The 57,671-nt window shown below is 32.8% G+C and carries 53 protein-coding genes and 1 pseudogene (2 of these 54 cut by a window edge); 29 read left to right on the top strand and 25 right to left on the bottom strand.

Translation table 11 applies throughout. The features are described from left to right. The 5 genes from GQR97_RS03555 to GQR97_RS03535 form a co-directional block, all read right to left on the bottom strand. Nucleotides 1–329, bottom strand: partial view of a mechanosensitive ion channel family protein gene (locus tag GQR97_RS03555; protein WP_158845412.1) — the 5' end (the start) only. The gene continues 496 nt to the left of window position 1, outside the view; the window shows 329 of its 825 coding nt (coding positions 1–329); the start codon lies at nucleotides 327–329; its stop codon lies beyond the left edge, outside the window. A gap of 88 nt (nucleotides 330–417) precedes the next feature. Further along, a complete protein-coding gene (locus GQR97_RS03550) occupies nucleotides 418–771 on the bottom strand; it encodes a DUF1304 domain-containing protein (RefSeq protein WP_158845409.1) in 354 nt (117 codons plus the stop codon). A 15-nt stretch (nucleotides 772–786) separates the two neighbouring features. Then, nucleotides 787–2,823 (bottom strand): thioredoxin domain-containing protein, encoded by a 2,037-nt coding sequence (locus GQR97_RS03545; RefSeq protein WP_158851574.1) that lies wholly within the window; start codon nucleotides 2,821–2,823, stop codon nucleotides 787–789. 199 nt (nucleotides 2,824–3,022) lie between these two features. Beyond that, the gene (locus tag GQR97_RS03540) at nucleotides 3,023–3,223 is read right to left on the bottom strand and encodes a dodecin family protein (RefSeq protein WP_158845405.1); all 201 of its coding nucleotides are present in this window, start codon (nucleotides 3,221–3,223) and stop codon (nucleotides 3,023–3,025) included. An 84-nt stretch (nucleotides 3,224–3,307) separates the two neighbouring features. Beyond that, nucleotides 3,308–4,210 carry a NifU family protein gene (locus GQR97_RS03535; RefSeq protein ID WP_158845402.1) on the bottom strand — a complete coding sequence of 301 codons (903 nt, stop codon included), beginning with the start codon at nucleotides 4,208–4,210 and terminating at the stop codon, nucleotides 3,308–3,310. Between the two features lie 172 nt (nucleotides 4,211–4,382). Here GQR97_RS03535 and GQR97_RS03530 point away from each other — a divergent pair, with 172 nt between their 5' ends. Further along, entirely contained in the window at nucleotides 4,383–5,387 is a 1,005-nt protein-coding gene (locus tag GQR97_RS03530) for a type IX secretion system membrane protein PorP/SprF (protein WP_158845399.1), read from the top strand. A 214-nt stretch (nucleotides 5,388–5,601) separates the two neighbouring features. Here GQR97_RS03530 and GQR97_RS03525 read toward each other — a convergent pair whose 3' ends face one another. Continuing rightward, entirely contained in the window at nucleotides 5,602–6,771 is a 1,170-nt protein-coding gene (locus GQR97_RS03525; RefSeq protein ID WP_158845396.1) for a VWA domain-containing protein, read from the bottom strand. A gap of 218 nt (nucleotides 6,772–6,989) precedes the next feature. Here GQR97_RS03525 and GQR97_RS03520 point away from each other — a divergent pair, with 218 nt between their 5' ends. The 3 genes from GQR97_RS03520 to GQR97_RS03510 are packed head-to-tail and all read left to right on the top strand — an operon-like array spanning nucleotide 6,990 to nucleotide 10,482. After that, the gene (locus GQR97_RS03520) at nucleotides 6,990–9,170 is read left to right on the top strand and encodes a histidine kinase (protein ID WP_317164125.1); all 2,181 of its coding nucleotides are present in this window, start codon (nucleotides 6,990–6,992) and stop codon (nucleotides 9,168–9,170) included. Nucleotides 9,171–9,182: 12 nt separating this feature from the next. After that, nucleotides 9,183–9,917, top strand: coding sequence for a LytR/AlgR family response regulator transcription factor (locus GQR97_RS03515; RefSeq protein ID WP_158845393.1), 735 nt, complete (start codon nucleotides 9,183–9,185; stop codon nucleotides 9,915–9,917). A 49-nt stretch (nucleotides 9,918–9,966) separates the two neighbouring features. After that, on the top strand, nucleotides 9,967–10,482 hold the full coding sequence (locus tag GQR97_RS03510) for a gamma carbonic anhydrase family protein (protein ID WP_158845390.1): 516 nt from the start codon (nucleotides 9,967–9,969) through the stop codon (nucleotides 10,480–10,482). A gap of 158 nt (nucleotides 10,483–10,640) precedes the next feature. On the opposite strand, the gene murI is transcribed toward GQR97_RS03510, so the two are convergent. The 8 genes from murI to GQR97_RS03470 all read right to left on the bottom strand — a co-directional run bounded on the left by murI (nucleotide 10,641) and on the right by GQR97_RS03470 (nucleotide 20,110). Then, complete coding sequence (murI, locus tag GQR97_RS03505; RefSeq protein WP_158845387.1) at nucleotides 10,641–11,420, bottom strand: glutamate racemase; 780 nt, start codon at nucleotides 11,418–11,420, stop codon at nucleotides 10,641–10,643. Nucleotide 11,421: 1 nt separating this feature from the next. Continuing rightward, nucleotides 11,422–12,057, bottom strand: coding sequence for a peptide deformylase (gene def, locus GQR97_RS03500; protein ID WP_158845385.1), 636 nt, complete (start codon nucleotides 12,055–12,057; stop codon nucleotides 11,422–11,424). 33 nt (nucleotides 12,058–12,090) lie between these two features. After that, nucleotides 12,091–13,368, bottom strand: a complete 1,278-nt coding sequence (gene rodA, locus GQR97_RS03495; RefSeq protein WP_158845382.1) for a rod shape-determining protein RodA — start codon at nucleotides 13,366–13,368, stop codon at nucleotides 12,091–12,093. After that, on the bottom strand, nucleotides 13,368–15,305 hold the full coding sequence (mrdA, locus tag GQR97_RS03490; RefSeq protein ID WP_158845379.1) for a penicillin-binding protein 2: 1,938 nt from the start codon (nucleotides 15,303–15,305) through the stop codon (nucleotides 13,368–13,370). Before mrdA ends, rodA begins: the two co-directional genes overlap by 1 nt. A 495-nt stretch (nucleotides 15,306–15,800) precedes the next feature. Beyond that, on the bottom strand, nucleotides 15,801–16,622 hold the full coding sequence (gene mreC, locus GQR97_RS03485; protein WP_158845376.1) for a rod shape-determining protein MreC: 822 nt from the start codon (nucleotides 16,620–16,622) through the stop codon (nucleotides 15,801–15,803). A gap of 24 nt (nucleotides 16,623–16,646) precedes the next feature. Then, on the bottom strand, nucleotides 16,647–17,675 hold the full coding sequence (locus GQR97_RS03480) for a rod shape-determining protein (protein ID WP_158845373.1): 1,029 nt from the start codon (nucleotides 17,673–17,675) through the stop codon (nucleotides 16,647–16,649). 195 nt (nucleotides 17,676–17,870) lie between these two features. After that, on the bottom strand, nucleotides 17,871–19,403 hold the full coding sequence (gene purH, locus GQR97_RS03475) for a bifunctional phosphoribosylaminoimidazolecarboxamide formyltransferase/IMP cyclohydrolase (protein WP_158845370.1): 1,533 nt from the start codon (nucleotides 19,401–19,403) through the stop codon (nucleotides 17,871–17,873). 251 nt (nucleotides 19,404–19,654) lie between these two features. After that, the gene (locus GQR97_RS03470) at nucleotides 19,655–20,110 is read right to left on the bottom strand and encodes a GAF domain-containing protein (protein ID WP_158845367.1); all 456 of its coding nucleotides are present in this window, start codon (nucleotides 20,108–20,110) and stop codon (nucleotides 19,655–19,657) included. Between the two features lie 129 nt (nucleotides 20,111–20,239). Here GQR97_RS03470 and xrtF point away from each other — a divergent pair, with 129 nt between their 5' ends. Together xrtF and GQR97_RS03460 are read left to right on the top strand one after the other, a co-directional pair. Next, the gene (gene xrtF, locus GQR97_RS03465; protein WP_317164124.1) at nucleotides 20,240–20,731 is read left to right on the top strand and encodes an exosortase family protein XrtF; all 492 of its coding nucleotides are present in this window, start codon (nucleotides 20,240–20,242) and stop codon (nucleotides 20,729–20,731) included. Continuing rightward, entirely contained in the window at nucleotides 20,724–21,161 is a 438-nt protein-coding gene (locus GQR97_RS03460; RefSeq protein ID WP_158845361.1) for an exosortase F system-associated membrane protein, read from the top strand. The genes xrtF and GQR97_RS03460 overlap by 8 nt, the downstream gene beginning before the upstream one ends. Nucleotides 21,162–21,294: 133 nt before the next feature. Here the strand turns inward: GQR97_RS03460 and GQR97_RS03455 are convergent, their stop codons facing one another. The 3 genes from GQR97_RS03455 to GQR97_RS03445 all read right to left on the bottom strand — a co-directional run bounded on the left by GQR97_RS03455 (nucleotide 21,295) and on the right by GQR97_RS03445 (nucleotide 25,201). Beyond that, nucleotides 21,295–23,331, bottom strand: coding sequence for a M3 family metallopeptidase (locus GQR97_RS03455; RefSeq protein ID WP_158845359.1), 2,037 nt, complete (start codon nucleotides 23,329–23,331; stop codon nucleotides 21,295–21,297). Nucleotides 23,332–23,492: 161 nt separating this feature from the next. Then, entirely contained in the window at nucleotides 23,493–23,975 is a 483-nt protein-coding gene (gene purE, locus GQR97_RS03450) for a 5-(carboxyamino)imidazole ribonucleotide mutase (RefSeq protein WP_158845356.1), read from the bottom strand. A gap of 71 nt (nucleotides 23,976–24,046) precedes the next feature. Further along, nucleotides 24,047–25,201: a 5-(carboxyamino)imidazole ribonucleotide synthase gene (locus tag GQR97_RS03445; RefSeq protein ID WP_158845353.1), complete on the bottom strand. Its 1,155-nt coding sequence runs from the start codon at nucleotides 25,199–25,201 to the stop codon at nucleotides 24,047–24,049. 137 nt (nucleotides 25,202–25,338) lie between these two features. On the opposite strand from GQR97_RS03445, the gene GQR97_RS03440 reads away from it, so the two are divergent. The 3 genes and pseudogenes from GQR97_RS03440 (at nucleotide 25,339) to GQR97_RS03430 (ending at nucleotide 28,303) form a co-directional block, all read left to right on the top strand. After that, nucleotides 25,339–26,448 (top strand): adenylate kinase, encoded by a 1,110-nt coding sequence (locus GQR97_RS03440; protein ID WP_158845350.1) that lies wholly within the window; start codon nucleotides 25,339–25,341, stop codon nucleotides 26,446–26,448. A 107-nt stretch (nucleotides 26,449–26,555) separates the two neighbouring features. Beyond that, nucleotides 26,556–27,552, top strand: a pseudogene (gene obgE, locus GQR97_RS03435) (GTPase ObgE). A 229-nt stretch (nucleotides 27,553–27,781) separates the two neighbouring features. Further along, nucleotides 27,782–28,303 carry a DUF4136 domain-containing protein gene (locus tag GQR97_RS03430; RefSeq protein WP_158845348.1) on the top strand — a complete coding sequence of 174 codons (522 nt, stop codon included), beginning with the start codon at nucleotides 27,782–27,784 and terminating at the stop codon, nucleotides 28,301–28,303. A 1-nt stretch (nucleotide 28,304) separates the two neighbouring features. Here GQR97_RS03430 and GQR97_RS03425 read toward each other — a convergent pair whose 3' ends face one another. Next, nucleotides 28,305–29,735: a M64 family metallopeptidase gene (locus tag GQR97_RS03425; protein ID WP_158845345.1), complete on the bottom strand. Its 1,431-nt coding sequence runs from the start codon at nucleotides 29,733–29,735 to the stop codon at nucleotides 28,305–28,307. 1 nt (nucleotide 29,736) lies between these two features. Then, nucleotides 29,737–30,201, bottom strand: coding sequence for a hypothetical protein (locus GQR97_RS03420; RefSeq protein WP_158845342.1), 465 nt, complete (start codon nucleotides 30,199–30,201; stop codon nucleotides 29,737–29,739). A 177-nt stretch (nucleotides 30,202–30,378) separates the two neighbouring features. Between GQR97_RS03420 and GQR97_RS03415 the strand changes: the two genes are divergently transcribed. The 13 genes from GQR97_RS03415 (at nucleotide 30,379) to GQR97_RS03355 (ending at nucleotide 42,623) form a co-directional block, all read left to right on the top strand. After that, nucleotides 30,379–30,834 carry a GNAT family N-acetyltransferase gene (locus GQR97_RS03415; protein WP_158845340.1) on the top strand — a complete coding sequence of 152 codons (456 nt, stop codon included), beginning with the start codon at nucleotides 30,379–30,381 and terminating at the stop codon, nucleotides 30,832–30,834. 8 nt (nucleotides 30,835–30,842) lie between these two features. Then, nucleotides 30,843–31,190 carry a DUF1697 domain-containing protein gene (locus tag GQR97_RS19760; RefSeq protein ID WP_233267594.1) on the top strand — a complete coding sequence of 116 codons (348 nt, stop codon included), beginning with the start codon at nucleotides 30,843–30,845 and terminating at the stop codon, nucleotides 31,188–31,190. 288 nt (nucleotides 31,191–31,478) lie between these two features. Beyond that, nucleotides 31,479–32,567 carry a diphosphomevalonate/mevalonate 3,5-bisphosphate decarboxylase family protein gene (locus GQR97_RS03405; protein ID WP_158845337.1) on the top strand — a complete coding sequence of 363 codons (1,089 nt, stop codon included), beginning with the start codon at nucleotides 31,479–31,481 and terminating at the stop codon, nucleotides 32,565–32,567. 232 nt (nucleotides 32,568–32,799) lie between these two features. Then, nucleotides 32,800–33,729: a mevalonate kinase gene (locus GQR97_RS03400; protein ID WP_158845334.1), complete on the top strand. Its 930-nt coding sequence runs from the start codon at nucleotides 32,800–32,802 to the stop codon at nucleotides 33,727–33,729. Between the two features lie 71 nt (nucleotides 33,730–33,800). Next, the gene (locus GQR97_RS03395; protein ID WP_158845332.1) at nucleotides 33,801–34,703 is read left to right on the top strand and encodes a geranylgeranylglycerol-phosphate geranylgeranyltransferase; all 903 of its coding nucleotides are present in this window, start codon (nucleotides 33,801–33,803) and stop codon (nucleotides 34,701–34,703) included. Between the two features lie 183 nt (nucleotides 34,704–34,886). Next, nucleotides 34,887–35,765: a pseudouridine synthase gene (locus GQR97_RS03390; RefSeq protein ID WP_158845329.1), complete on the top strand. Its 879-nt coding sequence runs from the start codon at nucleotides 34,887–34,889 to the stop codon at nucleotides 35,763–35,765. 479 nt (nucleotides 35,766–36,244) lie between these two features. Further along, complete coding sequence (locus GQR97_RS03385; RefSeq protein ID WP_158845326.1) at nucleotides 36,245–37,639, top strand: arginine decarboxylase; 1,395 nt, start codon at nucleotides 36,245–36,247, stop codon at nucleotides 37,637–37,639. Next, nucleotides 37,632–38,570 (top strand): agmatinase, encoded by a 939-nt coding sequence (speB, locus tag GQR97_RS03380; protein WP_158845323.1) that lies wholly within the window; start codon nucleotides 37,632–37,634, stop codon nucleotides 38,568–38,570. Before GQR97_RS03385 ends, speB begins: the two co-directional genes overlap by 8 nt. Continuing rightward, nucleotides 38,560–39,534, top strand: coding sequence for a deoxyhypusine synthase family protein (locus GQR97_RS03375; RefSeq protein ID WP_158845320.1), 975 nt, complete (start codon nucleotides 38,560–38,562; stop codon nucleotides 39,532–39,534). Before speB ends, GQR97_RS03375 begins: the two co-directional genes overlap by 11 nt. A 3-nt stretch (nucleotides 39,535–39,537) precedes the next feature. After that, complete coding sequence (locus tag GQR97_RS03370; RefSeq protein WP_158845318.1) at nucleotides 39,538–41,064, top strand: bifunctional GNAT family N-acetyltransferase/carbon-nitrogen hydrolase family protein; 1,527 nt, start codon at nucleotides 39,538–39,540, stop codon at nucleotides 41,062–41,064. A gap of 130 nt (nucleotides 41,065–41,194) precedes the next feature. Beyond that, the gene (locus GQR97_RS03365) at nucleotides 41,195–41,512 is read left to right on the top strand and encodes a hypothetical protein (RefSeq protein WP_158845316.1); all 318 of its coding nucleotides are present in this window, start codon (nucleotides 41,195–41,197) and stop codon (nucleotides 41,510–41,512) included. 14 nt (nucleotides 41,513–41,526) lie between these two features. Further along, nucleotides 41,527–41,751 (top strand): hypothetical protein, encoded by a 225-nt coding sequence (locus GQR97_RS03360; RefSeq protein WP_158845313.1) that lies wholly within the window; start codon nucleotides 41,527–41,529, stop codon nucleotides 41,749–41,751. A 92-nt stretch (nucleotides 41,752–41,843) separates the two neighbouring features. Then, nucleotides 41,844–42,623 (top strand): RMD1 family protein, encoded by a 780-nt coding sequence (locus GQR97_RS03355; protein ID WP_158845310.1) that lies wholly within the window; start codon nucleotides 41,844–41,846, stop codon nucleotides 42,621–42,623. A 121-nt stretch (nucleotides 42,624–42,744) separates the two neighbouring features. Here GQR97_RS03355 and GQR97_RS03350 read toward each other — a convergent pair whose 3' ends face one another. The 4 genes from GQR97_RS03350 to GQR97_RS03335 all read right to left on the bottom strand — a co-directional run bounded on the left by GQR97_RS03350 (nucleotide 42,745) and on the right by GQR97_RS03335 (nucleotide 48,688). Further along, nucleotides 42,745–43,215, bottom strand: coding sequence for a hypothetical protein (locus tag GQR97_RS03350; RefSeq protein WP_158845307.1), 471 nt, complete (start codon nucleotides 43,213–43,215; stop codon nucleotides 42,745–42,747). A gap of 142 nt (nucleotides 43,216–43,357) precedes the next feature. Further along, on the bottom strand, nucleotides 43,358–45,796 hold the full coding sequence (locus GQR97_RS03345; RefSeq protein WP_233267593.1) for a zinc-dependent metalloprotease: 2,439 nt from the start codon (nucleotides 45,794–45,796) through the stop codon (nucleotides 43,358–43,360). Between the two features lie 116 nt (nucleotides 45,797–45,912). Continuing rightward, a complete protein-coding gene (locus GQR97_RS03340) occupies nucleotides 45,913–47,130 on the bottom strand; it encodes a hypothetical protein (RefSeq protein WP_158845305.1) in 1,218 nt (405 codons plus the stop codon). 43 nt (nucleotides 47,131–47,173) lie between these two features. Further along, the gene (locus GQR97_RS03335) at nucleotides 47,174–48,688 is read right to left on the bottom strand and encodes a hypothetical protein (protein ID WP_158845302.1); all 1,515 of its coding nucleotides are present in this window, start codon (nucleotides 48,686–48,688) and stop codon (nucleotides 47,174–47,176) included. Nucleotides 48,689–48,838: 150 nt separating this feature from the next. Here GQR97_RS03335 and yiaA point away from each other — a divergent pair, with 150 nt between their 5' ends. From yiaA to GQR97_RS03320, 3 genes are all read left to right on the top strand, one after another. Continuing rightward, on the top strand, nucleotides 48,839–49,321 hold the full coding sequence (gene yiaA, locus GQR97_RS03330) for an inner membrane protein YiaA (RefSeq protein WP_158845299.1): 483 nt from the start codon (nucleotides 48,839–48,841) through the stop codon (nucleotides 49,319–49,321). 135 nt (nucleotides 49,322–49,456) lie between these two features. Next, on the top strand, nucleotides 49,457–50,734 hold the full coding sequence (locus GQR97_RS03325) for a DUF2157 domain-containing protein (protein WP_158845296.1): 1,278 nt from the start codon (nucleotides 49,457–49,459) through the stop codon (nucleotides 50,732–50,734). Nucleotides 50,735–50,738: 4 nt separating this feature from the next. Further along, nucleotides 50,739–51,302 carry a GDYXXLXY domain-containing protein gene (locus tag GQR97_RS03320; RefSeq protein WP_158845293.1) on the top strand — a complete coding sequence of 188 codons (564 nt, stop codon included), beginning with the start codon at nucleotides 50,739–50,741 and terminating at the stop codon, nucleotides 51,300–51,302. A gap of 792 nt (nucleotides 51,303–52,094) precedes the next feature. On the opposite strand, the gene lysS is transcribed toward GQR97_RS03320, so the two are convergent. Then, the gene (gene lysS / locus GQR97_RS03315; RefSeq protein ID WP_158845290.1) at nucleotides 52,095–53,792 is read right to left on the bottom strand and encodes a lysine--tRNA ligase; all 1,698 of its coding nucleotides are present in this window, start codon (nucleotides 53,790–53,792) and stop codon (nucleotides 52,095–52,097) included. 332 nt (nucleotides 53,793–54,124) lie between these two features. Here lysS and GQR97_RS03310 point away from each other — a divergent pair, with 332 nt between their 5' ends. Beyond that, a complete protein-coding gene (locus GQR97_RS03310; RefSeq protein WP_158845287.1) occupies nucleotides 54,125–54,283 on the top strand; it encodes a YqaE/Pmp3 family membrane protein in 159 nt (52 codons plus the stop codon). Between the two features lie 78 nt (nucleotides 54,284–54,361). Here GQR97_RS03310 and GQR97_RS03305 read toward each other — a convergent pair whose 3' ends face one another. Further along, nucleotides 54,362–54,802, bottom strand: coding sequence for a hypothetical protein (locus GQR97_RS03305; protein ID WP_158845284.1), 441 nt, complete (start codon nucleotides 54,800–54,802; stop codon nucleotides 54,362–54,364). Between the two features lie 369 nt (nucleotides 54,803–55,171). Between GQR97_RS03305 and ffh the strand changes: the two genes are divergently transcribed. The 3 genes from ffh to GQR97_RS03290 all read left to right on the top strand — a co-directional run. Beyond that, nucleotides 55,172–56,500 carry a signal recognition particle protein gene (ffh, locus tag GQR97_RS03300; protein WP_158851568.1) on the top strand — a complete coding sequence of 443 codons (1,329 nt, stop codon included), beginning with the start codon at nucleotides 55,172–55,174 and terminating at the stop codon, nucleotides 56,498–56,500. Nucleotides 56,501–56,613: 113 nt separating this feature from the next. Then, nucleotides 56,614–57,492 (top strand): bifunctional methylenetetrahydrofolate dehydrogenase/methenyltetrahydrofolate cyclohydrolase FolD, encoded by an 879-nt coding sequence (gene folD, locus GQR97_RS03295; protein WP_158845281.1) that lies wholly within the window; start codon nucleotides 56,614–56,616, stop codon nucleotides 57,490–57,492. 39 nt (nucleotides 57,493–57,531) lie between these two features. Next, nucleotides 57,532–57,671, top strand: the 5' portion of a protein-coding gene (locus GQR97_RS03290; RefSeq protein WP_158845279.1) for a hypothetical protein. It continues 112 nt past the right edge of the window; the window shows 140 of its 252 coding nt (coding positions 1–140); its start codon is at nucleotides 57,532–57,534; the stop codon falls past the right edge of the window.

The raw sequence follows: 57,671 nt of genomic DNA, 5'->3' as shown, positions 1-57,671 counted from the left end.
CCTAAAGAACCTTGTAAAGCTAAACCAACAGCTAAACCTGCAGCGGCTAAAATAGCGGCAAACGATGTGGTTTCTACACCAACAGTTCCTAAAACAACAATAATTAAAACAATTTTCAGACCCCAACCACAAAGGTTTAATAAGAATTTTTGAAGACTCTCATCATAATTCCCTTTGGACATCATTTTTTGAGCTGCTTTTAATATTTTTTTAATAATCCAAGAACCAATAATCCAAATAAGGATAGCTCCAATAATTTTAGTTCCATATTCTAAGGCTAGATCAATCCATTTACCTGTGTCAATCCCTTTTAAGTTTTCTAAATCCATGATTTTTATTGATTTTATTTGTTCTGTAAAATTAAAAACTAATATGTTATTTTGATTAGTTTTTTATGATAAAAAATTATTAAATATTTTAAACTAAACTTAATATAAGGGCAATAATTGCAGGAATAGATTGCGCATAAAAAAGTTTAATCTGCTTTGTAGAATAAGACCCATAAATACCTGCAATAGTCACACAAATAAGAAAGAAAATCACAAAAGATTGATTTCCTGTTAGAATAGCAAAAATAATACCTGCCGCAATAAACCCATTGTATAGGCCTTGGTTTGCTGCTAATATTTTGGTTTCTTCTGCAAATGCGGCCGATTTTATCCCAAAAGATTTTATGGTTCTAGGTTTTGTCCAAAAAAACATTTCTAAGATTAAAAAGTAAATGTGTTCAATAGCAACAATAATGGTAAAAATAAGAGCAAGAGTTTTCATGTATGATTTGGTTTTTTATTTGGTTAGAAGGTTTTTAGCATCGCTTACTTCAGAAACAGGTAGTTTACAGGCTTGATTCACACAAACATAAATAAGTGTTTTACTTGGGTTAAATCTGTTTTTTAATAATGGCATGTTGTTTTCTAAAGAGCTTCCAGCAATAAGTTTATTCGGAATGTAAGTTTTGTTGAGTTCGTTTATTTTTTGTTTTGCGTTGCTACCAACTATGGCAACTTCGTAAAAAGGATTGGAATAATTCAGCATTAAATCTAACCAGTTAGAATACCCAGAAGCATAGTCTTGCATTTCTGGTTTTACGTTATTTAACATGGTTTGGGCAGTAGTTCGGTAATGCTCATCATCAAAATAATGAGATAGTTTGAATAAATTTTTAGCCATGATAGAATTACTGGCAGGAATTACATTATCACGATAATCAATACTTCTGGTCACTAAAGAGGCATCGCTATTAGATGTGAAATAAAACAAGCCACTTTGATCATCGTAAAAATAATCGAAAGCGTAGTTTGCTAAATCTCTCGCGGTGTTTAGCCATTTTTCGTCTAAAGTATTTTCATAAAGTGCAAGAAAAGCATCAATAGTTGTAGCGTAATCTTCAAGATAGCCATTAATACTGCTTTTTCCATTTTTGTAATTATGAAATAAGCTACCATCATTTTGTAATTGCGTATTTAAAATGAAGTTTCCATTTTTTTTAGCGGAAGCAAGATAATCAGGGTTGCCAAAAACACGATAAGCATCGGTGTAACCTTTCAGCATTATAGCATTCCAAGAGGTTAGCGTTTTATCATCTAATCTTGGTTTTTCTCTTTTGTTTCTGGCTTCTAGTAATATTTGTTTCCAATTATTTTTCTTTTTAACTAAATCTTCAAGATTTATTTTATGTTTTTTAATAATGGAAGCATCATCATCTTTTCGGATTAAGACATAGTTGCTGTGTTCCCAAAGGCCAAAATTATTTACGTTGTAATATTCGGAGAATAATTCAAAATCATCTGCTATTAATGTTTTAAGTTCTTCTTGATTCCATACGTAATAAGCACCTTCTTCCAGTTCACCTTTCGAGTTATGACTATCGGCGTCGAGTGAGGAATAAAAGGCCCCATTTTCGGTAGTCATGTTTTGTTTTATATAAGCTAAGGTTTCTTCGACTACATTTTTATATAATTCATTTTTTGAAATTAAATAGGCGTCGGCGTATAAACTAACAAGTTGACTGTTATCATAAAGCATTTTTTCAAAATGAGGCACGTGCCATTTACTGTCTACTGAATATCTAGAAAAACCACCACCAATTTGATCGAAGACACCACCGTAAGCCATTTTTTTAAGCGTAAGATTTACGTAGTCTTGAAGCTTTTCGTCATTTGTCTGATAAGCGTAGCGCAATAAAAAATGATAGTTATTTGGCATCATAAATTTAGGTGAACGGCTTAAACCTCCAAATGTGTGATCGAATTGTTTAGACCATTCAGAGACTGCTTCTGCAATAAATTCGGTTTTAAAAACGGGTTCGTCGGTATTTACTTTAACAACATCCATAGATTTTATGCCATGTTCTAATTTATCGGCATATTCTATCAGCTTTTCGGGGTTTTTAGTATATAATTTAGAAATTTGACCTAAGGCATCCAGCCATTGTTCTTTTTTAAAATATGTGCCACCCCAAACAGGTCGGCCGTCGGGTAGGGTAATTACGTTCATGGGCCAGCCGCCACTTCCCGTCATCAGTTGTACAGCGTTCATATAAACTTGATCTACATCTGGGCGCTCTTCGCGATCTACTTTTATGTTTATAAAGTTTTTATTCATTACTTGTGCTACCAAACTATCTTCAAAACTTTCGTGTTCCATAACATGGCACCAATGGCAAGCCGCGTAACCAACACTTAATAGAATTAATTTATTTTCGGTTTTGGCTTTAGCTAATGTTTTATCGTTCCAAGGATTCCAATCTACGGGATTGTGAGCGTGCTGTAGTAAATACGGACTAGTCTCGTGTATGAGTTCATTAGTGTATTTATGTGTCATTGGGTTGGAGTTTTGACCTTTACAGCCCATAATTAAAATAAAAAATACAAGTAATAGAAGGTGTTTCATGTCTCAAAGTTAAGTAAATATTGTTAAATGCCTTGTGTTATTAAAAAGGTGTGTTTTATTAAAAATAAAGGCATAAAAAAAGCGTCCTATAAATTATAGAACGCTTAAGTTTTTTGTTTTTAAAATGAATTTAGTTCACTTCAAAAGTAATTTTTACATTTACTCTAAAGTCTGCTACTTCGCCATCCTTAACGCTTGCACTTTGTTCTTGAACATATACAGAACGAATATTTTTAACGCTTTTTGATGCGTGTTTTACTGCTTTTTTAGTTGCATCTTCCCAACTTTTTTCTGAGTTTGCTAAAACTTCAATTACTTTTAGTACTGCCATGATATAAAATTTATTTAGTTAAAAAATAGTTTACCTTAAAGATAACTAAAAATAAGACCCTAAATAAATTATAACGTCACTTTTTTAGCCGTTAACAGCTTCTACCATAGCAACTTTTCCAGGTAGCATTTCTTTCAACATATTTTCAATACCACTTTTTAATGTATAAGTAGATGAAGGACAACCACTACAAGCGCCTTGTAAAAGTACGCTTACATTTTTAGTTTCTGCATCATAAGATATAAACTGAATATTACCACCATCACTGGCAACAGCAGGTTTTACATATTCTTCAAGAATATTTATAATTTCTTTAGAGGTGTCATCAAGTGTATCAAAATGCGTATCGACTTGTTCTGTCGATTTTTTCATAGTTTCTGCCGCTTCTGGTAAAACTACTTCTTTTCCATCTTCAATATAACTTCTAATAAATTCACGAAGTTCTAAAGTGATTCCTTCCCATTCTGCGATGTCATATTTTGTAATCGATACATAGTTTTCATCTAGAAAAACACTTTTTACAAACGGAAAATGAAACAACTCTGTAGCCAAAGGCGAAAGTTTAGCATCATCAATAGAGGTGAATTCGAAAAGTGCAGTTACTATTTTCTTGTTAGCAACAAATTTTATAACGGCTGGGTTTGGTGTGCTTTCAGCATAAACGGTAACCGGAACTTTTTTAGGCGCTGCCGATTCTTCAATTACAATACCATTATCATTTAAATAGACCTCAATTTGTTCCGCCATTTCATCTTGCACATCCTTCCATTCCACAATACTGTAACGTTCAACAGCAATAAAATTACCCGAAATGTAAACTTTTTTTACAAACGGTAAATAAAATAATTGTTGAGCTAAAGGAGAACTTTTTGCTTCGTCAATATTATTAAATTCAAAACTTTGGTGCTGTGTAATAAATTGATTTAACTCAAATTTTACTATATTATCGTTAGATGTTTCCCTAACGGAAACCTTAAAATTACTCATTTTAGCTATTTTTTTACAAAAATACTAAAAGAAAACTTTAGATATCCATATATTTGAGTTTTGTTGCCCGATTATAGAACTTAACAAAGTGTAGATTTCGTTATAAGTTTAAGGTTGTAATTTTTTTAGAATTTGGGCGTTTATAATAGCAAATATACCACGTGTAACGATTATGAAATTAAAATATATTTTTATTGTAATTACGGCAATGTTGTGTTCCAACTTGACAACTTCTCAAGAAGGATTACCAATTTACACCGATTATTTAACCGATAATTATTATTTAATTCACCCATCAATGGCGGGTGCCGCAAATTGTGCTAAACTCCGTCTTACAGCTAGACAACAATGGTTTGGGCAAGACGATGCTCCAAAGTTAATGACCATGAGTGTAAGTAGCAGAATTGGTGATACACCATCGGCAGTTGGAGGTATCCTATATACCGATAAAAACGGATATCATTCGCAAACAGGAGCTTATGCAACCTATGCACATCACCTTATGTTTTCGCGTTCTCCAGTAGATTTAAATATGCTTTCTTTTGGTTTAAGCGCCGGAATAATTCAATATAAATTAGACGAAACATCATTTCTTTTCGATGGTCCAGATCCAATAATAGACGGCACCGTACAAAGTGAAACAAACTTTAATTTAGACTTTGGTTTCTCTTACCAATTTTTAGATTATTATGCACATGGTACAGTAAAGAATTTAATTAAAAATTCAGGAATAAATTCAGACACAAATATTACGAGTAATTTAAGACGTTACCTATTTTCTTTAGGAGCTGTTTTTGGTAAATATGGAAGTACTTGGAGTTACGAACCTTCATTAATGTTTCAATATCGTGATGCTACAAAAGAAGGCGGTCTAGATATTAATGCTAAAGCTTATAAACAAATGGATTTTGGTAAAGTTTGGGGAGGAATTTCATACCGTCAAAGTAGTGATGGAGCGGAGTATTTAACAAGCAGTAATTCTAAAAAGAGTCAAAAATTACAGCAAATTACACCAATTTTGGGTGTCAACTTTAACGAATTCATGTTTGCTTATACCTACACATACCAATCAAATTCTTTGGTGTTCACAAACGGTGGCTTCCACCAATTCACGCTAGGTTATAACTTTAATTGTCGTAAAGAAGCATACCACTGTAACTGTCCAGCGGTTAATTAAAAATAAGAATAACAGTTCAACATATATAAATAAATCCCACCAGTGTTTGGCGGGATTTATTGGTTATAATCATTTCTATTTGGGCGTGTCACCTCCTTTGGTCGGTGTCGGGCTTTCACTACTCGCTCCCTTCCTTTGGTCGGGGAGCTTAAACAGGCCGTTCAATCCCTCACGCACTAATTGCAGCGGCAGTACATCGAAGTTAATTAATATACTATTTCCAGCTATAGTTTTTCTTTTCAGCTTGAGCTTTAATAGCATTAGTCATAGCGTTTTCTAAACCATTATCACTTTCTGTTTTTTGCTTTGAAACATAATCTTTACGTTTCTCATTCAATTCCTGAATTTCATTTTGGATACTCTCACGTTCCTTACGTTTTGTTTCAATATAGCTTTTAATTTCAGTAGCCGATTTTCCTTTTAATTCTTGAGGCAAGGCATCATCTTTTAAATCCGAAATAACAACCTCCTCCATTTCGTCTGCATCCACTAAATCCCAAGATTTGTTTTTATACAAATGAGAACTTTTACTAACCGATCTACTTACAGCATTCGCTTTACTATAACCCGCGGCATTGTTATCTTGTTCAGCTTGCATTTCTTTTTTGCGTTCACCTTTGGCACCATAAATTACATAAGTTTTATTCAGTTTTTTATTCAAAATTAAAATGGCATCATCATAAGGCGATGCAATATGTACCGTTTTAGTATTTTGCTCAATAGCCATATAATCACCATGCGTTAATTCTGCACCAGCTTGCCATTTGGTAGAAATACCTTGCATGTAATTACCACAAAAAATAGTGTTAACCGTAACATCCTTTTCATTTGCATTGGTAGATGCGTCTTTATAATTCACCTTACCTTGTGTAAAAGGCTCGTTTCCTGCAATAAAAATAAGTTTAAGATCATCAGGGTTTTTACCCCAATTAAGTTGATTTAAGGATGTTTGAATTACTTGCCCACAATATTCTTCACCACCATTTGTGGTTAAAGAAAATAATTCTTTAGAAATATCATCCAAGTCATCACTAAACTCTAAAACCTGTTTAATGTAACCTTCATCTCCGTTTAAATTATCGTTACCATATTCGTATAACGCAATTTGTAAATTCGGTTTTTGGTTACCACATTTAGCGTAAGAGAGTTCGTTTACAATATCCCAAAGTTGTGCTTTAGCTTGATCTATTAAACCATCCATGCTATTACTAGTATCTAATAAAAGCGCCACTTTAATAAATTGTTTATTGGGTTCTTTATGTTCTACTGTTTGCTCCACTTTATGTTCTGCATAAAGTTCTGGTTGCTTTTTTGTGTTAGCATTGCATGAGGTTAAACCTATTAATGCTGTGCAAAAGGCTAATGTTTTTAAGTTAGATTTCATAGTGTTTTTGTTTTTTGAATGAGAATTACTTCAATACTGTAAAGTTAAAACCAAACCCCTTCATAATAAAACAAGAATGCGTAACAGTGGTGTTTCAATGAGTGAAACCAATTTTTAAATGCGTAAACCTAACCTTTAGGTCGAAAAAAGGCTGCTATTTCTAAAACCATCATTTTATTATACCAAGTAAAGTGCGTAAGTTTATCATTGTAAAAATTATGATGAAGACTTTTTTTAAACATATATCCATTTTAAGCTTTGTTCTGTTCGGCTCGCTAGTTTTGGCGCAGAGTAGCAATACTTTAAATACCCAAGGCTCAAGGTTTACAGTCCGCGGATCGGTGATTGAAAGTGAAACCCGAAAACCAATTGCAGATGTAAATATTGAAGTTAATGGTGGCGGATATGCCACAACCGATATCATGGGCGATTTCAGAATTGAAGTTCGAGAGGGTGACGAACTCACCATAAGACATAAAGATTTTGAAACCGTTTATTACACTATAAAAAGTAATGAGCGTATTGAAGTGCAAGTGGAAACCAATAAGGAAGATAGAGTATTATCAAAATACAGCAAACGATCTCGCAGTAATCCAGAATCCTTTAAATCACTTATAGATTCGGCTGATAATTATTTAAAAAAAGATGCTAGAAAAAGTATTCAGTTTATATCCGAAGCTTTAGCAGAAACAAACTCTTCAAAAGATAATAGTATTGCTTATGAAGCTTTAGGCGATGTTTATTTTTATTGGAAGCAATACGATTTGGCAGTTTCAGACTATAGAATAAGCCTGCAGAGTACAGAAACGAACGAGGTATCTTTGAAATTAGCAAACGCTTATAAACTCAATAAAAATTATCAAGAAAGTATTCAAACCTATAATGAGCTAGATAAAAAGGAACTCACTAATTGGCAATTAGTATCGCTTTACGAAGGCTTGGGCGATGTGTATTTGTTAACCAAAGATTTTAATAAGTCTATTGAAAATTATAAGGAAGGATTATACGTAGCACAAAGCCATTTAATTAAACCCAAAGAAACCGATTTAAACTCTAAAATAGCAAAGGCTTATAGCGCAAAAGGCGACTCGGAAAAAGCCAAAGGGTTTTTTTATAAGTCATTAGACTTAGCTAATAGCGAAAATAAAAAAAGAGCTGTTTCAGAAAAATTGAAAGTGGCAGATTTTCAAAATGATATTAGCGATTATTCCGAAGAAATTCAATTAAGAAAAGAAGCATTAAGCACTATCAATGAAATTGAAGTCGATTCGGTTTTCGATAATGAAAGTCCACTAACACCGCAAAAACAAAATTATAAAATTGGTAATGCGTATGCCTCCCAAGGCGATGTAGGAAATGCGATAAGTTATCTTGAAAGAAGTATTGAAGAAGCAGAAAGCAAGGAAGATTTAATTGTTAGAAAGGATGCTACTCGAAAACTATCTGAAGTTTATGAAACTGCAGAAGATTATGAGAAATCTTTAAAAGCTTTTCAGAATTATGTGGATTTAGTAGATCAGGTTTATGCGAAAAAAGAACAGCAAATATCACAGGCAGCTCGTTTTAGTAAAGAACTTGCGAGTAAACAAAACCGTATAACAAGTTTAGAAAGCGATCGTGAATTATCAGAAAGTAAATATCAACTCTCTACCGAACAAACTAAACGTCAAAAACTTATTATTTATTCATTAATTGGTGGTTTAGTTTTGCTTTTACTTGCTGCTTTTTTAATGTTCAAATATATAAAACAACAGCGTTTAGCGAATAATTTATTAGCTTTGAAAAGCTTGCGAAGCCAAATGAATCCTCATTTTATTTTTAATGCGCTTAATTCTGTAAATAGCTTTATAGCATCGAATGACGAGCGAACGGCAAATAAATATTTAACAGATTTCTCATTACTTATGCGTGCCGTTTTAGAAAATAGCGAACAAGATTTTATTCCGTTAGAAAAAGAAATTAAACTTTTAGAATTATACACTAAACTTGAACATTTTCGATTTAAAGACAAGTTTGATTATACCATAAAAGTGGATGAGAATATAAATGTAAACGATTTTGTAATTCCGCCTATGTTGTTGCAGCCTTATATAGAAAATGCTGTTTGGCATGGCTTACGCTATAAAAAAACAAAAGGAAATTTAGAAATTGCAATTGCGCAATCTAACCCAGATGAAATAACGATTAGCATTACGGATGATGGTATTGGTCGCGAAAAATCTAAAGCTTTAAAAACCGAGCATCAACAAAAGCAGAACTCCAAAGGGATGGGGAATATCAAAAAGCGAGTATCTATTTTAAATGCTATGTATAAAGATAAAGTAGATGTTTTGGTTAGTGATTTTCAAGATGAAGAAGATGCTGGAACTAAAGTTGTTGTTACATTGAAAAAAGATTAAAATAAAACAAAAATGAAACTAACTGCGATAATCGTCGAAGACGAAGAAACTAGCCGAGAAATATTAAGAAATTATCTCAAAAAATATTGCCCAAACGTTGTTGTTTTAGGTGAGGCATCTAACGTTGAAGAAGCTTTGGTTTTAATCCGTAATAACGAATTAGATCTAGTATTTCTAGATGTAGAAATGCCATACGGAAATGCCTTCGATTTACTGGATAAGGTTGGCGATGTTAATTTCGAAACAGTATTTGTAACCGCATATAATCATTACGCAATCGAGGCATTAAACGTTCATGCAAGTTATTATTTAATGAAACCTATTTCTATTGATGAACTTATAAAAGCAGTCGATTACGTTACAGAAATAAAAACAAAAGAAAACGCTTTACAAGATGAAATTTTAGTTCCTAAAACAAATAGTATCAGTGGGAAAATCACCATTCCGCAACTCGATGGTTTCGAAATCCTAAACACAGCCGATATCCTATATTGCAAAGCCGATGATAATTACACCGAAATATATTTAAATAACGATAAAAAGAAAGTTGTTAGTAAAACCTTAAAATATTTCGAGGAAGCCTTGGCTAATTCTAGTTTTTCACGTGTACATAAATCGTATTTAGTAAACGTAAATGAAGTCGTGAAATACTTAAAAGGAAAGGGCGGAAGCGTCTTGCTTAGCAACGGAAAAGAAATTATGGTTTCTGCATCCAAAAAAGCGCAATTATTATCATATTTTAAATAAATTAGCAGAATACTTTCCGCGAAAGCGTAACATTGAAAAAATAAAAATTATGTCTATAATAAAAACCATAAACGGAAAATCTCCACAAATACCTAGCGATTGTTTTATAGCTGAAAATGCAGTGATAGTTGGTGATGTCACGGTAGGGAAACAATGTAGTATTTGGTTTAATGCCGTTATCCGCGGCGATGTACACTACATCAAATTGGGTAACAAAGTAAACGTGCAAGATGGAGCTGTAATACATGCTACATATTTAAAATCGCCAACTACCATTGGGAATAATGTGTCCATTGGGCATAATGCACTTGTGCACGGTTGCACCATTCACGATAATGTTTTGGTTGGTATGGGTAGTATTATTATGGACGATTGCGTTATCGAAAGTAACAGTATTATTGCCGCTGGAGCCGTAGTAACCAAAAATACACACGTAGAATCTGGTAGTATTTACGCCGGTGTTCCCGCTAAAAAAGTAAAGGACATTAGCCAAGAACTTATTTCTGGTGAAATTAACCGCATAGCCGATAATTATATTAAATATTCAAGTTGGTTTAAAGAATAGTCTTTGGGCGTTACCCGAAAAGGGTCGGGCTTTCACTACTCGCTCCCTTCCTTTGGTCGGGGAGCTTAAACATGCCGTTCAATCCCTAACGCAGCCATCTGTTATGGTTTTTCTTAGAGATTTAGTCGGGTGGTAATTTATTGAAGTTTCTAGTATCATTAAAAATTAGAAACTTCAATAGTAAAAGCTTCGTTTAAAACAGAATACATAACTTCAGGGTTTCCGTTGGTTAAAAATCGATTTTCAGGAATATTTTTTTCAGTATTTAATAAATTATTTTGTTGTAAAATGGCTTTGGTTTGGCGAGCTACGGCTTGACCCGAATCTATGATTTTTACATGCTTTGGCAAAATGTCCAGGAGTAGTGGCATTAAATAAGGATAATGCGTACAACCTAAAACAAGGTAGTCTATGTTAGCCTTTATCATCGGGTTGAGGTAGGTTTTTAATAACGATGTCATTTCTGGAGATTCTAATTTTCCATTTTCAATAAGATCTACAATACCTTCGCCATCTTGTTCTATAATATTTACGCCTTTGGCAAATATACCCGCTGTTTTAGAAAACAACGAACTACTTAATGTGCCTTTGGTCGCTAAAATACCAATAGCATTTGTTTTGGTTTGCAAGGCAGCCGGTTTTATCGCTGGTTCTATACCTATAAAAGGAATTTTATAATTTTCTCGAAGATAATCTATAGCGTTTGTTGTTGCTGTATTACACGCAATAACAATAATTTTACAGTTTTGTTTAATTAAATACTCTGTATTTTTTATGCTTAAATCTATAATGGTATCTTTTCCCTTAGGGCCGTAAGGAGCATGTTTACTATCGGCTAAATAGAGTGTATTTTCATTAGGTAGAAGATTGTGAATCTCTCTCCAAATGGAAGTGCCACCAACTCCAGAATCGAATATACCTATAGGGTTTTTATTCATCTTAATCCTTGTTGTTTTTGGCGTCGCGGATTTCTTTTTCTAAGTGATCTAAATATAAAATGCCACTTAAATGATCTATTTCGTGCTGAAATATAACAGCTGTGAAATCCGTTATAGTTTCCGTTTTATGTTCGGCATTCATAGTATCATATTCAATATCTATTGATAGGGAACGGCTGTTAAGCATATCGCTACGATTCGGTATGGATAAGCAACCTTCTTTTACCGATTGTTTCGTGCTAGAATAGTTGATTATTTTGGGGTTTAAATAAACTTCAAACGGCAGGTTTTCTTTATCGAAACGTTGTACCCAAATAATGTTTTTTAGAATACCAACTTGCGGAGCTGCAATGCCTACGCCCATGGACATGCTATCTCTAACTGTAGCGAATAATCTATTTACAAAGGTTTTAAGAACCATATTGTTTAGATCGGGTTTTATATACAAACTTTTTGAGCGTAGTAAAAGTGAATCTTTTTTGTCCGTTATTTTATAAACCCGCATGGGTGTTAAGCTATCGAAACTTGTAATTAAATTTACTTGGTTAGTAGAAAAGCTTTGTTTAATACCGGTTTTACTGCTTGAGCATGCTGCTAAAGTGAGTATTATTGATAGTATTAAAAACAGATTTTTCATTATAGTAAATATAAAAATATAGCGATTAGTAATTTACCATTCGTTGATTTTATTGGAGTCTAATTTAATAAAAATAAAGATTAAAATAGTGAAAGCCCAAAGCCCGGAACCACCATAACTAAATAAAGGTAGCGGAATACCAATGGTTGGAATTAAACCCATAACCATACCTATATTAATAAGAAAGTGGATAAAGATTATAGCGGCAACGCTATAGCCGTAAACGCGACTAAATTGCGATTTTTGTAGTTCTGCCAAATGTAAAATGCGGAGCAGGAGCAAAACAAAAATGATAACTACGAAGGAACTACCAAGAAATCCCCATTCTTCTCCAACAGTACTAAAAATATAATCGGTGTGTTGTTCGGGTACAAATTTACCTGTGGTTCGCGTGCCTTCCATAAAGCCTTTTCCTGAAAAACCGCCTGAACTTATGGCTTTTTCCGATTCGTTAAGGTTGTAAGCAAAAGTTTGCTTCATGCGCTGCAGTTTCACGGGGTCCTTTTCTAAACGCAACCATAGGCTTATACGGTCTTGTTGATGTGGTTGTAAAATACTTTGATAAAAGAATTTTACGCCAAAAGCGACTGATAATGCCGCAATGAGAATCAATGCTAATTGGTAGATTCGAAGTTTTCTTTTATTTAAAAAGTGATAAGCAGTAAGGATTAAAATGGCTATTGTTGATGTGATTATTGGTCCAAATTTTAAAGATAGAATAGAAAGTAAAATAACCGAAACAGCTATGGTTAAATAGAATTTTGGTAATCCTTCACGGTACAGAACAAAAAAGAATGCTCCGTAAACAATGGTACTTCCTGTATCGTTTTGCAGTAAGACTAAAATCGCAGGCGTTATGATAATAGCAAACGTTTTAATTTGATCGCTAAAGTTTTTTATGTTGGTATTTAAATCACTAATGTATTTTGCAACGGCTAGAGCTGTAGCTGTTTTAGCGAACTCACTAGGTTGTAGTGTCATTCCTCCAATGGCATACCAAGAGGTCGCTCCATTTACGTTTTTCCCGAATATAAAGAGTCCAACTAAGGATAACATGGAAATGATGTAAATAATGCTAGAAAAACGCTCGTAGAACTTTGCATCGATGGCTAAGAGCAGAATAATTAAACCGAAGGTTAAAAAAATGAAAATAAGTTGTTTTCCAAAAGGTTGGTCTAAATCGAAATAATCTAAAGTGATCCCGGTATGTGATGCCGATAAAATATTCAGCCATCCAAAACCAACCAAAAGAAAGAATAAAAAAATGGTAATCCAATCGAATTTAAAATGTCTGTTAGTGTCTCTAACCATTAATTTGCTGTTTTATTAATTTTATTCAGCTGTGTTTTTAGTCGGTTGTATTCTTTGTGATCAACAGTTTGCAAGCTTGTTTGACCGTTTATTTTAAAAGGTTCGCCAGAATAGGGTTTAGCATATTCGTTTTCTAAACTATGGTTTAAAATCCATTCTTCTAAATCTTTTCTCGTAATTTCTTTTTTAATATGTTTTTCGATCATTAAACTAGCAATACGACCCGCAAAACGACTTCCCCAATATCCGTTTTCGACAAAAACGGCAATGGCTATTTTTGGGTTGTCTTTTGGAGCGAAAGCTAAAAAAATAGAATGGTCGGTAAGTTGTGTTTTTATACTATCAATTTTAACAAAGTTTTCTACGGTTCCTGTTTTTCCGCAAATATCAATATCTTTTACTTGTAAAGATGCAGCAGTACCTTTTTTATAAACTTGATACATTCCTTCTATAACGGGATCGAAATTTTGTTTATCTATCGTGGTTTTTTTAGGTTTTGTAAATTGATCTGGAAGAGTTTCGCCTTCTATGTTTTTTATAATATGAGGTGTGTAATAATATCCGCGGTTTGCAATAGCAGCTGCCATATTTGCCAATTGAATTGGTGTGGTTGCAACTTCACCTTGACCAATAGCGTTAGAAATGGTATATGTGGAGTAAAAAGTGTTTGGGTAAATATTCTTATAGTAAGCTCTATCGGGAATTCTACCTTTTTGCCCTACATATAAATCATTGTTAAGGAATTCGCCTAAACCAAAACTTTTGGCATGGTTACTCCATGTGTCAATACCTTCGGAAGCATTTCCATTTTTGTCTAAAATTTTTCTATATGTTGTAGCGAAATAGGCGTTACAAGATCGTTGAATGCCCGAAACTAAATCATTTCTAGTACCACTGTGGCAGTGGCATTTCATAAAGCGATTTCCGTATTTATAGCCGCCATAGCAGGTTACCGTTTCATCTGGTGTTATCACTTTTTCTTGTAAAGCAATTAAAGCATTCATTAATTTAAAAGGAGATCCAGGCTCGTAAACACCTTGAAGACTTCTGTTAAAAAGTGGCTTTGCTATAGAATCGTTGTAGAGTTTTGTGAAATTTTTAGAGCGATTTCTTCCTACTAAAATATTAGGATCGTAAGTTGGTGCAGAAATCATCGCTAAAATTTCTCCGGATGATGGTTCTATAGCAATAATACCTCCGCGTTTATTCTGCATAAGCAATTCGCCATAAGCTTGTAAATCTGCCTCGATAGTAATTTTTATGTCTTTACCTTGTTCAGGAATAATATCGAATTCACCATCTTTATAAGGACCAATATTTCGATTAAATCGATCTTTTTGAATAAATTTCAAGCCTTTAACACCACGTAATGTTTTCTCATAAGATGCCTCGATACCTTGTTTTCCGATAAGGTCACCCATTTTGTAATAATCATCACGATTTATAATGGCATTGTTAACCTCTCCAATATCGCCTAAAACGTTGGCGCCAATAGTAGTTTCATAATGTCTAAGAGAACGTTTTTGAATATAAAAGCCTTTAAATTTTCGCATTTTCTCTTGTAGAACGGCATAATCTGATTTGGATAGATGCGATACAAAAACAGACGATAATCTGGGAGAATAACGGCGTGCTTTGTTATATGTTTTTATGAATTTTTCTTTATCAATTTTTAAAAGATTACAGAACTCTAAAGTATCTAATGCTTCTACTTCACGAGGAATAACCATAACATCGTACGATGGTTGATTGGAAACTAGAAGTTCTCCGTTTCTATCATACACAAAACCACGCTTGGGGTAATCCCATACTTTTCTAATGGCGTTATCATCATATAAGCTATCAGAATTCGAGCTGTACACTTGAAGATAAAAAAGCCTAGAAATGAATAAAACACCAACAAGAATGATGGAGATAAAAAGTAAAAATTGCCTCATTTAGTTTTTCTGCTAAAAATAATTGTAATTAGAATAATCAATATAATACTGAATATACTTGAGAATAACGTTTTTTGGAGTATTAAAATTACTTTTGAAATGCTAAATATTTCTAAACTAAATAAAATTAGATGATGTATTAAGGTAAGTAATGAAATGTAAGTTAGTTTTGGTCCGAAATCTACAGCATTAAACCTGATCGTTTGATGCTCATAAATCATTCCGAATGATGATTTTAAAAGTATAGGTCTTATGTAGGCAATAGATACACATGCTGCTGCGTGAATACCACCTGTATCTAAAAATAGATCTATACATAACCCTAAGAAAAAACTAATAAAAAGAATAACTATATGATTGTTTCTAACAGGAAAAAGAGCAATGAATAGGATGTATATGTATGGGTTTATATAACCTAAAAAATTAATGTGGTTGAATATTAATACTTGAAAAAACACAAGTAATATAAAGCGGCTAGCTTGGGCGAAAAATACACTATTCATTACTATTGCCGTTTATGAGGTTATTAATTTCAGGAAGATTTGTGTTTTCTATAATGTAAACATGCTCAATATTTGTCATGTCGTTAAATAGCAATACGTTTATTTCATAATAGTTTTCGTTATTATCGAGTTTGAAATCGTTAACCGTACCAATTGGAATACCTTTAGGGAAAATAGATGAAAGCCCTGAGGTTACAATAGTATCTCCTACTTTAAAACTTGCTATTTTTGGGATGTCGACAAGTTGGGTTAATCTTGGGTTTTTTGCATTCCATTTTAAAGATCCATAATGATTGCTTTTTTTTAACTTGGCGCTAATATTACTCGTTGTATTTAAAATAGAAATAACAGTTGCGAAATTTTTACTAGTTTTATTTATAATTCCTAAAATACCTTGACTTGTAATAACTCCAAAATCTTCTTGAATACTATCGTTTTTTCCTTTGTTTAAAAGAAGGACGTTATCAGATAAGGAATAACTGTTCTTAATAATATTAGCCGAAGTAAATTTGTATTTATTTTTAAAGCTTAGGCTGTCTATATAAATAGAGTCATTTTCCGTGCTATTATATAAAAGTGATTTAAGATGTTTGTTTTCTTCTGCTAATAAATTGTTTTGGGATCTTAAACTAAAATAATCCGAAATATTATTGACCGAATTATAAACACCACCCGTTAAAAAATTGGCTGAATTTATAAACTTGCTTTTATGGTACGAATGCGATTGAATAGTAAAAACTATAGAAATACTAAACAGCAAAAAGAACAACAAAAAATTTTTGTTTCTTATTATAAAATTAATAATCTGTTGCATGCGTTATGGACCTATATTATGCTTTTATTTTATCAATACACTTTTGTATTTAGGTAAGTTTTTAAGTGTAATACCAGTACCACGTACTACTGCACGTAACGGATCTTCGGCAATGTAAACCGGTAAATCTGTTTTTAAAGATAAACGCTTGTCTAAACCACGAAGCATAGATCCACCACCAGCTAAGTAAATACCAGTGTTGTAAATATCGGCAGCTAATTCTGGAGGCGTTTGAGATAAGGTTTCCATAACTGCATCTTCGATACGTAAAATAGATTTATCTAAAGCCTTCGCGATTTCCCTATAAGAAATAGATACTTGTTTAGGTTTTCCTGTTAATAAATCACGTCCTTGAACGCTCATATCTTCTGGGGGCAACTCTAAATCTTCAGTTGCAGCACCAATTTGTATTTTTATTTTTTCCGCAGTACGTTCACCAACATATAAATTGTGCTGTGTACGCATGTAATACACAATATCGTTGGTAAATACATCACCTGCAATTTTAACCGATTTGTCGCAAACAATACCTCCAAGAGCAATAACCGCAATTTCTGTTGTACCACCTCCTATATCCACAACCATGTTTCCTTTTGGTTGCATAATATCTACGCCAATACCAATTGCAGCAGCCATAGGTTCGTGAATTAAGTAAACTTCTTTACCATTAACACGTTCTGCACTTTCTTTTACCGCTCGCATTTCCACTTCTGTAATTCCCGAAGGAATACAAATTACCATACGTAAAGCAGGTGTGAAAAACCTCTTTTTTAATGCAGGTATGTTTTTTATAAACATACTTATCATTTGTTCCGAAGCATCAAAATCTGCAATAACACCGTCTTTTAAAGGACGAATGGTTTTAATGTTTTCATGGGTTTTACCTTGCATTAAACTGGCTTCTTGCCCAACGGCAATAATTTTACCAGAAACTCTATCTCGTGCTACGATAGATGGTGCGTCTACAACAACCTTGTCATTATGAATAATAAGTGTGTTTGCGGTACCTAAATCTATGGCTATATCTTCGGTAAGGAAGTCAAAAAATCCCATGTGCTATTAAAAATTTATTGTGGTTTGAAATACGAATCCCGTAAAAGTACTAAAAGTTACCAAATATTTTGAGTTTTAAAGCATTCAAAATTAGGTTTATCAAAAGTATTCTAAGGTTATACGTAGTTTATTTAATTACGGACGGTTTAAACAGTCCCTTATTATAGAAAAGGGTGTTTAAACCGTCTGTAAGAATTAGTGTTTAAAATGACGAGTTCCGGTCATTACCATAGCCACATTATTATCATTGCAATAATCGATACTTAATTGATCTTTTATAGAACCACCTGGTTGTATAACAGAAGCAACACCAGCATTTTTAGCGATTTCTACACAATCAGGGAAAGGGAAAAAAGCATCACTTGCCATAGCAGCTCCATTTAAATCGAATTTAAAAGTTTGTGCTTTATGTATGGCTTGCTCTAAAGCATCAACACGACTAGTTTGTCCTGTTCCACTTGCCAACAATTGTTTGTTTTTTGTTAAAACAATTGTGTTAGATTTTGTATGCTTACAAATTTTAGAGGCAAAAAGTAAATCTTCAACTTGTTCGCTTGTTGGCGCTAAAGTTGTTACTGTTTTTAAATCTTCAGCTTGATCTGTAATATTATTTCTGTCTTGAACTAAAACACCGTTTAAACAACTTCTTACATTTGTTTTAGGCATTTCAATATTATGAATTTCTAATAGAATCCTGTTCTTTTTACCTTTTAATGCTACTAACGCATCTGGAGCAAATGACGGCGCAATAACTACCTCACAGAATAATTTATGTATTTCTTCAGCTGTAGCTAAATCAATTTCTTTGTTACTAATTAAAACGCCACCAAAAGCAGAAACTGGATCGCCAGCTAAAGCATCAACATAGGCTTGGTGCAATGTATCACGTTGTGCTAAACCACAAGCGTTATTATGTTTTAAAACGGCAAATGTTGGCGCATCGTTTTTAAACTCGTTCATTAAGTTAACGGCTGCATCAACATCTAAAAGGTTGTTATAGCTTAATTCTTTCCCGTGAAGTTTAGTAAATAACTCATCGAAGTTTCCGAAGAAAAACCCTTTTTGGTGTGGGTTTTCACCATAACGTAAAGTTTTACCGTTTGTTTCGCTAATTTTTAAAACAGTCTCTTCATTATTTTTGTTGAAGTAGTTAAAAATGGCTGTATCGTAATGAGAAGAAACGTTGAATGCTTTTCCTGCAAAACGTTTTCTGTTTTCTTCTGAAATGCTACCGTTGTTTTCTGAAATAACGTCTAGAAATTCAGCATAATCATCAACTGATGATACACAAATTACATCAGCAAAGTTTTTAGCCGCTGCACGAATTAAAGAAATACCACCGATATCAATTTTTTCAATAATATCTTGTTCACTAGCTCCAGAAGCTACTGTTTTTTCAAATGGATATAAATCAACAATTACAACGTCAATTTGTGGGATTTCGTATTCAGCTAATTCAGCAACATCACCAGCATGGTTTTGTCTATTTAAAATTCCTCCAAAAACTTTAGGGTGTAATGTTTTTACACGACCACCAAGAATAGAAGGGTAAGAGGTAACTTCTTCTACAGGAACAACGTCTATACCTAAATCGTTAATAAATTTTTCGGTGCCACCAGTAGAATAAATGGTTACGCCTTGCTCGTTTAACTTTTTTACAATAGGTTCTAATCCGTCTTTACTAAATACAGAAATTAGGGCCGATTTAATGGTTTTTTCGTTGCTCATTAGTGTTGTGTTGTGTTTAAGAGTCCTTTTTTATGTGAAATTTTATTGTTTCTCAGTCTGTTATACTGAAAATTTAAAATAATTGCAAAAGTACTTATTTTACTTTAAAAAACGGGTTGCGAATTCTTAAAAAAGACACGTCATTTTTCAACTAAAAACCGAAGTTGTTAACAAGTAGAATGTAAAAAATTACAAAACACAAATTCTAAAACTAAACAGCTAGAAAATTTAATTTTTAAACACGAGGTTTGCTAAAGCATGGTTGCTACTTGGGTACAAACAAATTCTAGAAAACATTCATCCGCATCCGTAAAAGGGTCTGGTGTATTCGAGTCGATATCAATTTGTCCAATATTTTCACCGTTTACAAAAATAGGAACTACAATTTCTGCTTTAACCGTAATGCTACAAGCAATGTAATTATCTTGAGCAGCAACATCGGGTACTACAAAGTTTTCGTTGCTAACAGCTACTTGCCCACAAATACCTTTTCCAAAAGGAATAACAGTGTGGTCTGTTGGCGCACCAACGTAAGGGCCTAAAAGTAACTCTTCTTTTTTACCGTTTCTAAAATAGAAGCCTACCCAGTTATAGTATTCTATGTTTTTATCGAGTAGTTCACATATTTTTAATAGACGTTCGTTTTTATCTAGGTCTTGGTTAGAAATAATAGCTGATACTTGGGGTTTTAGAGTTTCTAAAATCATAATTCTAAAAGTTTTGGTAAAAGTATTTAAAAAGATGTAATTTCGGTACTTTGTTTATAGCATTTTAATTTGAAAACACTCTTTATAAAATACAGGTCGGTAATAAAGTTCATACTTACATTTTTGGTAGTGTATATTCTGCTATCTGTACTCTATAAATTTTATTTACAATTTTCTGATGGTTCTAAGTTTTATCCAGATTATTTTACGCATTTAGTTGGCCAACAAGCTAGTTCTTTACTAAGTACGTTTGGTTATGATGCTCAGCTTCTACCGCACCCAAGTGAGCCTTCCTTAAAACTTGTTTTAAAGGGAGAGTATGTGGCGAGAATAATAGAGGGCTGTAATGGGTTGAGTGTACTAATCTTGTTTGTTTCGTTTATTGTTGCCTTCTCAGGGAAGTTAAAAACAACTATTTTATATATCCTTTCCGGTAGCGTTATTATTTATGTTGTTAATGTTTTACGGATTGTGATTTTATCGATTGGGATTTATAGTTATCCCAAGCAATCGGAATTTTTACATTCCGTAGTGTTTCCTGCTATTATTTATGGCGTTGTTTTTCTACTATGGGTTTTTTGGGTGAATCGTTTTTCAAAATTAAACAAGAAAGATGTCTAAGATAGTTAAGTATATTTTACTTTTTATATTGATAACCTTATTGATTTTAATTCGATGGTTTGAAAATGAGTTGTTTTACGATCCGTATTTAACCTTTTTTCATAACGATTATTTGTACATCGATAGTCCGCGTAGAGAAGTGTTAAAACTTGTTGCTTTTACCGCGCTGCGCTATGCTTTAAATGGTTTGGTTTCTTTAGCGATTCTTTATGTAGTTTTTAAAGATAGAAGCATTGTAAAGTTTTCTGCTTTAGTTTACGTTATGACTTTTATGGTTTTAATCTGTGGGTATTTATACTTTGTAATTAACCCGAAACAATCCGATTATTATCTCTTTTTTAATTTGAGACGTTTTTTAATTCAACCGGTAATTTTAATATTGTTATTGCCTGCTTTTTATTACTATAAATTAACGAAGGATATAAAATAATCTTTTATTCTGAAGAAACATAGAAGACTTATTTCTATAAGCTTAACTAATTTTTTTATTTAAGAATAAAAAAAAGGTGATTAATCAGTTTTAAAACCTCATAAACACCTTTGTTATATTAATTTCTATAGATTTATTTTATCAATCCAGCACGTTTTAATAACGCTTCTGGTTTTGGTTCTTGACCTCTAAAACGTTTATAAAGTACCATTGGGTTTTCTGTTCCACCTTGAGAAAGTATGTTGTCTTTAAATTTGGTAGCGACTTCTTTGTTGAAAATACCAGCTTCTTTAAAGTATTCAAAAGCATCGGCGTCTAAAACTTCGGCCCATTTATAACTGTAATATCCAGAAGAATATCCACCTTGGAATATATGAGAAAATGCCGTACTCATACAAGTTTCTTTTGTTTTTGGATATAGATTAGTATCTTTAAAAGCTTCAGTTTCGAAATCTTTGACACTAGTTGTTTTGCTAGGATCTTGACCATGCCATTTCATATCTAATAACCCGAAACTTAATTGACGTAGCGTTTGCATACCTTGATGAAAACTAGCCGAATCTTTAATTTTTTCAACTAAATCCATCGGGATAACTTCTCCAGTTTCATAATGTTTAGCAAACAATTCTAAGGCTTCTTTTTCGTAACACCAGTTTTCCATTACTTGACTTGGCAACTCTACAAAATCCCAAAAAACACTGGTTCCAGATAAACTTGGGTATGTTGTGTTAGCTAACATGCCATGTAGTGCGTGTCCAAATTCGTGGAATAGGGTAGTGACCTCGTTAAAAGTTAATAAGGATGGTTTGCTTTTGGTTGGTTTAGTGAAATTGCAAACTATGGAAATATGCGGACGGCTATTTTCTCCGTCTATAACATATTGTGGTTTGTAAGATGTCATCCAAGCACCGTTTCTTTTTCCTGCTCTTGGGAAGAAATCGGCATAAAAAACAGAAACTAAATTCCCGTTTTCATCCGTAACCTTATAGGTTAAAACATCTTCGTGATATTTATCAATTGTATCAATTTCTTCAAAACTTAAATCGAATAATTTGTTGGCAACTGTAAAAGCACCATCAATTACATTTTCTAATTTAAAATATGGTTTTAGTTGCTCATCATCTAAACTAAATAATTTTTGTTTCAGTTTTTCAGAATAATAAGAGCCATCCCATTTTTCTAATTGGTCTATGTTGTCTAAATCTTTAGCGAATTTTTCTAAATTTTCAAATTCGTTTTTCGCTGCCGGTTTTGCTTTTTCTAACAACTCGTTAGAGAAATCTAAAGCTTTTTCAGGTGTTTGCGCCATGCGTTCTTCTAAAACAAAATGAGCATGTGTTTTATAACCTAATAAATTTGCTCGTTCATGGCGTAGATTTACAATTTGAAGTACATTATCTTGATTATCTAAATCATCACCTTTAAAACCTTTGCTTCCTGCTGCTAAAGTTAATTTTTTTCGTAACTCTCTATTATCAGCATAGGTTACAAAAGGAATATAACTAGGGTAATCTAAAGTGAATAACCAACCCGTTTTATCTTTCGATTCTGCTAATTGTTTGGCTGCTTCAATAGTGCCTTCAGGCAAACCTGCTAAATCTTTTTCGTCTGAAATTAACATTTCAAACTTATTGGTTTCGGCTAATATGTTTTCACCAAACTTTAAGCTTAACTGACTCAGTTTTTTGTCTATTTCGCGTAATTTTTCCTTTTTGTCTTCTGGTAAATTAGCTCCGTTTCTAGAAAAACCTTTGTATTTTTTGTCTAATAAGGTTTGTTGTTCAGTGGTTAAATTCAGTTCGCTTTTGTTGTTGTAAACAGTTTTTACACGTTTAAATAAATTTTCATTTAAAGTGATATCATTGCTGAATTCTGACAATAACGGAGAAACTTCTTGAGCTATTTTTTGAATAGTTTCATTAGTTTCAGCAGAATTCAGATTAAAAAATATACTAGAAATTCTGTCTAATTGTTCTCCAGAAAAATCTAGAGCAACGATTGTGTTTTCAAAAGAAGGAGCTTCTGTATTGTTAACTATAGCATCAATTTCAGCTTTAGCTTGTTGTATAGATTCCTTAAAAGTTGGAAGATAATCGTCGTTTTCAATCGCTAAAAAAGGCGCTGAATTGTATGGTGTTTGGAATGGGGTAATTAAAGATGTTTTTATCATTTTAATTAAATATAAGTTAAAATTAAAATTTAGTATGTACGCATAGTAAATTATTGTAAATTTGCATCAACAATTTTTAGAGTGACTAACTCTTATAGGATTATTGTTAATAGCTAGAAAAACCTTGAAATTTATATTTCGAGGTTTTTCATTTTATAGTATTAGCCTAAGTTTTTAGCCGATTCGTTTACTTTTACTTTCAAGTCTTCTTTATAGGCTATAATTTTATCTAGAACAACTTTGTCACTCGCTCCTAAAATTTGAGCCGCTAAAATCCCTGCGTTTTTCGCGCCGTTTAAAGCTACGGTTGCTACGGGAACACCGCCTGGCATTTGCAAAATGGATAGCACAGAATCCCAGCCATCAATAGAATTACTGCTTTTTACAGGAACTCCAATAACGGGTAATGGAGATAGAGAAGCAATCATGCCTGGTAAATGTGCTGCGCCACCTGCACCTGCAATTACAACTGCAAAACCTCTTGTGTGAGCGTTTTTTCCGTAGTCGAATAATTTTTCTGGTGTACGATGAGCCGAAACAATATCAACTTCAACCTCAATATTAAATCCCTTTAAAATGTCTATGGCATCTTGCATTACTGGCAGGTCGCTTTTGCTTCCCATGATGACTCCTACTTTATTCATTTTCAATATGAATTAAATTTATAATTGTTTTTTTTTGAATCGCTTCGAATGATAAAAACCTCCAATATGTTTTATTCTGAAATTACTCGAATAGAGTTCTTAACTTCTTCGGCAATCCGTCTTGCTTCGTTTAAATCTTCATTTACAATAGTAACATGGCCCATTTTTCTAAACGGGCGAGTTTGTTTTTTTCCATAAATATGTGGTGTTACACCATCCATACTCATTATTTTTTCTATGTTTTCGTAAACCACATTTCCGCTAAATCCTTCGGCACCAACAAGGTTAACCATTACGCCTCCCACTTTGTTATCAGTACGTCCTAAAGGTAAATTTAAAATGGCGCGAATATGTTGTTCAAATTGCGATGTATAGCTAGCTTCAATAGTTTGGTGACCAGAATTATGTGGTCTTGGAGCGACTTCGTTTATTAAAATTTCATCGTTTTTTGTTTGAAACATTTCAACAGCCAATAATCCAACATGGTTAATCGCTTTAGAAACTTTTAATGCTGCTTCTTCTGCTTTTTTAGCAACAGTAGCATCAATTCTAGCGGGACAAATTACATATTCTACTTGGTTGGCCTCTGGGTGAAATTCCATTTCTACCACTGGGTAGGTTTTTGTTTCTCCCAATGCATTTCTTGCCACAATTACTGCAAGTTCGTTTTTAAAAGGCACCAAATTTTCAGTAATGCATTCTACGTTAGGTAGATCTTTTAAATCGTCAACTGTTTTTACAATTTTAACACCGGTGCCATCATAACCAAATTGAGCGCATTTCCAAACAAAAGGTAAGCTTAAACTACCGTGATTTATGGCTTCTGTTATTTCCGAAGTAAAAGCAAAACGTGTAAATGGAGACGTTGGAATATTATTGTCCACATAAAATAATTTCTGTGTGGCTTTGTTTTGGATAATTTGTAATGTTTTAGCCGATGGATATACTTTTACACCTTCTTTTTCAAGGGCCACCAAAGCATCAATATTTACATTTTCTATTTCAATCGTTAAAACATCTACTTGTTTCCCAAAGTTGTAAACCGCATCATAATTCATTAAATCGCCAAGGTGAAATTCATCGCAAGCTGTTTTGCAAGGGGCTTCGTTACTAGATTCTAAAACACAAGTGTAAATATCGAATTTTCGAGTGTTGTAAAGTAGCATTTTACCCAGTTGGCCACCACCTAAAATACCGAGTTTAAAATTGGAAGAAAAGTAATTCATTGGTTTGTTTTTAACTAAATCGTCATAATTATGAGCAAAAATACGTTATAATCTTAAAATAGGCTTCAATTCATAAATCAAAAAAGCCTAAATCGTTAATCTATTGATTATCTTTGCCACTTTAAAAATTAATAACGGTGATAAAGTTACACGACAAATATTTTAAACCATTTATTACAGCAAAACAAATCGATGATGCGTTAGCTAGGATGGCCGATGAGATTGCGAACGATATTGGAGAAGAAGTTCCTGTTTTTATAGGGGTGCTAAACGGTTCGTTTATGGTGGTAAGCGATTTTGTGAAAAAATATCCAAAACCTTGCGAGGTTACATTTATCAAATTAGCATCATACGAAGGTGTGAAATCTACTGAAGATATTCAGCGTTTAATTGGTTTAACCCAGGATTTAACAGGGCGTACCGTAGTTATTTTAGAGGATATTATTGATACCGGAAATACGCTAACCGAAATACACCGCATTTTTGAAAACGAGAATGTAAAAGCGTTAAAAATTGCAACATTATTTTACAAGCCCGAAGCATATAAAAAAGATTTTAAACTACATTATGTTGGTATAGAAATCCCTAATAAGTTTATTGTAGGTTACGGCCTAGATTACGATGGATTGGGAAGGAATATACCAGAAGTATATCAAATAAAAGAAACACAACACATGACAAATTTAGTGCTATTTGGCCCTCCAGGAGCAGGCAAAGGAACACAGGCGAACTTTTTAAAAGAAAAATACAACTTGGTACATATTTCTACCGGCGACGTTTTTCGATTTAACATTAAAAACAAAACGGCTTTAGGTATGTTAGCTAAATCGTTTATTGATAAAGGCGAGCTCGTTCCAGACCAAGTAACTATAGATATGTTAAACGCTGAGGTTGAAAAAAATGCTGATGCAAAAGGTTTTATCTTCGATGGTTTTCCAAGAACGAATGCACAAGCAGAATCTCTTGATAAACTAATGGAAGCTAAAGATTCGCAAATTAACGCGATGATTGCACTTGAAGTTGATGATGAAATTTTAGTAGGGCGTTTATTAAAAAGAGGAGAAACAAGTGGCAGAGCTGATGATGCTGATGAATCTATTATAAGAAATAGAATTACAGAATATTACAGCAAAACTGCAATTTTAAAAGATTACTACAGCGCTCAAGATAAATACTTTGGTGTTGATGGTGTTGGAAGTATAGAAGATATTACCGTGCGTTTAAGCACTGCTATAGATAATCTATAAGTTGAAAAGTGTATTCGTTTAGCTGTTTATATAAAAGCAGATATTTTTATTCGAGGTGAAAATCGACTAAACAACTTTACAACAAGCAAAGAAATAAAGAAAGAAAAATGACAGAAGGAAATTTTGTAGATTACGTAAAAATGTATGTAAGCTCTGGTAAAGGTGGCCGTGGATCGGCACATTTACACCGCGAAAAATATATCACAAAAGGTGGTCCCGATGGAGGAGATGGTGGTCGTGGCGGACACATAATTCTACGCGGAAACGATAACCTTTGGACCCTTCTGCATTTAAAATATAAAAAACACCTTCGTGCCGGTCACGGTGAGAACGGAGGCAAAAGTAGAAGTTTTGGTGCCGATGGAGAAGATTTTTACCTAGACGTGCCTTTAGGAACAGTTGTTCGTGATACAGAAACTAACGACATTATTCTTGAAATTACCGAAAACGGCGAAGAGCAAATTATTGCCGAAGGCGGAAAAGGTGGTCTTGGTAACTGGCACTTTCGTACATCAACAAACCAAACGCCACGCTATGCGCAACCTGGGTTGCCTATGGAAGAAAAGTACATAACTCTTGAGTTAAAAGTACTTGCCGATGTTGGTTTGGTAGGTTTTCCTAATGCTGGAAAATCAACACTTTTATCTGTAGTAACCTCTGCAAAACCGAAAATTGCCGATTACGAATTCACCACCCTAAAACCAAATTTAGGTATCGTGAAATATCGTGATTTTCAAACTTTTGTAATGGCAGATATTCCTGGGATTATCGAAGGCGCAGCCGAAGGTAGAGGGCTTGGGCATTACTTTTTACGCCATATTGAGCGTAACTCGATTTTGTTGTTCATGATTCCTGCCGATGCTGAAGATATCAAAAAACAATACGATATTCTACTCGACGAACTACGTCGTTACAACCCAGAAATGCTAGATAAAGATCGTATAATAGCCATATCTAAAAGCGATATGCTTGACGATGAACTTCAAGCCGAACTAAAAATAGAAACTCGATAACGAACTTCCAATTCCATACATCTTTATTTCATCTGTAGCTCAAAAAGGCATCACTGAATTGAAGGATATGCTTTGGAAAATGTTAAACTAATAAAATATTTTGGGCGTTACCCGAAAAGGGTCGCGCTTTCACTACTCGCTCCCTTCCTTTGGTCGGGGAGCTCAAACAGGTCGTTCAATCGCTAACGCAGGTAAATCTGTCTAGTTGGTTTGTAAAACTAAATTATTATACTTTTTGCCAGGGTAAATCAAAAGTTAGTCCAAAATTAGAAATTAATATTTGGAACAATTTTTGTTTAAATTTATAGAAAATACAAACTATGAAAATTGCAAAAGTACTAGCCCTTTTATTTTTAGTAGCATCCTGCGCACCTGTTTACGTGAATTACGATTACGAAAAAGGTACAGATTTCACCAAATACAAGAGTTATAATTATTACGCCGAGATGAAAACAGGTTTAAGTGAACTCGATACAAAGCGTTTGTTAGATGCTTTAGATGTTCAGCTTAAAGAAAAAGGATTTGTTCTTTCGGACAATCCGAGTTTTTTCATCGATATAAAAAGTACTGAATTTCAAGGTGCACAAAGACAAACTGTTGGTGTAGGTGTTGGCGGCGGTGGCGGTAATGTTGGCGGCGGAATTTCCATAGGACTGCCTATTGGTCAAGCTCAAGTAACCCGCAAAGTAACCTTCGATTTTGTTGACGAGAATATAAAACAACTCTTTTGGCAAGCCGTTAGCGAATCTAATTTCAATCCAAACAGCACACCCGAAAAAAGAGAAGCGCGCTTAAGTGCTATTGTTGCTAAGGTTTTAAAGAAGTATCCGCCTAAAGAGTAAGTTAGTTTTTTACTAAGCGTTTGCTTGCTATAAGTACATTGTTAGCATAGAAATTTGTTAAATAAATTCCGGTACTAAAAGCACTAATATCTATTGGTTTAATTTCAGAATTAGAAAGCGAAGTAGAAAGTAGTTTTCTGCCTTCCATTGAAATAATATCAACTTTTAAATTTTCAAGAGTCTCACTTTCAAATCTCAAATTTACCATATTTGAAACTGGATTTGGGAACATTAAAACCTCGAAATTATCACTCAAACTTTCAATAGATTCGATACCTAAACTAGAATGGTTTATAGTCCATGTTACTGTGCTTATGTGTTTTGTTTCGTGATTATCAATTTTTAGTAAAGAACTTGGGTTGTCATGAATTACGGCCGTTAAAGTGTTTAATCCTATATTTAAATCGGTTTCTTGAATAATAACATTGTCAACGCTAGAAGCAAAAAGATTCCCATTAAGAGTCCATGCTCTTTCTAAATCATGTGTTGGTTTTATTAAGGATAATTTAAATTCTAAAGGTAATTCGGGGTTGTTAACTGTTGTCGTATTTGGTTCGTAACTTTCTAAAGAAGGTAATAAATCATGTATTTTTTCAATTATACCTTCAGTGCAAACGGGACAAAATGTATAGTTTAGGTTTTCCATAATACACTTTTGGTGTGGCTTATACCATTCTGCACAATTGCCTGTGTCGCATGTATATTGGTAAACGCCAACATTTTTTGTGCCTACCCAATTTTTCCATTTTACAAGATTTTCATCACTTTCTTTAGTCATGTTTATGGCTTCTTCAGTAAAAAAATCACCAGGGTAATATTCGTCTTTGAGATCAAACATAGAATGTCCGAGTTCGTGAATTACGGTTTTTGGCCCCCAATATCCAGTGTAACTCATTGGGAATTCTCCACCACTTGCACCATATACGTCTGAATTTACTAAAATTAAAGCTTGATCGTAAGTCGGGAAATTATCAGCTAACACACTATTTATTTTTACTTCGGTTTGGTTAGCATAGTCTCCGTCTAATTCATAAAAAAGTCTTCTGTGTGCACCAAAAGAGTCGTAAGTGGCATTAAAATAAGTGTCAACATTAGTTATAGGCGAGATCGGTGCGTCCGGTGTTTCTAGCGGCTCATCACTTTCTCCAGGATGATCTGCACCACTTTCATTTGATGGTACGTAAATGATATGAACGTTAAAGTAATTGGCATATTCTTTAAAAGGGGATTCGTTAAACATACTATTTGTGTAGCTAACGGCGTCCGTTTTAAATTGTTCAAACTCACTAACTTGATAGCCTTCGCTTAAAATCACCAAATTGAGACGTTTATCATTGTCTCCAAAGTTTTGAATGGTTTCTTGAGTAAAAACCTGAGCCCATATAAACTGGTAATTCAGTAATAAAAACGAGATATAAATAAGCTGTTTCATGTTATTCAATGCTAGAGATAATAAGCGTTTTTGTGTTTTGTAGAGAGTCAATAATCTCTTTAATTCGAATAAACTTGGTTGCAGGGTTTAACTGAATGCGTAAATTTAATGATGTTTGCTTTATGGAAACTCTTCGCTTTTTAAAAGATAGGGAATCGGTTGTGAATTCTATAGATTTTAATAAAGGATTTGAAATGATTTGGTTGGAAAGTGTTGTTTTATTGTTGTCTAATTGTACGCAAACTAAATCGCCTACTGCACCCGAATTAATATATTTTGAGCTCTTGTTTCGTAATTTGCCATCAACTATTTTTTTATCAATAAATTGAATCGTTTTTTCTCCGCTATCGTTTTTAGAAATCTTATAGTTTAAAAATATAAGTTTAGGGTTGCTTTCCGTAATAACTTGGTTGTTAGTAATATTTAGTTTTGAAGCGCAAGAGATGCATGTTAAAATAAGGAACATTAAAAATGTAATTTTAACTTTGTAAAAGTTAGTATGTTTTGGGGCAACTTTTTTCACAATACAATTAAAAAATTTATGCAAAGTTACGGAATATTGTGTTTTCCTCTGTTTTTATAGATGGGAATGCTTTAATTTCGGATGAAAAGCTTGATGTTATATCGATAAAAAACGAAAAGAATGATTATTGTAAAAAGAACAAATCCTGATAATTTAGACTTTCAAGAACTGGTTAGAGCTTTAGATCTTGATTTAGATGGGTATTATAAAGAAAAAACATCGTTTTACGGAAAACTTAATAATACTGAAAAAATAAAACATGCTGTTGTGGCTTATGATGAAAACGAAAACCTTGTTGGTTGTGGAAGTATTAAAGCGTTTTCTAATCATGAAGTTGAAATTAAACGCATGTTTGTGCCTTTAAATTTTCGTGGAAAAGGTATTGCTCTATCTATTTTATCAGCTCTGGAAGATTGGGGAAAGGAACTAGATTTTGAAAATTGTATTCTCGAAACATTAAAAGAGAAGCCTTATGCTATTCGTTTCTATGAAAAAAATAATTATCGCATTATTCCAAACTTTGGAGATTATGTAAAAGCGAATAATAGTATTTGTTTCTCTAAAAAATTAAAATAAAGAATGGTATGAAAACTTATATCGCATTACTAAGAGGAGTAAACGTTGGTGGGAAAAAGAAAGTTTTAATGGCGGAACTTCGTGATTTTCTTACTGAAATTGGCTTCAAAAATGTTCAAACTTATATTCAAAGTGGTAATATTATTTTTAATTCTGAAGAAGAGGAGCAATTTAAACTAGAAGAAAAAATTGGAGATGCTATTTTAGCTAATTTTGGATTCGAAGTCCCTGTTCTTGTTAGAACGCATCAAGAATTAGAAGCTATTTTTAAAAACAGTCCCTTTTCCGAAGAAAAAAAGAAAAGTAGTTATTTTTCATTATTATACAACACTCCAAATAAAAACTTGGCAAATTAGGCTTCTAAAATAGAGTATGAAAATGAAGAGATTATAATTACTGCTAATTGTGTCTATTTTTATTCGGCTATTGGTTACGGAAAGACAAAGTATAACAATAATTTTTTTGAACGAAAACTTAAAGTAACCGCAACTGCTAGAAATTATAAAACTATGGTAAAGTTACTTGAGTTAGCAGCAAAGAACGATTAAAAAAGGAATTATACTCTATTCACGAATTCATTAAAAATAGCACATATATTTCTTATTTTTGCCAAAACAAGCTTCCTTTAAGCTGAAAATTTAAACATGACCGAAACCGATTTTATCCCAAAACCATATTTAAACCATATTGAAAGCGGAGACTTCACGTGGAGTTCACCAAGTAACATTGCCTTGGTTAAATATTGGGGCAAAAAGCAAGATCAAATACCCGAAAACCCATCGATAAGTTTTACGCTCGATTATTGTAAAACCACTACAAAACTAAGCTTTTCGAAAAAGGAAAATAAAGAAGCTTTTTCGTTTGATGTGTTTTTAGATAATGAAAAAAAGGATGATTTTAAACCGAAAATTGAAACGTTTTTTAAACGTATAGAAATCTATTTACCATTTTTAAAAGATTTTCATTTTAAAATAGAAACATCAAATTCGTTTCCACATAGTTCTGGTATTGCATCATCGGCATCAGGGATGAGTGCGTTGGCATTGTGTTTAATGAGTATAGAAAAGGAGTTTGTTGAAAATATTTCAGATAAATTTTTTATTCAGAAAGCATCATTTTTGGCTCGCTTAGGTTCTGGAAGTGCTTGCCGTAGTTTAGAAGGTGATTTGGTGGTTTGGGGAAAACATGATGAAATTGATGGAAGTTCGGATTTGTTCGGTGTAAAATATCCGTTTGAAGTTCATCAAAATTTTAAGAACTATCACGATACTATTTTGCTAGTTGATAAAGGAGAAAAGCAAGTAAGTAGTTCGGTTGGCCATAATTTAATGTACGGTCATCCATTCGCTCAGCAACGTTTTGAGCAGGCTAATAAAAATCTGTCGAGCATAAAAAGCATCTTAAAATCTGGTGATTTAAATGCTTTTATAGGTTTAGTAGAAAGTGAAGCGCTAACGCTACACGCTATGATGATGACGAGTATGCCTTATTTTATTTTAATGAAACCGAATACTTTAGAAATTATAAATAAAATTTGGAGTTTTAGAGAATCTACAGGGTCTAAAGTGTGTTTTACTTTAGATGCAGGAGCCAATGTACATGTCTTGTATCCTGAAAATGAAGCTGTTTCTGTGCTTAAATTCATTAAAAATGAATTAGTAATTTTTTGCCAGAAAGGCGAATATATTAACGATAAAATTGGTTTTGGAGCTCAATTAATTAAAGTAGAGTAGATCTTTTCTACGAATTTAATTGTATCTTATTACTTGATTTAATATAAATTAGAAAGCGTGAAAATATTGTTAAAAATAAAAGTATTATTTTTGCAATAATTATTGTGAATTATTTGACGAAGAAGGATTTACAATGTTTAAGCCCAAATTAGCCAAAACGGGGAGATTATTGGTAAGTACTGTTATATGTTAAAGCGGTAGTTATTAATTTTTTACTTTAAATTATTTATTTATGAAAGGACCATTATTTTACTCAAAAATATTACTCTTTGGAGAGTATGGAATCATTAAGGATTCTAAAGGTTTATCTATACCTTATAATTTTTATAATGGGGCTTTAAAAAAGGATAATAATCCGTCGGAAGCTGCAATTGCTTCCAATGCAAGTTTAAAACGTTATGTTGATTATTTAGAAAATATTAATCCAGAATTGGTTGTTTTTGATGTGGCTTCACTAAAAAAACACGTGAATTCGGGTATGTATTTTGATTCGTCTATTCCTCAAGGTTATGGTGTAGGTAGTAGTGGCGCTTTAGTTGCTGCTATTTATGATAAATATGCTCAAGATAAAATTACTGTTTTGGAGAATTTAACGCGTGAAAAACTTTTAAAGTTAAAAACGGTTTTTTCTGAAATGGAATCTTTTTTTCATGGAAAATCTTCGGGTTTAGATCCGTTAAATAGTTATTTAAGTATTCCAATTCTTATCAATTCTAAAGATAATATTGAAGCTACAGGTATTCCTGCTCAACAAAATGGAGGTAAAGGAGCTGTGTTTTTATTAGATAGTGGCATTGTAGGAGAAACAGCACCTATGGTAAGTTTATTTATGGAAAACATGAAGCAAGAGGGTTTTCGTAATATGTTGAAAAATCAATTTATAAAACATACCGATGCCTGTGTAGATGATTTTCTAAAAGGAGATATTAAATCCTTATTTAAAAACACGAAGAGTTTGTCTAAAGTGGTTTTAAGTCATTTTAAACCCATGATTCCTCAACAGTTTCATGCACTTTGGAAAAAAGGTATCGACACCAACGATTATTATTTAAAACTTTGTGGTTCTGGTGGTGGAGGTTATATTTTAGGTTTTACTGAAGATCTTGGTAAAGCCGAAAAAGCACTTTCTGATTATAAATTAGAAGTAGTTTATAACTTCTAAATTTCATGTTTTGTTATATTGTTTCGTGAACTTTCGAAATTGTTTAACAATATTTTCAAAAGCAATTTTTTATGCTGTCCAGAAAACAAAAGCACATTTTACTTAAGTTTTTTAGTATGTTTTCTGTAGTGCGTGGTTACAATATTCTTGTTGTTGTAATAGCCCAATATTTAACTGCTATTTTTATTCTTGCGCATGATCTACCTGTAAAACAAGTTGTTTTAGATTTAAATTTACTCATGCTTGTTTTAGCATCGGCTGCTGCGATTGCTGGCGGATACATTATCAATAATTTTTACGACTCAGAAAAGGATTTGATTAATCGACCTATAAAATCTAAGTTAGATAAACTAATTAGCCAAAACACGAAGCTGTCTTTCTATTTTGTGCTTAATTTTTTAGCTGCAGTTATGGCGAGCTACGTATCCTTTAAAGGTGTTATTTTCTTTTCTGTTTATATTTTTGGAATATGGTTTTATTCGCATAAGTTAAAGAAAATGCTTTTTATTGGTAATTTAACGTCTGCTGTGTTAACTATAACACCATTTTTTGCAATTTTTATGTATTACAAAAACTTCGAACACGTAATTTTTGTACATGCTATATTCTTGTTTCTAATAATGTCTATGAGAGAGCTTACCAAGGATTTAGAAAATATAAAAGGAGATTTGGCTCAAAACTACAAGACTATTCCCATTGTTTATGGGGAAAAAGCATCGAAAGTTATGTTAACCATTTTGGCTGTTTTAACGTGGTTACCTATGAGTTTGTTGCTTTCGCGTTACGATATTGGTTATATGTATCTATATTTCTATTTATGCATTCCGTTGTTATTGGCTTTTTTGTTAATATTATGGATGTCTCGAACAAAAACGCATTATTTAATACTTCATAATATTTTAAAATTTATAATTGTTGTTGGCGCCTTTAGTATCGTACTTATAAAGGTTAGTGTGGTTTTAAATAGAATTTAGTAAAGAGTTCTTTCTTCAGTTATACATAAAAGAAAAGTAGAACTTCAGCATATATACAACGTATCACGATTCATTAATAAAACATTGCTATTAAGGGCTTTCGTGATATTTAAAGAAAACAAAAAGTAAAACTTAAATCGTCAATCATAATTTTAAATATATCTTTGCAGAAAATTATTAGTCATGAATAGAAATCAAGGAACAAGCGGAAAAGGGAAACCTTCAGGAAGAGGTAATCAAGGAGAAGCTAAAAAAGGCGTTGCTAGAGGAGGCGAAGGCGGAAAAAGTAAAAGTTTTTCTAGAGGAAATGCGCCTATTAAAAAAGGAAATCCTGCACCTAAAAAAGCGAGTAATCCTGATGAAATTAGACTAAACAAATACATTGCAAATTCTGGAATATGTTCTCGTCGAGAGGCCGATGATCATATTGCTATTGGTTTAGTAACCGTTAACGGTAAAGTAATTACCGAAATGGGATATAAAGTTAAGGTTGCAGACGAAGTTCGTTACGATGGGGCACGTATAAACCCTGAGAAAAAAGCTTACGTTTTATTAAATAAACCTAAAGGATTTGCTACAACAACTAGCGAAGGTAAAGGGAGAACGGTAATGGATTTGGTTGCTAATTCAACAAGTTCGCGTATAAAGCCTATTGGGCGTTTAGGTAGAAACTCTAAGGGGTTAATATTATTTACAAACGATGATGCCATAGCGGCTAAATTTACTAATTCTAAACATGGTGTACCACGCTTATTTCATATTGAATTGGATAAGAACTTAAAACTTGAAGATCTTAAAAAGATACAAGCTGGTTTTAAAATTGATGGAAAACTTATTGAAGTAGAGGAAATTAGCTATATCGATAATGCGTCTAAAAAAGAAATTGGACTTAAAATTAAAAATACAGGAAACACTATTATTCGTAGTATTTTCGATTACATTAAATACGAGATTGTTACTTTAGATTGCGTTGCTATTGGGCATTTAACTAAAAAAGATATTCCTCGCGGAAGCTGGAAACATTTAACTGAGCAAGAGTTAAACACTTTAAAAATGTTGTAAACTTTTTAAGTTAAGTTTAAAAAATAGAAGCCGTTTTTTTCGGTACAAAGCGCACGTGTAAATTTTTATACGTGCGTTTTTTATTGTTTTAAGAACTAAATATTATTAATTTAAAACAGAAACTATCGAGTGGATTCAGGGCTTTTGGAGATGATAAAAAATATTTTAAAAATAAATTAAAAAAAAGTTTGTATTTCATTTTTTTGTATTTCATTTGCACTATTATTAGCTGAACGAATTGAACTCTGTTTCTGTGTTCGGGCTTTTGGACATTAGGAAGTCATTTTCAAAAGCTGCTTACCGATTAAGCGACCGAATTTTAAAGCTAACTTCCGTATCTGCCATATATGCTATCCAGTATAAGTACGGCTTTGTGCCTACTACTCAACCGGAAATTCAAATCTGATTTATTTATTTTTATTGACTTAACGTGTAGTTAATCTACAATTTATATCTTTAACTTTCTTAAAATAAATACATTGAATACAAAATATATTGATTTAATCAATCAAACTTATGATTTCCCACAAGAGGAATTTACATTAGAAAACAAAACATTGCAATTTCATGGAGTAGACCTAATGGAGTTGGTAGAGACTTACGGCGCGCCGTTAAAATTTACGTATTTACCACAAATTTCTAACAATATTAATCGTGCAAAAAAATGGTTTGCCGATGCTATTGAAAAGAACGATTATAAGGGTAAATATAATTACTGCTATTGCACAAAAAGCTCACATTTTAAACATGTTTTAAATGAAGCTTTAAAGAATGATATTCATATTGAAACCTCATCGGCTTTTGATATTGATATTGTTGAAAACCTTAAAAAAGAAGGCAAAATAACCGATGATACTTTTGTGATTAGTAATGGTTTTAAACGTGCGCAATATGTTACAAATATAGCGCGATTAATTAATAATGGGCATAAAAATGCAATCCCTATTATTGATAATTACGAGGAAATAGAGTTGCTGTCTGATGAGATTAACGGAAAATTTAATGTTGGAATTAGAATAGCTTCGGAAGAGGAACCAAAATTCGAGTTTTACACATCACGTTTAGGTATTGGCTATAAAAACATTGTGCCTTTTTATAAATCTCAAATTCAGAATAACGAAAAAGTGAATTTAAAAATGCTTCACTTTTTTATAAATACAGGTATTCGTGATAATGCTTATTACTGGAACGAGCTTACTAAATGTTTAAGGGTTTACACGAATTTGAAAAAGATTTGTCCAAATTTGGATAGTTTAAATATTGGTGGAGGTTTCCCAATTAAAAATTCTTTAGTTTTTGATTACGATTATGCTTACATGGTTGAAGAAATTGTAAATCAAATTAAAATTGTTTGTGAAGAGGAAGGTGTAGATGTGCCAAATATTTTTACTGAATTCGGTAGCTTTACCGTAGGAGAAAGTGGTGGTGCGATTTATGAAATTTTATACCAAAAACAACAAAACGATCGTGAAAAATGGAACATGATAAACTCATCTTTCATTACAACATTGCCAGATACTTGGGCTATTAATAAACGTTTCTTGATGCTGCCTTTAAATCGCTGGAACGATAGTTACGAGCGTGTTTTATTAGGTGGTTTAACTTGTGATAGTGATGATTATTACAACAGTGAGCAGAACATGAATGCGATCTATTTACCAAAGTATGATAAAGATAAACCTTTATATATCGGCTTTTTTAATACGGGTGCTTATCAAGAAACCATTGGTGGTTTTGGAGGTTTGCAGCACTGTTTAATTCCGTCGCCAAAGCATATTTTGATAGATAGAGATGAGGATGGAAACATTACAAAGAAAATATTTAGTGAACAACAAAAAAGTGAAGACTTACTTAAAATTTTAGGTTATGAGTAATAATACCTACGCTGGAATTTCAGAAGAGTTTGCGAAAAAAGAAACCGCAAAAATCGTTTTAATCCCTGTGCCTTATGATGGTACAAGCACTTGGCAAAAAGGAGCAGATAAAGGACCGAAAGCTTTTTTAGAAGCATCGGAAAATATGGAGCTTTACGATATTGAAACGGGAACAGAAGTATACCGACAAGGTGTGTATTTAGCAGATGCCGTAACTGAAAACGATTCGCCAGAAGCTATGGTGGAAGCCGTACATAAAGCGACTAAAAAATATATTAAGAAGAATAAGTTTGTAACCATTTTTGGAGGCGAGCATTCGGTATCTATCGGAACTATTCGTGCTTTTAATGAAATGTACCTAAGCTTAACAGTTTTGCATATTGATGCGCATGCCGATTTGCGTAAGGAGTATGATGGTTCTAGCTGTAATCATGCTTGTGCGGTTTACGAGGCGAGCCAAACTACAAATTTAATACAAGTAGGTATTCGCTCTATGGACGTTATGGAAAAAACGGTAATGGATGAAGAGAAAACTTATTTTGCTCACGATATGGCTGTGGATGATACTTGGGTAGATTCAGCAATCGATCAAATGACTGATAATGTATTTATTACTTTCGATCTAGATGCTTTCGATCCGTCGATAATGCCAAGCACGGGCACACCAGAACCAGGTGGTTTATTGTGGTACGAAACGCTTGACTTTTTAAAACAAGTGTTTGAGGAGAAAAATGTGGTAGGTTTCGATATTGTAGAACTTTGCCCGAATAAAAAAGAAAAATCGTCAGACTTTTTAGCTGCTAAATTGTATTATAAGATGCTAAGCTATAAATTTATGAACGAGGATGTAGGCGAAGATTACGATAACGCTTACACCAATACAAAAGAAAAAACTAACGCAACTAAATTCAATGACAACGATGAGTACTAAAGGACCAATTTCGCAATTTATAGAAAAACATTATTTACATTTTAACGCCGCAGCTTTGGTTGATGCAGCAAAAGGGTACGAGGCTCAGTTAGAATCTGGCGCAAAAATGTTAGTGTCTTTGGCTGGAGCAATGAGCACCGCTGAGTTAGGTATTAGTTTTGCTGAAATGATTCGTCAAGATAAAGTACAAATTATTTCTTGTACTGGTGCAAATTTAGAAGAAGATATTATGAATTTGGTAGCGCATTCTCATTATAAACGTGTACCAAATTACCGTGATTTAACACCTCAAGATGAATGGGATTTACTTGAAAAAGGTTTAAACCGTGTTACAGATACTTGTATTCCCGAGGAAGAAGCTTTTCGAAGATTGCAAGAACATATTGTTCAAATTTGGAAAGAAGCTGAAGCTAATGGCGAACGCTTTTTACCACATGAATATATGTACAAAATGTTGCTATCTGGTGTTTTAGAAGAGCATTATGAGATTGATTTAAAAAACTCTTGGATGTACGCTGCAGCGGAAAAAAACTTGCCTATTGTTTGCCCAGGTTGGGAAGATAGTACTATGGGGAATATTTTTGCGAGTTACGTGCTTAAAGGTGAATTAAAAGCAAGTACAGTAAAATCTGGTATTGAATACATGACCTTTTTAGCAGATTGGTATACCCATAATTCTAAAAATGGTATTGGTTTCTTTCAAATTGGTGGTGGTATTGCTGGCGATTTTCCGATATGTGTGGTGCCTATGTTGTATCAAGATATGGAACGTACAGATACACCGTTTTGGAGTTATTTTTGTCAAATTAGCGATTCTACAACCAGTTATGGTTCGTATTCTGGAGCTGTGCCAAACGAGAAAATTACTTGGGGTAAATTAGATATTAACACGCCTAAATTTATAATTGAAAGTGATGCTACTATTGTTGCACCTTTAATCTTTGCTTACCTTTTAGGTCAATAAGCCATGAATATTAAAAAAATAGAAAATATAGAATTAAAGTATCTAACAGTTGATGATTTTGAAGAATTAAAAACAGCAACTTTAGAATCTTACGGAGGTGTGCTGGATTCGTATTGGAAAAAAGACCATATTCAGAAATTAACAAGCATGTTCCCAGAAGGGCAGGTGGTTATTAAAATTGATGGAAACTTGGCAGGTTGTGCATTATCGCTTATTGTAGATTATGATAAAATAGATGACAATCATACTTATAGTGATATTATTTCAGGCGAATCCTTTAAAAATCATGATCCAGAAGGCGATGTGCTTTATGGTATTGATGTGTTTATAAAACCAGAATATAGAGGGTTGCGTTTAGGTAGACGACTTTACGATTATAGAAAAGAAGTTTGCGAAACATTAAACTTAAAGAGTATCGTATTTGGTGGGCGTATGCCAAACTATCATAAACATAGAGACTTAACTCCTAAGGAATATATTGAAAAAGTTAAACGCAAAGAAATTCATGATCCGGTTTTAAACTTTCAAATATCTAATGATTTTCATCCGGTTAGGGTTTTAAAAAACTATTTAGAAGGTGATACAGCATCAAGCGAATATGCGGTTTTAATGGAATGGGATAATATTTCTTATACCAAACCCAATAAAAAAGCAAGTAGTATTAAGACAGTTGTACGTTTAGGGTTGATACAATGGCAAATGCGACCGTATAAAGGTCTAGACGATTTAATGCAACAAGTAGAGTATTTTATCGATAGTGTTTCGGCATATCGATCGGATTTCGCTGTGTTTCCTGAGTTCTTTAATGCACCTCTAATGGCGGAATTTAACCATTTGCATGAGCCAGAAGCTATTCGAGAATTAGCAAAGTTTACTGAAACTATTGTTAATAGAATGAAGCAGTTATCTATTTCATATAATATTAATATTATTTCGGGAAGTATGCCAGAGTTGGTTGGTGATAAACTATATAATGTTGGGTATTTATGCCGCAGAGATGGTAGTTTTGAACGTTACGAAAAAATTCACGTTACACCAGATGAGGCTAAGGTTTGGGGTATGCAACGCGGAAATAAATTAAAAACTTTCGAAACCGATTGTGGTAAGATTGGTATATTAATTTGTTACGATTCGGAGTTTCCTGAGTTATCTCGTTTATTGGCAGATGAAGGTATGGATATTCTATTTGTACCGTTTTTAACCGATACACAAAACGGGTATTCTCGAGTGCGTTTATGTGCACAAGCACGTGCTGTAGAGAACGAATGTTATGTTGCTATTGCTGGAAGTGTTGGTAATTTACCAAACGTGAATAACATGGATATTCAATACGCGCAGTCTGCTGTATTTACACCATGCGATTTTTCGTTTCCAAGTAATGGAATAAAAGCAGAAGCTACGACTAATACAGAGATGATTTTGGTTGCCGATGTAGATTTAAGCTTATTGCGAGAACTACATTCTTTTGGAGCTGTTAAAAACCTGAAGGATCGACGAAAAGATTTTTATGATGTAATTCGTGTAAAGTAATCATAAATAATTATATTTATCTTGTGGCTAAATAATGCCCGAATCTAAAAAGGAATTAACCCTGTTTAATGCAAATAATATGTTTTTAAAAGGTACATGTGAAACCTAATAACTAAATAAAAACCAACACATGAAAAATAGAAATGAAAATTTAAAACGTGTCATTGTTGATTTTAAAAAATTGACACCAGAAATATTAGCCTTGTTAGTAGAACGATATCCTGACGGTTATGATGATGATCAAATCATTTCATTTAAAAATCAGCATAACGAAATGATAGAAGCGGTTGAGGTAACTACGGCGGATACCAAATATTTAGTAAAAGTAAGCTCGAAATTAGCCGTAACCATGGAGAATTATGATGAAGATGATTATGAGGATTTTGAAGATAACGATCCAGAAGCCGTGCAGGAGCCTAGTGTTGAGGACGAAGAAGATAACGATTAATAAAATTTAATATTATGAGAACAGCTGTTTTTAAATCTTACGAAAACGGTTACTTTAATTTTTGGTTTGAAAATGGCGAGGAGCTATTTTTTGAAGAAGTGCATCCTCGCGTTTTAAAACAATTCGATTTAAAAAACGATGACTCTTTAGTCGATAAAGAGTTCAGAATCACATTTGTTGAAGATGCAGATGGTGATGATGCCATTTACAGGGTTCAAAGTTTAAAGCCGATAGATTAATAATTAATAAAATATTTAGACCTGATGGGTTTTAAAATCTGTCGGGTATAAAATACCTTGCTCTAAAAATAAATAATATTTTATAAAACAAAATGTACTGTGTAGTTGCTTACCAAGTAGCTAGTGCTATCCAATTAAAAACTAGTAAACAAGAATTGCTGTGGCAATTAGTGTTTCAAGATAGCGATGAACTTTATTATAAAAGTTCAGATCAAAAATTTATTTACATCTTTCAATACGGGATGGTGTGTTTTTTTAATATGGCTCATGCCGAAATTGAACAGGCTTTAAAAAAAATAAAACCTTTTTGTTCTAATTATTTTACTGAAAAACTTTCTGAATCGGTTTCTGTTATTATAAAACCAGAAACCCTAAGAGTAACTTTCGATCATGTGGTACTTCCAAAATTAGATCAAGAAATGATTAGGTTAGTAATGCTGAATACATCGCAATCGGTGGCTTTAAATCGCTATGCGGAAATTACCGAAGAACTGCTTATCGAAACAAATAAGCATACGTTGTATTTAGAAGAAAAAGGCAAGCTCGATATTTCTGGAAATAAATTAAAACGGTTTATTGGGAAGATTTTAAATATTAAAAATAAAATTTCTGAGAATTTATATATTTTCGATTCCCCTGAAAGTACTTGGGAAAATGAACAGCTTAATAAACTGAATCAGGATTTAAAACGGACTTTCGATTTACAAGATAGATACCGATTAATTCATGATCGTATCGAAATTATAAAAGACAATCTCGAACTTTTTAAAGATATCATGGATCATAAAGAAAGTAGCAGGCTAGAATGGATTATTATCATTCTAATTGTTATAGAAGTGATCGATTTATTTGTTGGAAAAATTTTAGGGTAACCCTTTATTACTGGTGATCTGTTTATTGTTTTTAACGGTATTATATTAAAAAATAAAAGCGCATTTCTAAATTTAGAAATGCGCTTTTCACTAACTATAATCAATCAATCTAACAAAATTATTAATCTTTTTTGTTGTTTTTCCCTTTTTTATCACTGTCTTTTCCTCCACGTTTTTTATGACCTTTTTTCGCTTGAGATTTTTCCCATTTAGCGTATTGTTCATCATTTAAAATCTTTTTCATTTTTGCTTTTTCCGCAATTTTGTGGTCAAGCATGTCATTCATCATTTTTAATTTTTCTTCTTTTGATGGTTTTTCTGCAGTTCCAGCTTCTTTTTTAGCTTTGCGTTCAACCATCATAGCTTTTCTTTGTGTGGCGTTGTCTAAATTTATTTTGTAAATTTTGTTTTGTTGCCCTTCATCTAAATCTAATGTTAAAGTCATTTTTTTAGTTTGAAGCGTAGCCATTTCTTCTGCAGTAAGATTCATCATTTTTTCTCCTCTGTCATTATTTTTTGGTCCGCCATCTTTTCTTTGAGCTGTTGCTTGTAATCCGATAAATGCTAATGCAATAATTATTAATTTTTTCATCTTATTTAAGTTTTAATGTTTATTTGATATTAGGACTGTCACATTTCAAAAAGGTTTAAAAACATTTGTGGTTTTAACTAGCTTTTAACAAAAAAGGCTCCCAGTTATGGAAGCCTTTTAGGTGTGTTAATTATTTGATTTCTTATTGTTTAGGGTCTAAAATTTGATTAATTTGTTCGATCATATCTCTAAGGTGAATATTCGTTATTGCATTTCTCGATCCAATACGGGAACGCACAAGATTTCTTAAAGTAGTAAGTTCTGCTCGTGAAATAGCTTTAATATCAGAGCTGCTTTTACTTGTCATTAAATAAGCTAATCGACTAACATGTGCACGTTGTAAATTACGTTTGTAGGTGTCAATATTTTTTCCTGTATATAACTCTTTCCAAACACCTTTTCTTAGGTCACTCATCATAGAAGTTAACTTGTATGCCTTGTTACCGTTAAGAGATTCATTTTCAATCATTCTCTCCATTCTAGAAGTACTCAAGATACTGTTTAAGGTTCTAGTTTGAAGTGCATTAATGCGCTCTATAATTCCAGAAGCTTGAAGTTTATTGTTAATTTCAGGACTTATTAACCATTCTGGTGTTTTAAATAATTGATCGTTTATAAAAAGTAAAGATTCTTTTTGACGGTCTTTATCAACATGGCTATAAACATCACCTTCTTGATCGGCTGTTTTGTAGTTTTCGTAAACACCACCAATGTTATTAGAAACATGCCCCATATATCTGTTGAATTGTGAGAACACGTGGCCATACATAGTTTTTAGATCGTCGTAATCCGAAGTGTTTTTAGTGGTCCATTCAATTAAGTTTGGCACAACACGCTTTAAATTTTTAATACCATAAGTACTTGCTAAAACGGCGTCATCTCCTAAATCTTCGGTTTGTGAACTTGGATCTATAGTTTCTCTTTGTTGTTTACCGAATCTATAAAGGGGATCTCCATTATGTTTCATAATCCAGCTGTCTAAAGTTTCTTTTTCTTCAACAGCAGTTTTGTCTAAAATAGGTTTGTATCCCCAAGCAATCGCATATTTATCATAAATACCAATGTTCGGGAATAATGAAACCCCAACATCTTCGGGTTGTGCAATATAATTGAAACGTGCATAATCCATAATAGATGGAGCTGTTCCGTATTTTTTAGTGAATTCTGGGTCGCGTAAATCTTCGACTTTATAAGCAGAACTACTTCCCATATTGTGAGGCAAGCCTAAAGTGTGCCCAACTTCATGAGATGATACAAAACGAATAAGTTCTCCCATAACCTCATCGCTAAACTCGGAGTTTTGAGCATCTTTATTTGCAGCAGCTGTTTGGGTAAAAAACCAGCCGTTTACTAAACTCATTACGTTGTGGTACCAGTTAATATCCGATTCTAATATTTCACCAGATCTTGGATCACTAACGTGCGGGCCATTGGCATTAGGTATTGGTGATGCTAAGTAGCGCACTACAGAATAGCGTGCGTCTTCGGGAGTCCATTCTGGATCTTCTTCTATGCTTGGAGGATCTTTGGCAATTATTGCATTTTTAAAACCTGCAGCTTCAAAAGCAGTTTGCCAATCTTCAATACCTTGTTTAATGTATTTTCTCCATTTTACGGGAGTTGCTCTATCTATATAGTAAACAATTTGTTTTTTAGGTTCAACTAGTTCGCCATTTTTAAACTTTTCTAAATCTTCATCTTTCACTTCTAGTTTCCAACGATCTAAATATGTTAAGTTTTTACTTTTTTGAGCCTCTAAACCATAATCGGTTTGGTTGCTTGTAAACCATCCAACACGCTTATCGAAATAACGACGCTTCATTGGTGTTTTAGGAAGTAAAATCATGGAGTTGTTCATTTCAATACTAATAGTTCCTGTACTAGAGTTTGAAGGTGGATTTCCTGAGTAATATGTTTTTACATGGCGGGCTTCAATATTCAACGGGTAGCTTTTTACAGATTCAATGTAAGATTTGCTGTCGTCTAATCTAGTTACTTTGTATCTTTTTTTTGTATTAACACTTAGTCCTAAGGAGTTAACGTCTTTTTTATACAAATCGGTAACATCTATAACTGTTGCTGTAGAGTCTTTGCTGAATGCCTTTATAGGAAAGGCATATAGGATAGGCTCGAAGTTAGAGTTTACAACCGCCTCGTGTATTGGTAAAGATTTATCGGCAACCACGTTGTTTGATACCACGCGAAGTAATACTTTTTTATCCTTTACTTGCCAGCGTAACACTTGTGTGTTTTCTTTTCCGCCACCAAAGCCAAGTCCGTTTGCTGTTTTAGCAATACGGGTTACCATTAGCATTTCTCTATCAAATAGGGAATCTGGAATTTCATATAAATATTTATCGCCGATGGTGTGAATTTTAAATAAACCATCATCCGTTTTTGCTTCTTTCGTAACAATTTTGCTGTACGGTTGGATTTGTTGCTTTTTCAGTTTGTCGGCTTTCGCTTTCTTAGCGATCATAGCTTTTTTTGCTGCATTGGCTTCAGCTGTCTTTTTTGCAGAATTACAAGACAGTACTATTGTTGTAGAAAGCAACAATAATAGCTTGGTAGTTTTTTTCAATTGTGTAAGGGTTGTTAGTTAATAACGTGAAAATATTTATTTTGTAGAAAATTATCAGCTATTAGAGTAAATTTTAACGAAATTTTAATTAAAATGAATAAAAACGTGAATTTTATTTAATTAAATACGGGTATTTTAATGTTAAATCCTATTTGGAAATCTGGAGCATTATTAACAATAAAATCTTCTTTTGCGTAAAATGCCAATTGTAGGTTTGGTCTGCCGTAAGTGTAAGTAAAATTCCAATTGGCTAATGTTCTGTAAAGTGTACTAATACCATATTGCCAACCACCATTTATTTCTCTCCATTTGCCAACAAGCCTGTAATAGCTTGCTTCTTCTTTTTTGTTGTAGCGTGATTGTAATTGATAATTAATACTGAATGCGTTATAATTTCCTTTTTTAGTGTATTTTGTAATTTCAACGGTGCTTTCGGCTGTTCCTAAATAATGGTTGTTACCCAAATCTACATTGTCTTGAAAATTAATTAAATTTTTGCGTAAAAGGTTTGCGCCTAATGCAATATTAAGCTCATAATTGTTTTTTAAATCAATCTTTTTTACGGCATTAGCAGAGATACCAAAATCTATAGATGAATTATATTTTGAAGTATTTAAACCTAAGTGACTTCCGAAATTAATAAACATGTTTCGATTCTTATTAATTAAAAACTCTGGATAGTAATAATGGTTCAGCTCTAAGCCTCCAATAAAAAAGTCGTTATTATCAAACTCTAAAACCTTTCCGTTTCTGTCTGTGTATTTAAAATCAACTTGATTTAATCCGTAATAGCGTCTGCCATAAGGGTCTTCGCCTCCTGCAATATTACTATGAAACCACTCTATACTTTCATCACTTGTAAAAAGTGAGAACGGATATTTTCCTTTGGTAATTAAATTAGAACGCAACGAAATACTTAACTCCTGATTTTTAGATAATGGTATACTTAAGTTTGCTCGAAACTCTTTAATTACTGCATCAACTACAATATTCATGTAATCGGCCGGAGTGATTTCTTGATCAATATAATTGAATGTGCGGTCATGCCAAATTAATTGACTTAAACGGTCTCTCGTATCTTGGTTTTTTGGTAAATAAGCTTCCACAAAAGGATGAAAGGTGTTTCCGTTTGATATATTGAAATTAAAAGTGGTTCTTTTTGGAGCTTTAAATTTAAAGTTGGTTGAAATCCTTGAACTAAACATTCCAAAATGATGCGTTGTTAAATGGTTTGGGTTATCTATTCCGTTTTTAAAAACCAAACTATCGCTTTGTTGCGCCTTAGCTATAAAACAACAAAGTAAACAAGCCGTTAAGAGGATGTTTTTATTCATTAAACAAATGTAAATAAAGTAATTATATATGTGATTAAGAATTTTATGACGAAACATCTTGGAAATCTTTAGTAAGGTTTAAAGTGGTTAAATATAATGCTTCGCCTTCCATTTTGCTTTTTAGCCAGGCGTAAAAACTCATCACAAAAATATCTTCCTTCTCATTACTAATCCAAACAAAGCTCTGTTCTACGGTGTTTTTAAAAGCTTCGGAAGTTATACTTTCTGGATTTTTATAAAACTGTTCTACAAAACTTAAGAAAATAATAACACGTTCTTGATTTATGTTTTTTAAGTAATTGAAGTGTGAGCGTTTAAAGCTTAATAATCTTGATTCTACTAAATCGATATTATTTAATTCTATATGAAGTAATATTTCAATAATATTCTTTTTCATAGTCCATTCTTTTCCTTTTTTTTCGGTGTACCAGTTATCGGTATGATAAAATTTAGAAAATAATTGATGTGCTTTTTTGAATTCATTATTCTGAAAGTAAAAAACAATTAAACTTAACCTAATCCCTAATAAAGATTCAATGTCGTCATGTTTTTTAGGGTTTATTTGTTCTAAAAGTAGAATGGCTTCATTTTGTTTATTCGAGAAGTTTAAGTTCAATCCTAATAAAAGATGATGTTTTAATATAAAGCTGTTGAAGTATTTGTTTTGAGTATTTTGCATTTCACTAAGCATTAATTCGAGATAATGTTGCGATGCACTAAATTTTTTATTTCTGAAAAGGGTATTTGCAATTAAATATAATATTTGGATATGATAATAACCCTGTTTGTCTTTGTTTTTATGCTGAAGTATAGTCTCATAGGTTTTAATTAAAAAGGGTTCAGTTTTTAAATAATCGTTGGTTACAAAAGCCGAAAGCCCAATAATAGACATAAGTTGGTAGAGTGATTTAAAAGATAAAGCTTCGGTTATACTTATGTTGTGATCTATTAAAATCTGATTTAAAATCGTTTCAAAATCTATAACCGCACCTTGATAAGTAATACTGTTTAATGTTTGGCGAACTTTGGAATAAACTACATTAAGCTCATCTTCTAAATAATGGTTTTTTTGATTTTGCTTAAATTTTAAAATTTCATCTTCCAAATTTAAACTTGGATTGGCATAAGCATATTGAATTTTAGTGTGGTAAATTTCATTTAACATCGGAAACAAGAAATGCTCCATTGCTAATAATTCTGCTTTATTCAAAATTTTATAAGCTACTTTATATTGTTTATGTTGCAGGCATTTTCTAGCTGCCAGGATGTATTTAATAATTTGCATATCGGTCGAGCTCTCTTCTTGTAAACTCGAATTTGCAATAAAATCGATAATAGATTGATATAGCCGTTTACGCAAAGCATGGTAAGCTCCTAGTTTTTCAGATCCGTAAATTTCAGTACAAACCGCTTTTGTTGGCAGCTTATTGCTTAGTAGTAGCTTGAAGAGTTTTATGTTCTTCACGTCGCTGCGTTTGTTCTTTTTTTCTAAATATGAAATAAAAAACTGTTGTTCTTCAGTAGAAAAAGTAGAAATTATGGCGTTTAAATCATTCATTTAGTCGTCAGTAAATAGTTGTTATATGCTATAAAAATAATGTTTATTTAATAAAATAATTAAATTATATCGTCAGTTTTATTAAAACATTGTGTTTGTCATGTTTCCGAAGTGTCGCAAATTTGCCATGTAATCATTAAAACAAAAATTATGAATTATCAAACAACAGTTTCAGTAGACGAAAAATCTTCTGATAAAAAAAAGAAAAAAGAAAATAAGCTTTACGATAAAAAACCAACTGCTGCATTTATAGGGGCGTCGTGGTCGGCATTACTAATTGGGATGACGTCATTTTGCATTGGTTTATGGAATGCAGATATGTTGCTTAATGAAAAAGGATATTACTTCACTATTTTGCTCTTTGGTTTGTTCTCTGTAATCTCTGTGCAAAAAGCGGTACGTGATAGAATGGAAAATATTCCAGTAACCGATATGTATTATGGTATTAGTTGGTTTACAACGGTAGCGTCGATTGCGCTGCTCGTTATCGGTCTTTGGAATGCCAATTTACTTTTAAGTGAAAAAGGTTTTTATGGTATGGCATTTTTATTGAGTTTATTTGCCGCCATTGCAGTGCAAAAAAATACACGAGATGTTCAATTTGTTGATAATAATGAAGATGAGAACATTTAATAAGCATTTAAGTTGTAATCAAAACACAAAACATAACGATTTGTTTTGATGGTTGGTTAGTTAACCAGAAACCTCGTAACACTTTGTTACGAGGTTTTAAATAATAGTATCTTTAAAATTGTTAAAATAAAAAGTATGTCATCAAAACTTCAAAGCGATATAAAAGAGCTTGTTAAACATAAAGTGATATCTCAAGATGTTGCTTTTAAAATTGAAAATTATTATCAATCTAAGGAACCTCAAACTTCAAACCGTTTGTTTACAGTATTTGCTGTTTTAGGTTCTACATTGGTAGGGTTGGGGCTTATTCTAATATTAGCTCATAATTGGGATCATTTTTCGCGAACTATAAAAACTGCTTTTGCTTTTTTACCATTAGTTATTGGGCAGTTCTTTGTTGGGTATTCTATTTTACGCCGTAAAAGTGAAACTTGGAAAGAAGCCTCTGGAGCATTTCTGTTTTTTGCAGTAGGGGCAAGTATGGCTTTGGTTAGCCAGATTTATAATATACCAGGAGATTTAAGTAGTTATCTTTTAACTTGGGTGTTACTTTGTTTGCCTCTCATCTATTTACTAAAGTCGAATGCTTTAGCACTTTTGCATCTTATTTTTATAACTTGTTATGCGTGTTCATTCGGTTATTTTACCAGTAGTAAAACGCCATGGTTATATTTGGTAGGTTTAGGTTTGTATTTGCCTTATTATATTAAATTAGGAAAAGGTAAAAATATAAGCTCTGTTTTAAATTGGCTTACGCCTTTAAGTTTGGTTATTGTTTTAGGTGCTTTTATAGATCATGATGAGCAAACAGGTTTTTTAATGTATGTTGTTTTGTTTGGCTTGTTGTATAATATTGGTAGAATGCCATTTTACGCTAATGAGAAATTAAGACGAAATGGATATTTAATTATTGGCTCGTTAGGAACGGTTTGTATGCTTTTAACAGCTAGTTTTAAATGGTTTTGGGAAGGTTTTTTTAGCCAAGGATATAATTTTGAATCACAAGAGTTTGTTATCACATTAATCTTTTTTATTGCTGCTTCTGTACTTTTAGTGAATTCTATTATTAAAAAGGGGGTTTCTAACGTTAATCTTTTTCAGGTGACTTTTATATGTTTTACTATTTTGTTTTATCTAGGATTAGTAGATGGTTCAATAGCTGTAATATTAAACAATTTGTTTGTTTTAGCTTTAGGAGTTATGGCAGTTAAAATTGGTGCCGATAGGTATCATTTAGGTGTTTTAAACTATGGGCTGCTTATTATTACGGCATTAATTACTTGTCGTTTTTTCGATACGGATATCAGTTTTGTTTTTCGGGGATTATTGTTTGTTTGTGTTGGCGCTGGTTTCTTTTTAACGAATTATATAATGCTTAAAAAGAGAAAAAATAATGAAACTCCTAAAATTTAAAATTATGAAAACTAAATATATATTCATTCTATTTATACTTGTTGCGTTGGTGCAACTTGCTATTCCTGCTCAAATGATTTTTGGTCAAGAAACGGTGTTAAAAACAGGTGTGGCCTATAAGTTTAAAACACGGCCTGTAGATCCGAGCGATCCATTTAAAGGAAAATATATCACCCTTAATTTTGATGTAAGCAATTTTAAAACTAAAGACTCCTTATGGGAGCGTAATGAAGAGGTTCTTGTTTATTTAACAACAGACTCGTTAGGTTATGCTAAAATAGACGCAGTAAGTAAACATGTTTTAGAACGTAATACTAACGATTATGTGAAAGCAAAAGCGTATTGGTATTCAACGTACTCGAAAGAGTTAGTTATCCGGTTTCCTTTCAATAAATATTATATGAAAGAAACAAAAGCCTACGCAGCGGAAACTGCAGTAAGAGATAGACAGCGCGATTCGTTACCAAACAATACACATGCCTTAGTTTATGTGCAAGAAGGAGAAGCTGTTTTAGAAGATGTTATTATTGATGATATCTCGATTAAAGATTATGTTGAAAAAAAGTAATTTATGTCAAATGTTTTAGGTCCAAACAGTTCGAGTTTTCTTAAAAAATTAACAAGTGCTGGTCTTTATTCTTAAAGAAAAGATAAAACTACAGCAAAGCATGTTAAACAAATCTAAACAAGGATTATAGTTTCGAGTTTAGGGTGTTTCTTTGTATAGAATTTAAGGAGTAGTTAACCTTAATATTTAATTTTCATAAAAGTTGATTAGTTAATTAGTTAGTTAAAAAGCCCGTAATCTCGTTAGAAATTACGGGCTTTTTTATTGTTGTAAAATGGTGTGTTTTATATCACTTCTCTTAAAAAATTAACACATCGGGATCTGTTATCTTAAAGAAATTATAAAAAACATCAAAAGCATGTTAAACAAATCTAAATAAGTATAATGGTTTCGGTTTTAGGGTGTTTCTTTGTATAGAATTTAAGAAGTAGTTAATCTTGAATTTAAATTTTTCATAAAATTTGATAAGTTAGTTAGTTAGTCAAAAAAGCCCGTAATCTTGTTAGAAATTACGGGCTTTTTTAATGCTTTAAAATGGCGTGATTCCCGGCTGGTTTCTTAAAAAATTAACAGCTAGTTCTGTGTTCTCTTAAAGAAAATATAAAATACGGAGAAAGCATGTTAAAGATATCCAAACACCTATTGTCGTGCCATTTTTAGGGTGTTTCTTTGTATGGAATTTAAGGAGTAGTTAACCTTAGAAGTTAAATTTCATACAATTGGTTAGTTAGTTAAAAAGCCCGCAATTTATAAAATTGCGGGCTTTTTTAGTATGTTATAAAATGGTGAAACTTATATAGCTTCCACAAACAACCCTTCATCGGTTTTTTCAACCTTAGCCAAGTTGTGTTTAGTTAAACCTTTAATAGTTTTATCCCATTTTTTATTAGATAAACCACTTTGAGTTTTCAAAGTATTTAAATCAATTTTCTCTACCTTTTCAATTAAAGCAAGTAACGCTTTTTCATCGTCGTTTAATTCAACCGAAGAAGCTTTCTTTTCAGGTCGCATTTGCGGAAAGAATAAAACCTCTTGTATCGATTGGTTATTCGTTAAAAACATAATTAAACGATCCATACCAATACCCATACCAGATGTTGGAGGCATACCGTATTCTAATGCACGTAAAAAGTCTTCATCAATAAATTCAGTAGCTTCGTCATCACCTTTTTTAGCAAGCTTTAATTGGTGCTCAAAACGCTCACGTTGATCAATAGGGTCATTTAATTCCGAATATGCATTCGCAATTTCTTTACCACAAACCATTAGCTCAAAACGCTCAGTAAGTTCTGGGTTGTCTCTATGTTCTTTACATAGTGGGCTCATCTCCTTTGGGTAATCTGTAATAAAAGTTGGTTGTATGTAGTTGCCTTCACATTTTTCACCAAAAATTTCATCAATTAATTTCCCTTTACCCATAGTATCATCCACCTCAATATGCATGCCTTTTGCAGCGGCTCTAATTTCATCTTCAGTTTTACCAGTAATATCAAACCCTGTAAAGTGTTTAATAGAGTCTGCCATAGTAACACGAGCGTAAGGCGCTTTAAAATCAATTTTATGCTCACCAAAAGTAGCCTCGCTAGTTCCGTTTACGGCAACAGCACAATGCTCTAAAAGTTGCTCACAGAAATCCATCATCCAGTTGTAATCTTTGTATGATACGTAGATTTCCATAGCTGTAAATTCAGGGTTGTGTGTTCTGTCCATCCCTTCATTTCTAAAGTTTTTCGAGAATTCGTAAACACCATCAAATCCACCAACAATAAGTCGTTTTAAATACAACTCGTTGGCAATTCGCATATACAACGGAATATCTAAACTGTTGTGGTGTGTAATAAATGGGCGCGCCGCAGCACCACCCGGAATAGGTTGTAAAACCGGAGTTTCAACCTCAAAATATCCAGCATCGTTAAAAAACGAACGCATAGCATTAAATAATTTAGTACGCTTAACAAACACCTCTTTTACGTGTGGGTTTACCACTAAATCGGCATAACGTTGGCGGTAGCGTAATTCAGGATCCGTAAAAGCATCAAATACTTTTCCGTCTTTTTCTTTTGGTAATGGCAATGGTTTTAAAGCTTTGCTTAATAGCGTAAAATCTTTAACACGAATGGTTTTTTCACCCACTTTCGTATTGAATAATTCGCCTTCAATACCTACAAAATCACCTAAATCTAGTAATTTTTTAAAAACATCGTTATACTTTGTTTTATCTTCATCCGTACAAATTTCGTCACGGTTAAAGTAAACCTGAATACGGCCTTCGCTGTCTTGCAACTGCGCGAACGATGCTTTACCTTGTATGTTTATCGCCATTAATCTACCAGCAACAACCACCTGTTTTTCTTCAACAAAATCCTGTTTTATCGATTTCGATGTGTGGGTTACAGGGTATAAATCCGCTGGATATGGGTTAATGCCCATAGCGCGTAATTTTACTAATTTCTCTCTTCTTACAAGTTCTTGCTCTGATAATTGCGACATAGTCTAAATGCTCTAAAAATTTTAAAGGCACAAAGATAAACATTTGGTAGCCCAATTTCCATTATCAATTACCCATTTTTTTTTGGGCGCTACCACAAGGGTCGGGCTATTCGCTACAAGTCCTCGCAGGCCCAATTATCATTGGTTCTGCTGTGGGCTTTCCGCTGCTATCCCTAGCGCGGGTACAATTGGAACATGAAGTTTTAAAACGGCTATTTAAAGAACTATCAGTCAGAAATAATTCTCAAAAACTTGAAACTTTAAATTAAAGTGTAACAAAACAGTTAATAAAACGTCAAATAATTAAAATCATCAATCAAAATCAAATCATTATGAGTTTCTGGAGAGTTTTACTTTCAATCATTTGTCCGCCATTGGCCGTTTTAGATAAAGGCTGCGGATCTATAATAATCGTTTTCTTGCTATGGCTTTGTGGCTGGGTGCCAGGCGTAATTGCAGCATTAGTTATTTTAAATAATCCTAAAAATTAAGTTTTAGTTTTTTTAGAATAAAAAAAGGTCGTTACAATTATTAGTTGCACCGACCTTTAAAATAAGATGAAATATGTTTTATTGACAATAAGGCACTGTAAACGTACCTTCAATAGTTTTATCAGAACTAGAATCGGCTTTAATTTTCACAGTAATTTCATTATCAGTAAGTGATGTTACTTCAACGGTGGCACCTAGATAGTTGTATGGCGGTTCTCCGTCTTTATTGAAAATAACATTTATTCCTTCATAAACACCTACTTCAGGTCTAACGTAAGTAGATATTTCTAGGTCATAATCAAGAACAGAAGATTCACAGTCGGCGGCTATATTTGTAATGTTTACAGAAATATCTTCACCAGAATCGAATGCTTTACCTCCTAAAGCTGTAAAATCATTTCCAAATACTTGTCCTTGTAATATTTGATTAGAAATGTTATCTCCTGAATTGTCGTCGTCCGAACAACTTATCATTAGAGAAATTAATAATGTTAGTGCAATTTTAAAGTAGGTTTTCATGGGTTTTGTTTTTTTGTGAAGAACAAGATTAATGATAATCTTTGATATAATAAAATTCTTTCATTTATTAAATAATCAGTTTTTCTAATCACTCAAAATTGGTCACTAGTGTTCTTGGTTTGTAATACTTCAGTTTATAGTTTCTATTCTATAGGTTTGAAATACAGGTCTAACTTGTTGATTTTGAGTTGAAATTGTTCTTTGGGTTAGCTGAATTCAAGTAGAACAAAAACGGGTAAATTCATCGAAAAAAAGAAAATATTTCATTATTTTTGCACTTCATTTTTAATAAGATAGCAAACCGTTAATTATGTGGATTACCAACTGTGGACTACTAAATACGGATTGCCAACTGAATACTTAAAAACCATGTTCAATAATTTAAGCGATAAATTAGATAAAGCCTTACACGTATTAAAAGGTCACGGAAGCATAACCGAAGTAAACGTAGCCGAAACTTTAAAAGAAGTTCGTCGTGCGCTTTTGGATGCCGATGTTAATTTTAAAATAGCCAAAGATTTTACCAACCGTGTAAAAGAAAAAGCGCTAGGGCAAAACGTTTTAACCACTCTGCAACCAGGGCAATTAATGGTTAAAATTGTAAAAGATGAGCTTACCGAATTAATGGGTGGCGATGTAGAAGGTATTAATTTATCTGGTACGCCAAGTATTATATTAATGTCGGGTTTACAGGGTTCTGGTAAAACTACCTTTTCTGGTAAACTTGCAAATTATTTAAAAAATAAAAAAACTAAAAAACCTTTATTGGTTGCTTGTGATGTTTATCGTCCGGCAGCAATAGATCAGTTACATGTTGTTGGTGATCAAATTGGTGTTGAGGTTTTTAGTGATAGAGGGAATACCGATCCAGTAGCTATTTCGCAAGCAGGTATTGCTTATGCAAAAGCGAATGGGTTTAACGTTGTTATTATTGATACTGCTGGCCGTTTAGCTGTAGATGAGGTGATGATGACCGAAATATCGAACATTCATAAAGCCATCCAACCACAAGAAACTTTGTTTGTTGTAGATTCTATGACAGGGCAAGATGCTGTTAATACGGCGAAATCTTTTAACGATGTATTGAATTTTGATGGTGTTATCCTTACTAAATTAGATGGTGATACTCGAGGTGGTGCAGCTATTTCTATTAAATCGGTAGTAAACAAACCAATTAAGTTTATTGGTACTGGAGAGAAAATGGAAGCCATTGATGTGTTCTATCCATCACGTATGGCCGATCGTATTTTAGGTATGGGAGATGTGGTGTCGTTAGTAGAACGTGCACAAGAACAATTTGATGAGGTTGAGGCAAGAAAACTTCAAAAGAAAATTGCTAAAAATCAGTTTGGTTTCGACGATTTCTTAAAGCAAATTCAACAGATTAAGAAAATGGGAAACATGAAAGACCTTATGGGTATGATTCCTGGTGCTGGTAAAATGCTTAAAGATGTAGATATAGATGATGATGCTTTTAAAGGTATCGAAGCTATTATTCATTCTATGACACCTGGTGAAAGAACAAATCCTTCGACTATTAATGCAAGTAGAAAAGTAAGAATAGGTAAAGGTTCCGGTACATCGGTACAACAAGTAAATCAACTTTTAAAGCAATTTAACCAAATGAGCAAAATGATGAAAATGATGCAAGGCGGTGGCGGCAAAAAGATGATGCAGATGATGCAGAATTTGAAATAAGCTTGCAGTTAGTATACTAAAAACATTAAGTAATTATAAATTTAAAATAAACTTATAGCCTTAACATTTTTACGAAACAATATTCGGGAACTTGTGGTGAAAACAGATAAAAGATGACAATTTTAGACGGAAAAAAAGTAAGTAATGATATTAAAGATGAAATCGCCGAGTATGTAACTGCTATGGTTTCTAAGGGTGAAAAAGTGCCGCACTTAGCCGCTGTTTTAGTAGGAAGTGATGGTGCGAGTATGACTTACGTGAATGCAAAAGTAAAAGCTTGCGAGCGTATTGGATTTAATTCTACTTTAATCGATTTACCAGATTATACTACCGAAGAAGAATTACTTGAAAAAATTCATCAATTAAATACCGATAACGATATTGATGGTTTTATTGTGCAATTACCATTGCCAAAACATATCGATGAGCAAAAGGTTTTAATGGCTGTAAATCCAGATAAAGATGTGGATGGTTTCCATCCAACAAATGTAGGTAAAATGGCTTTGGATTTGCCAACATTCTTACCAGCAACACCTTATGGTATTATGGAGTTGTTAGAGCGTTATCAAATTGAAACGTCTGGTAAAAATGTGGTCGTTTTGGGACGTAGCCATATTGTTGGTCGTCCGATGAGTATTTTAATGAGTCAGAAAAGAAAAGCAGGTGATGCAACAGTAACCGTTGTTCATAGTCGTTCTAAAAACTTAAAAGAAATTACACTAAAGGCAGATATTGTTGTTGCGGCCATTGGTATCTCTGAGTTTTTGACAGGAGATATGGTTAAAGAAGATGTTGTAATTATCGATGTTGGAATTACACGTGTTCCAGATGCTACAAAAAAAGCAGGCTATAGATTAGCAGGAGATGTAGAGTTTGAAAGTGTTAGCAAAAAAGCAAGTTATATTACTCCTGTTCCTGGTGGAGTTGGACCAATGACGATTGCCATGTTACTTAAAAACACATTATTGGCTCGAGAAAGAAATATACAATAGACGCTTAATAATTAATTTAATAGTTAAAATATAAAAATTATGCTGGATGCATTAATATTAAGGTATTTAACAAAAAAGGGAGTTATAGCGTATTTCGCAGGGCAAATTATATTATTTGGTCTTTTAGCTTTTTATATTTTTGGAATAGAAGATAACTCGATGGAGCAAGGAGAAACGCC

The sequence above is a fragment of the Algibacter sp. L1A34 genome (assembly GCF_009796805.1).
Taxonomy (GTDB): Bacteria; Bacteroidota; Bacteroidia; order Flavobacteriales; family Flavobacteriaceae; genus Algibacter.
Note: the sequence above shows the minus strand (reverse complement) of the source record. Positions and strands in the feature narration are given on the sequence as shown.

Bases quoted from the DNA above. Each gene is read 5' to 3' on its own strand.
- GQR97_RS03550 (WP_158845409.1), bottom strand. From the start codon at position 771: ATGAAAACTCTTGCTCTTATTTTTACCATTATTGTTGCTATTGAACAC.
- GQR97_RS03545 (WP_158851574.1), bottom strand. From the start codon at position 2,823: ATGACACATAAATACACTAATGAACTCATACACGAGACTAGTCCGTAT.
- GQR97_RS03540 (WP_158845405.1), bottom strand. From the start codon at position 3,223: ATGGCAGTACTAAAAGTAATTGAAGTTTTAGCAAACTCAGAAAAAAGT.
- GQR97_RS03535 (WP_158845402.1), bottom strand. From the start codon at position 4,210: ATGAGTAATTTTAAGGTTTCCGTTAGGGAAACATCTAACGATAATATA.
- GQR97_RS03530 (WP_158845399.1), top strand. From the start codon at position 4,383: ATGAAATTAAAATATATTTTTATTGTAATTACGGCAATGTTGTGTTCC.
- GQR97_RS03525 (WP_158845396.1), bottom strand. From the start codon at position 6,771: ATGAAATCTAACTTAAAAACATTAGCCTTTTGCACAGCATTAATAGGT.
- GQR97_RS03520 (WP_317164125.1), top strand. From the start codon at position 6,990: ATGATGAAGACTTTTTTTAAACATATATCCATTTTAAGCTTTGTTCTG.
- GQR97_RS03515 (WP_158845393.1), top strand. From the start codon at position 9,183: ATGAAACTAACTGCGATAATCGTCGAAGACGAAGAAACTAGCCGAGAA.
- GQR97_RS03510 (WP_158845390.1), top strand. From the start codon at position 9,967: ATGTCTATAATAAAAACCATAAACGGAAAATCTCCACAAATACCTAGC.
- murI (WP_158845387.1), bottom strand. From the start codon at position 11,420: ATGAATAAAAACCCTATAGGTATATTCGATTCTGGAGTTGGTGGCACT.
- def (WP_158845385.1), bottom strand. From the start codon at position 12,057: ATGAAAAATCTGTTTTTAATACTATCAATAATACTCACTTTAGCAGCA.
- rodA (WP_158845382.1), bottom strand. From the start codon at position 13,368: ATGGTTAGAGACACTAACAGACATTTTAAATTCGATTGGATTACCATT.
- mrdA (WP_158845379.1), bottom strand. From the start codon at position 15,305: ATGAGGCAATTTTTACTTTTTATCTCCATCATTCTTGTTGGTGTTTTA.
- mreC (WP_158845376.1), bottom strand. From the start codon at position 16,622: ATGCAACAGATTATTAATTTTATAATAAGAAACAAAAATTTTTTGTTG.
- GQR97_RS03480 (WP_158845373.1), bottom strand. From the start codon at position 17,675: ATGGGATTTTTTGACTTCCTTACCGAAGATATAGCCATAGATTTAGGT.
- purH (WP_158845370.1), bottom strand. From the start codon at position 19,403: ATGAGCAACGAAAAAACCATTAAATCGGCCCTAATTTCTGTATTTAGT.
- GQR97_RS03470 (WP_158845367.1), bottom strand. From the start codon at position 20,110: ATGATTTTAGAAACTCTAAAACCCCAAGTATCAGCTATTATTTCTAAC.
- GQR97_RS03460 (WP_158845361.1), top strand. From the start codon at position 20,724: ATGTCTAAGATAGTTAAGTATATTTTACTTTTTATATTGATAACCTTA.
- GQR97_RS03455 (WP_158845359.1), bottom strand. From the start codon at position 23,331: ATGATAAAAACATCTTTAATTACCCCATTCCAAACACCATACAATTCA.
- purE (WP_158845356.1), bottom strand. From the start codon at position 23,975: ATGAATAAAGTAGGAGTCATCATGGGAAGCAAAAGCGACCTGCCAGTA.
- GQR97_RS03445 (WP_158845353.1), bottom strand. From the start codon at position 25,201: ATGAATTACTTTTCTTCCAATTTTAAACTCGGTATTTTAGGTGGTGGC.
- GQR97_RS03430 (WP_158845348.1), top strand. From the start codon at position 27,782: ATGAAAATTGCAAAAGTACTAGCCCTTTTATTTTTAGTAGCATCCTGC.
- GQR97_RS03425 (WP_158845345.1), bottom strand. From the start codon at position 29,735: ATGAAACAGCTTATTTATATCTCGTTTTTATTACTGAATTACCAGTTT.
- GQR97_RS03420 (WP_158845342.1), bottom strand. From the start codon at position 30,201: ATGTTCCTTATTTTAACATGCATCTCTTGCGCTTCAAAACTAAATATT.
- GQR97_RS03415 (WP_158845340.1), top strand. From the start codon at position 30,379: ATGATTATTGTAAAAAGAACAAATCCTGATAATTTAGACTTTCAAGAA.
- GQR97_RS19760 (WP_233267594.1), top strand. From the start codon at position 30,843: ATGAAAACTTATATCGCATTACTAAGAGGAGTAAACGTTGGTGGGAAA.
- GQR97_RS03405 (WP_158845337.1), top strand. From the start codon at position 31,479: ATGACCGAAACCGATTTTATCCCAAAACCATATTTAAACCATATTGAA.
- GQR97_RS03400 (WP_158845334.1), top strand. From the start codon at position 32,800: ATGAAAGGACCATTATTTTACTCAAAAATATTACTCTTTGGAGAGTAT.
- GQR97_RS03395 (WP_158845332.1), top strand. From the start codon at position 33,801: ATGCTGTCCAGAAAACAAAAGCACATTTTACTTAAGTTTTTTAGTATG.
- GQR97_RS03390 (WP_158845329.1), top strand. From the start codon at position 34,887: ATGAATAGAAATCAAGGAACAAGCGGAAAAGGGAAACCTTCAGGAAGA.
- speB (WP_158845323.1), top strand. From the start codon at position 37,632: ATGAGTAATAATACCTACGCTGGAATTTCAGAAGAGTTTGCGAAAAAA.
- GQR97_RS03375 (WP_158845320.1), top strand. From the start codon at position 38,560: ATGAGTACTAAAGGACCAATTTCGCAATTTATAGAAAAACATTATTTA.
- GQR97_RS03370 (WP_158845318.1), top strand. From the start codon at position 39,538: ATGAATATTAAAAAAATAGAAAATATAGAATTAAAGTATCTAACAGTT.
- GQR97_RS03365 (WP_158845316.1), top strand. From the start codon at position 41,195: ATGAAAAATAGAAATGAAAATTTAAAACGTGTCATTGTTGATTTTAAA.
- GQR97_RS03360 (WP_158845313.1), top strand. From the start codon at position 41,527: ATGAGAACAGCTGTTTTTAAATCTTACGAAAACGGTTACTTTAATTTT.
- GQR97_RS03355 (WP_158845310.1), top strand. From the start codon at position 41,844: ATGTACTGTGTAGTTGCTTACCAAGTAGCTAGTGCTATCCAATTAAAA.
- GQR97_RS03350 (WP_158845307.1), bottom strand. From the start codon at position 43,215: ATGAAAAAATTAATAATTATTGCATTAGCATTTATCGGATTACAAGCA.
- GQR97_RS03340 (WP_158845305.1), bottom strand. From the start codon at position 47,130: ATGAATAAAAACATCCTCTTAACGGCTTGTTTACTTTGTTGTTTTATA.
- GQR97_RS03335 (WP_158845302.1), bottom strand. From the start codon at position 48,688: ATGAATGATTTAAACGCCATAATTTCTACTTTTTCTACTGAAGAACAA.
- yiaA (WP_158845299.1), top strand. From the start codon at position 48,839: ATGAATTATCAAACAACAGTTTCAGTAGACGAAAAATCTTCTGATAAA.
- GQR97_RS03325 (WP_158845296.1), top strand. From the start codon at position 49,457: ATGTCATCAAAACTTCAAAGCGATATAAAAGAGCTTGTTAAACATAAA.
- GQR97_RS03320 (WP_158845293.1), top strand. From the start codon at position 50,739: ATGAAAACTAAATATATATTCATTCTATTTATACTTGTTGCGTTGGTG.
- lysS (WP_158845290.1), bottom strand. From the start codon at position 53,792: ATGTCGCAATTATCAGAGCAAGAACTTGTAAGAAGAGAGAAATTAGTA.
- GQR97_RS03310 (WP_158845287.1), top strand. From the start codon at position 54,125: ATGAGTTTCTGGAGAGTTTTACTTTCAATCATTTGTCCGCCATTGGCC.
- GQR97_RS03305 (WP_158845284.1), bottom strand. From the start codon at position 54,802: ATGAAAACCTACTTTAAAATTGCACTAACATTATTAATTTCTCTAATG.
- ffh (WP_158851568.1), top strand. From the start codon at position 55,172: ATGTTCAATAATTTAAGCGATAAATTAGATAAAGCCTTACACGTATTA.
- folD (WP_158845281.1), top strand. From the start codon at position 56,614: ATGACAATTTTAGACGGAAAAAAAGTAAGTAATGATATTAAAGATGAA.